56 protein-coding genes, 1 tRNA gene and 1 riboswitch (1 of these 58 only partly in view) are annotated in these 55920 nt (G+C 58.1%); of the genes, 26 read left to right on the top strand and 31 right to left on the bottom strand.

Translation table 11 applies throughout. The annotated features are described in order from the left end of the window. From plsC to UTM25_RS19360, 3 genes are all read right to left on the bottom strand, one after another. Positions 1–178 carry the 5' end (the start) of a 1-acylglycerol-3-phosphate O-acyltransferase gene (gene plsC, locus UTM25_RS19370; RefSeq protein ID WP_023309187.1) on the bottom strand. It extends 560 nt beyond the left edge of the window, so 178 of the gene's 738 nt are visible here — the first part of the coding sequence; it begins with the start codon at positions 176–178; its stop codon lies off the left edge, out of view. Between the two features lie 163 nt (positions 179–341). After that, positions 342–2600 (bottom strand): DNA topoisomerase IV subunit A, encoded by a 2259-nt coding sequence (gene parC / locus UTM25_RS19365; RefSeq protein ID WP_194401745.1) that lies wholly within the window; start codon positions 2598–2600, stop codon positions 342–344. Positions 2601–2718: 118 nt separating this feature from the next. After that, a complete protein-coding gene (locus tag UTM25_RS19360; protein WP_023309189.1) occupies positions 2719–3120 on the bottom strand; it encodes a YgiW/YdeI family stress tolerance OB fold protein in 402 nt (133 codons plus the stop codon). A gap of 139 nt (positions 3121–3259) precedes the next feature. On the opposite strand from UTM25_RS19360, the gene qseB reads away from it, so the two are divergent. The 4 genes from qseB to UTM25_RS19340 all read left to right on the top strand — a co-directional run bounded on the left by qseB (position 3260) and on the right by UTM25_RS19340 (position 6297). After that, complete coding sequence (qseB, locus tag UTM25_RS19355; RefSeq protein ID WP_194401744.1) at positions 3260–3919, top strand: quorum sensing response regulator transcription factor QseB; 660 nt, start codon at positions 3260–3262, stop codon at positions 3917–3919. After that, complete coding sequence (gene qseC, locus UTM25_RS19350) at positions 3916–5265, top strand: quorum sensing histidine kinase QseC (RefSeq protein WP_194401743.1); 1350 nt, start codon at positions 3916–3918, stop codon at positions 5263–5265. The genes qseB and qseC overlap by 4 nt, the downstream gene beginning before the upstream one ends. Positions 5266–5369: 104 nt before the next feature. Next, a complete protein-coding gene (locus UTM25_RS19345; protein ID WP_194401742.1) occupies positions 5370–5951 on the top strand; it encodes an NAD(P)H-dependent oxidoreductase in 582 nt (193 codons plus the stop codon). Between the two features lie 31 nt (positions 5952–5982). Beyond that, complete coding sequence (locus tag UTM25_RS19340; RefSeq protein WP_023309193.1) at positions 5983–6297, top strand: putative quinol monooxygenase; 315 nt, start codon at positions 5983–5985, stop codon at positions 6295–6297. 92 nt (positions 6298–6389) lie between these two features. On the opposite strand, the gene UTM25_RS19335 is transcribed toward UTM25_RS19340, so the two are convergent. Genes UTM25_RS19335 through UTM25_RS19315 form a run of 5 tightly spaced genes read right to left on the bottom strand, consistent with a single transcriptional unit; the run spans position 6390 to position 11063 of the window. Further along, entirely contained in the window at positions 6390–7277 is an 888-nt protein-coding gene (locus tag UTM25_RS19335) for a MurR/RpiR family transcriptional regulator (protein WP_023309195.1), read from the bottom strand. Beyond that, the gene (locus tag UTM25_RS19330) at positions 7274–8224 is read right to left on the bottom strand and encodes an iron-siderophore ABC transporter substrate-binding protein (RefSeq protein WP_320715205.1); all 951 of its coding nucleotides are present in this window, start codon (positions 8222–8224) and stop codon (positions 7274–7276) included. The genes UTM25_RS19335 and UTM25_RS19330 overlap by 4 nt, the downstream gene beginning before the upstream one ends. A 9-nt stretch (positions 8225–8233) precedes the next feature. Then, on the bottom strand, positions 8234–9274 hold the full coding sequence (locus UTM25_RS19325; RefSeq protein ID WP_194401740.1) for a FecCD family ABC transporter permease: 1041 nt from the start codon (positions 9272–9274) through the stop codon (positions 8234–8236). Continuing rightward, positions 9271–10254 (bottom strand): FecCD family ABC transporter permease, encoded by a 984-nt coding sequence (locus tag UTM25_RS19320; protein ID WP_063439520.1) that lies wholly within the window; start codon positions 10252–10254, stop codon positions 9271–9273. Before UTM25_RS19320 ends, UTM25_RS19325 begins: the two co-directional genes overlap by 4 nt. After that, positions 10251–11063: an ATP-binding cassette domain-containing protein gene (locus UTM25_RS19315; RefSeq protein ID WP_194401739.1), complete on the bottom strand. Its 813-nt coding sequence runs from the start codon at positions 11061–11063 to the stop codon at positions 10251–10253. Before UTM25_RS19315 ends, UTM25_RS19320 begins: the two co-directional genes overlap by 4 nt. Before the next feature lie 386 nt (positions 11064–11449). On the opposite strand from UTM25_RS19315, the gene UTM25_RS19310 reads away from it, so the two are divergent. Next, a complete protein-coding gene (locus UTM25_RS19310) occupies positions 11450–13591 on the top strand; it encodes a TonB-dependent siderophore receptor (RefSeq protein ID WP_194401738.1) in 2142 nt (713 codons plus the stop codon). A gap of 83 nt (positions 13592–13674) precedes the next feature. Here the strand turns inward: UTM25_RS19310 and parE are convergent, their stop codons facing one another. Genes parE through nudF form a run of 5 tightly spaced genes read right to left on the bottom strand, consistent with a single transcriptional unit; the run spans position 13675 to position 18083 of the window. After that, positions 13675–15567, bottom strand: coding sequence for a DNA topoisomerase IV subunit B (gene parE, locus UTM25_RS19305; protein WP_194401737.1), 1893 nt, complete (start codon positions 15565–15567; stop codon positions 13675–13677). Between the two features lie 28 nt (positions 15568–15595). Beyond that, the gene (yqiA, locus tag UTM25_RS19300; protein WP_194401736.1) at positions 15596–16177 is read right to left on the bottom strand and encodes an esterase YqiA; all 582 of its coding nucleotides are present in this window, start codon (positions 16175–16177) and stop codon (positions 15596–15598) included. Then, positions 16177–17004: a 3',5'-cyclic-AMP phosphodiesterase gene (cpdA, locus tag UTM25_RS19295; protein ID WP_194401735.1), complete on the bottom strand. Its 828-nt coding sequence runs from the start codon at positions 17002–17004 to the stop codon at positions 16177–16179. Before cpdA ends, yqiA begins: the two co-directional genes overlap by 1 nt. A gap of 27 nt (positions 17005–17031) precedes the next feature. Continuing rightward, positions 17032–17454, bottom strand: coding sequence for a DUF1249 family protein (locus tag UTM25_RS19290; RefSeq protein ID WP_003862516.1), 423 nt, complete (start codon positions 17452–17454; stop codon positions 17032–17034). Further along, on the bottom strand, positions 17451–18083 hold the full coding sequence (gene nudF, locus UTM25_RS19285) for an ADP-ribose diphosphatase (RefSeq protein WP_008502974.1): 633 nt from the start codon (positions 18081–18083) through the stop codon (positions 17451–17453). The genes UTM25_RS19290 and nudF overlap by 4 nt, the downstream gene beginning before the upstream one ends. 204 nt (positions 18084–18287) lie before the next feature. Between nudF and tolC the strand changes: the two genes are divergently transcribed. The 3 genes from tolC (at position 18288) to UTM25_RS19270 (ending at position 21762) form a co-directional block, all read left to right on the top strand. Continuing rightward, positions 18288–19766 carry an outer membrane channel protein TolC gene (tolC, locus tag UTM25_RS19280; protein ID WP_032659905.1) on the top strand — a complete coding sequence of 493 codons (1479 nt, stop codon included), beginning with the start codon at positions 18288–18290 and terminating at the stop codon, positions 19764–19766. 164 nt (positions 19767–19930) lie between these two features. Then, positions 19931–20599 (top strand): DUF1190 family protein, encoded by a 669-nt coding sequence (locus UTM25_RS19275; RefSeq protein ID WP_023309204.1) that lies wholly within the window; start codon positions 19931–19933, stop codon positions 20597–20599. A 2-nt stretch (positions 20600–20601) separates the two neighbouring features. Beyond that, positions 20602–21762: a glutathionylspermidine synthase family protein gene (locus tag UTM25_RS19270; RefSeq protein ID WP_320715200.1), complete on the top strand. Its 1161-nt coding sequence runs from the start codon at positions 20602–20604 to the stop codon at positions 21760–21762. Positions 21763–21854: 92 nt separating this feature from the next. Here UTM25_RS19270 and ygiD read toward each other — a convergent pair whose 3' ends face one another. Beyond that, positions 21855–22643, bottom strand: coding sequence for a 4,5-DOPA dioxygenase extradiol (ygiD, locus tag UTM25_RS19265; RefSeq protein ID WP_194401733.1), 789 nt, complete (start codon positions 22641–22643; stop codon positions 21855–21857). Positions 22644–22839: 196 nt separating this feature from the next. On the opposite strand from ygiD, the gene zupT reads away from it, so the two are divergent. Then, positions 22840–23613 (top strand): zinc transporter ZupT, encoded by a 774-nt coding sequence (gene zupT / locus UTM25_RS19260; protein ID WP_033146665.1) that lies wholly within the window; start codon positions 22840–22842, stop codon positions 23611–23613. A 32-nt stretch (positions 23614–23645) separates the two neighbouring features. On the opposite strand, the gene ribB is transcribed toward zupT, so the two are convergent. Beyond that, positions 23646–24299, bottom strand: coding sequence for a 3,4-dihydroxy-2-butanone-4-phosphate synthase (ribB, locus tag UTM25_RS19255; protein ID WP_023309208.1), 654 nt, complete (start codon positions 24297–24299; stop codon positions 23646–23648). Positions 24300–24405: 106 nt separating this feature from the next. Further along, positions 24406–24556: riboswitch (FMN riboswitch) on the bottom strand. Between the two features lie 119 nt (positions 24557–24675). Here ribB and ubiK point away from each other — a divergent pair. After that, on the top strand, positions 24676–24972 hold the full coding sequence (gene ubiK / locus UTM25_RS19250) for a ubiquinone biosynthesis accessory factor UbiK (protein WP_028014454.1): 297 nt from the start codon (positions 24676–24678) through the stop codon (positions 24970–24972). A gap of 111 nt (positions 24973–25083) precedes the next feature. Here ubiK and hldE read toward each other — a convergent pair whose 3' ends face one another. Genes hldE through UTM25_RS19235 form a run of 3 tightly spaced genes read right to left on the bottom strand, consistent with a single transcriptional unit; the run spans position 25084 to position 30733 of the window. Then, the gene (hldE, locus tag UTM25_RS19245; RefSeq protein WP_032642099.1) at positions 25084–26514 is read right to left on the bottom strand and encodes a bifunctional D-glycero-beta-D-manno-heptose-7-phosphate kinase/D-glycero-beta-D-manno-heptose 1-phosphate adenylyltransferase HldE; all 1431 of its coding nucleotides are present in this window, start codon (positions 26512–26514) and stop codon (positions 25084–25086) included. Positions 26515–26554: 40 nt separating this feature from the next. Beyond that, positions 26555–29410 carry a bifunctional [glutamate--ammonia ligase]-adenylyl-L-tyrosine phosphorylase/[glutamate--ammonia-ligase] adenylyltransferase gene (gene glnE, locus UTM25_RS19240; protein ID WP_194401732.1) on the bottom strand — a complete coding sequence of 952 codons (2856 nt, stop codon included), beginning with the start codon at positions 29408–29410 and terminating at the stop codon, positions 26555–26557. A 21-nt stretch (positions 29411–29431) separates the two neighbouring features. Beyond that, a complete protein-coding gene (locus tag UTM25_RS19235) occupies positions 29432–30733 on the bottom strand; it encodes an inorganic triphosphatase (protein ID WP_194401731.1) in 1302 nt (433 codons plus the stop codon). Between the two features lie 229 nt (positions 30734–30962). Between UTM25_RS19235 and UTM25_RS19230 the strand changes: the two genes are divergently transcribed. Continuing rightward, positions 30963–31583, top strand: a complete 621-nt coding sequence (locus tag UTM25_RS19230) for a TIGR04211 family SH3 domain-containing protein (protein ID WP_194401785.1) — start codon at positions 30963–30965, stop codon at positions 31581–31583. A gap of 60 nt (positions 31584–31643) precedes the next feature. Beyond that, positions 31644–32885: a multifunctional CCA addition/repair protein gene (locus tag UTM25_RS19225; protein ID WP_023309213.1), complete on the top strand. Its 1242-nt coding sequence runs from the start codon at positions 31644–31646 to the stop codon at positions 32883–32885. Between the two features lie 10 nt (positions 32886–32895). Here the strand turns inward: UTM25_RS19225 and bacA are convergent, their stop codons facing one another. Next, the gene (gene bacA, locus UTM25_RS19220; protein WP_194401730.1) at positions 32896–33717 is read right to left on the bottom strand and encodes an undecaprenyl-diphosphate phosphatase; all 822 of its coding nucleotides are present in this window, start codon (positions 33715–33717) and stop codon (positions 32896–32898) included. 105 nt (positions 33718–33822) lie between these two features. After that, complete coding sequence (folB, locus tag UTM25_RS19215; protein ID WP_023333447.1) at positions 33823–34191, bottom strand: bifunctional dihydroneopterin aldolase/7,8-dihydroneopterin epimerase; 369 nt, start codon at positions 34189–34191, stop codon at positions 33823–33825. 107 nt (positions 34192–34298) lie between these two features. Here folB and plsY point away from each other — a divergent pair, with 107 nt between their 5' ends. The 10 genes from plsY to ureG all read left to right on the top strand — a co-directional run bounded on the left by plsY (position 34299) and on the right by ureG (position 42101). Continuing rightward, positions 34299–34919 (top strand): glycerol-3-phosphate 1-O-acyltransferase PlsY, encoded by a 621-nt coding sequence (plsY, locus tag UTM25_RS19210; RefSeq protein ID WP_194401729.1) that lies wholly within the window; start codon positions 34299–34301, stop codon positions 34917–34919. A gap of 84 nt (positions 34920–35003) precedes the next feature. Then, on the top strand, positions 35004–36470 hold the full coding sequence (locus tag UTM25_RS19205; RefSeq protein ID WP_194401728.1) for an MFS transporter: 1467 nt from the start codon (positions 35004–35006) through the stop codon (positions 36468–36470). Between the two features lie 145 nt (positions 36471–36615). Continuing rightward, on the top strand, positions 36616–37443 hold the full coding sequence (locus UTM25_RS19200) for an urease accessory protein UreD (protein WP_194401727.1): 828 nt from the start codon (positions 36616–36618) through the stop codon (positions 37441–37443). Positions 37444–37453: 10 nt separating this feature from the next. Continuing rightward, positions 37454–37756, top strand: coding sequence for an urease subunit gamma (locus UTM25_RS19195; RefSeq protein WP_006811999.1), 303 nt, complete (start codon positions 37454–37456; stop codon positions 37754–37756). A 10-nt stretch (positions 37757–37766) separates the two neighbouring features. Further along, positions 37767–38081 (top strand): urease subunit beta, encoded by a 315-nt coding sequence (locus tag UTM25_RS19190; RefSeq protein WP_045404057.1) that lies wholly within the window; start codon positions 37767–37769, stop codon positions 38079–38081. Continuing rightward, complete coding sequence (gene ureC, locus UTM25_RS19185; protein ID WP_194401726.1) at positions 38074–39777, top strand: urease subunit alpha; 1704 nt, start codon at positions 38074–38076, stop codon at positions 39775–39777. The genes UTM25_RS19190 and ureC overlap by 8 nt, the downstream gene beginning before the upstream one ends. Positions 39778–39786: 9 nt before the next feature. Further along, positions 39787–40251, top strand: coding sequence for an urease accessory protein UreE (gene ureE, locus UTM25_RS19180; RefSeq protein ID WP_194401784.1), 465 nt, complete (start codon positions 39787–39789; stop codon positions 40249–40251). A 9-nt stretch (positions 40252–40260) separates the two neighbouring features. After that, entirely contained in the window at positions 40261–40800 is a 540-nt protein-coding gene (locus tag UTM25_RS19175) for a HupE/UreJ family protein (protein WP_194401725.1), read from the top strand. Then, positions 40800–41474 carry an urease accessory protein UreF gene (locus tag UTM25_RS19170; protein ID WP_194401724.1) on the top strand — a complete coding sequence of 225 codons (675 nt, stop codon included), beginning with the start codon at positions 40800–40802 and terminating at the stop codon, positions 41472–41474. The genes UTM25_RS19175 and UTM25_RS19170 overlap by 1 nt, the downstream gene beginning before the upstream one ends. Before the next feature lie 9 nt (positions 41475–41483). Next, positions 41484–42101: an urease accessory protein UreG gene (ureG, locus tag UTM25_RS19165; RefSeq protein WP_014071813.1), complete on the top strand. Its 618-nt coding sequence runs from the start codon at positions 41484–41486 to the stop codon at positions 42099–42101. A 45-nt stretch (positions 42102–42146) separates the two neighbouring features. Here the strand turns inward: ureG and tsaD are convergent, their stop codons facing one another. Further along, on the bottom strand, positions 42147–43160 hold the full coding sequence (gene tsaD / locus UTM25_RS19160) for a tRNA (adenosine(37)-N6)-threonylcarbamoyltransferase complex transferase subunit TsaD (protein ID WP_032650276.1): 1014 nt from the start codon (positions 43158–43160) through the stop codon (positions 42147–42149). A 236-nt stretch (positions 43161–43396) separates the two neighbouring features. Between tsaD and rpsU the strand changes: the two genes are divergently transcribed. The 3 genes from rpsU to rpoD all read left to right on the top strand — a co-directional run bounded on the left by rpsU (position 43397) and on the right by rpoD (position 47474). Next, the gene (rpsU, locus tag UTM25_RS19155) at positions 43397–43612 is read left to right on the top strand and encodes a 30S ribosomal protein S21 (RefSeq protein ID WP_001144069.1); all 216 of its coding nucleotides are present in this window, start codon (positions 43397–43399) and stop codon (positions 43610–43612) included. 115 nt (positions 43613–43727) lie between these two features. Further along, positions 43728–45473: a DNA primase gene (gene dnaG, locus UTM25_RS19150; RefSeq protein ID WP_029741754.1), complete on the top strand. Its 1746-nt coding sequence runs from the start codon at positions 43728–43730 to the stop codon at positions 45471–45473. Between the two features lie 153 nt (positions 45474–45626). Beyond that, positions 45627–47474 (top strand): RNA polymerase sigma factor RpoD, encoded by a 1848-nt coding sequence (rpoD, locus tag UTM25_RS19145; RefSeq protein WP_023309228.1) that lies wholly within the window; start codon positions 45627–45629, stop codon positions 47472–47474. A 533-nt stretch (positions 47475–48007) separates the two neighbouring features. Here the strand turns inward: rpoD and mug are convergent. After that, positions 48008–48514, bottom strand: a complete 507-nt coding sequence (mug, locus tag UTM25_RS19140) for a G/U mismatch-specific DNA glycosylase (RefSeq protein WP_029741755.1) — start codon at positions 48512–48514, stop codon at positions 48008–48010. A gap of 125 nt (positions 48515–48639) precedes the next feature. Between mug and UTM25_RS19135 the strand changes: the two genes are divergently transcribed. After that, positions 48640–48715: transfer RNA gene (locus UTM25_RS19135), tRNA-Ile, on the top strand. 70 nt (positions 48716–48785) lie between these two features. Here the strand turns inward: UTM25_RS19135 and UTM25_RS19130 are convergent. The 9 genes from UTM25_RS19130 to UTM25_RS19090 all read right to left on the bottom strand — a co-directional run bounded on the left by UTM25_RS19130 (position 48786) and on the right by UTM25_RS19090 (position 55839). Continuing rightward, positions 48786–48986 carry an ogr/Delta-like zinc finger family protein gene (locus tag UTM25_RS19130; protein ID WP_194401723.1) on the bottom strand — a complete coding sequence of 67 codons (201 nt, stop codon included), beginning with the start codon at positions 48984–48986 and terminating at the stop codon, positions 48786–48788. Positions 48987–49053: 67 nt separating this feature from the next. Further along, entirely contained in the window at positions 49054–50208 is a 1155-nt protein-coding gene (locus UTM25_RS19125) for a phage late control D family protein (protein ID WP_320715191.1), read from the bottom strand. Then, positions 50205–50669 carry a phage tail protein gene (locus UTM25_RS19120; protein WP_194401722.1) on the bottom strand — a complete coding sequence of 155 codons (465 nt, stop codon included), beginning with the start codon at positions 50667–50669 and terminating at the stop codon, positions 50205–50207. The genes UTM25_RS19125 and UTM25_RS19120 overlap by 4 nt, the downstream gene beginning before the upstream one ends. 11 nt (positions 50670–50680) lie before the next feature. After that, positions 50681–52960: a phage tail tape measure protein gene (locus UTM25_RS19115; RefSeq protein ID WP_194401721.1), complete on the bottom strand. Its 2280-nt coding sequence runs from the start codon at positions 52958–52960 to the stop codon at positions 50681–50683. Continuing rightward, the gene (locus tag UTM25_RS19110) at positions 52953–53072 is read right to left on the bottom strand and encodes a GpE family phage tail protein (protein ID WP_047749164.1); all 120 of its coding nucleotides are present in this window, start codon (positions 53070–53072) and stop codon (positions 52953–52955) included. The genes UTM25_RS19115 and UTM25_RS19110 overlap by 8 nt, the downstream gene beginning before the upstream one ends. A gap of 32 nt (positions 53073–53104) precedes the next feature. Further along, the gene (locus UTM25_RS19105; protein WP_023309234.1) at positions 53105–53413 is read right to left on the bottom strand and encodes a phage tail assembly protein; all 309 of its coding nucleotides are present in this window, start codon (positions 53411–53413) and stop codon (positions 53105–53107) included. A gap of 56 nt (positions 53414–53469) precedes the next feature. Next, complete coding sequence (locus UTM25_RS19100; protein ID WP_023309235.1) at positions 53470–53988, bottom strand: phage major tail tube protein; 519 nt, start codon at positions 53986–53988, stop codon at positions 53470–53472. 11 nt (positions 53989–53999) lie between these two features. Next, positions 54000–55187 (bottom strand): phage tail sheath protein, encoded by a 1188-nt coding sequence (locus tag UTM25_RS19095; protein WP_033146683.1) that lies wholly within the window; start codon positions 55185–55187, stop codon positions 54000–54002. Between the two features lie 58 nt (positions 55188–55245). After that, entirely contained in the window at positions 55246–55839 is a 594-nt protein-coding gene (locus UTM25_RS19090; RefSeq protein WP_194401720.1) for a recombinase family protein, read from the bottom strand. Positions 55840–55920 lie beyond the last annotated feature (81 nt).

Genomic DNA, 55920 nt, shown 5'->3' with positions numbered 1-55920 from the left:
CTTCAGGCAGACGTTTTTCAACCTTCAGACCAAACAGCGGCGCAAGACGCCCGAACATATGGCCAAAGGTGGCAACATGCTTCGGATTACGCGGGCTGAAAAGGCAATAAATAGAGCCGAAAATACAGACCAGAATGCAGTAGATAACGGTAAGAATAAGACGAACAATATATAGCATAGCGACCTCTGAAGCCCCAACAGCTGACAATTATACTTCACCTGTGGCCAGGTAAGGACTTTATTACGAGCGCGTATTGTTAATCGCAACGCACGAATTAACAACGATTTTACGGGAAATTTTATTGAAACTCCCCCTCCGGGCAGAGGGGGATATCACGACATTACTCTTCGCTGTCACCCGCGGTGCTGCGTGCAGGAGAGTCAATCTCCACGCGGTCGATGCGCTGCAGTCCGCGCATCAGCGAGCCGCGGCGACCGCGCTCACCCACCACTTTCTGCAGCTCTTCCGGACGCAGCTTGATCTTACGCTTGCCGACGTGAATGGTCAGCGTACTCTGCGGCGGCAGGAGGAAGAGGTGCGCCAGGCCATCTTCGCCTTTCGCGGCTTCCGCCGACGGGATGTTGATGATCTTATTGCCCTTGCCTTTAGACAGCTCCGGCAGATCGCTGACCGGGAACATCAGCATACGTCCGGCGGCGGTGATCGCCAGCAGCATGTCGCTTTCATTCTCAATCACCAGCGGCGCCATCACGTGGGCGTTGTCCGGCAGGCTTATCAACGCCTTACCGGCACGGTTACGGGAGACCAGATCGTTGAAGGTACAGATAAAGCCGTAGCCCGCATCGGACGCCAGCAGCAGCTTCTGGTCATCGGCTTCCATTAGCATATGGTCAACCGTCGCCCCCGGCGGCAGCGTCAGCTTGCCGGTGAGCGGCTCGCCCTGTCCGCGCGCGGAAGGCAGCGTAATCGGGTCGATGGCGTAGCTGCGGCCGGTGGAGTCGATAAACGCCACCGGCTGGTTGCTCTTGCCTTTCACCGCCGCTTTGAAGCTGTCGCCCGCTTTGTAGCTCAGGCCCGGCGCGTCGATATCGTGGCCTTTGGCGCTACGCACCCAGCCGCTCTGCGACAGAACAATGGTGACCGGCTCGGAAGGCTGCATGTCGTGCTCGTTCATCGCCTTAGCTTCTTCACGCTCGTGCAGCGGAGAACGACGGTCGTCGCCGAAGGCGTCTGCATCGGCCTGCAGCTCTTTCTTCAGCAGGGTGTTCATTTTGCGCTCGGACGCGAGGATCGCCTGAAGCTGATCGCGCTCTTTTTCCAGCTCGTTCTGCTCGCCGCGGATCTTCATCTCTTCCAGTTTGGCGAGATGGCGCAGCTTCAGTTCGAGGATCGCTTCGGCCTGGGTTTCGCTGATGCCAAAGCGCGACATCAGCGCCGGCTTCGGCTCGTCCTCGGTACGGATGATCTCAATCACTTCATCGATGTTGAGGAACGCCACCAGCAAACCTTCGAGGATATGCAGGCGCTTAAGCACTTTCTCCAGACGATGGTTCAGACGACGGCGGACCGTATCGCGGCGGAACGTCAGCCATTCGGTGAGGATCTCCAGCAGGTTTTTCACCGCCGGGCGTCCGTCGAGGCCAATCATGTTCAGGTTGATGCGGTAGCTTTTTTCCAGATCGGTGGTGGCGAACAGGTGGTTCATCACCTGCTCCATGTCCACGCGGTTGGAGCGCGGCACGATCACCAGACGGGTCGGGTTCTCATGATCCGATTCGTCGCGCAGGTCGTCCACCATCGGCAGCTTTTTATTGCGCATCTGGGAGGCGATCTGCTCCAGCACTTTGGCACCGGAAACCTGATGCGGCAGCGCGGTAATCACCACGGCGCCGTCCTCTTTATTCCACACCGCGCGCATGCGCACGGAGCCGCGACCATTCTGGTAGATTTTGCGGATTTCCGCGCGCGAGGTGATGATCTCAGCTTCGGTCGGGAAATCTGGCCCCTGCACGATATCCAGCAGCTCGTCGAGCGTCGCTTTCGGCTGCTCGATCAGGGTAATGGCGGCTTTCGCCACTTCACGGAGGTTGTGCGGCGGAATGTCCGTCGCCATACCGACCGCGATACCGGTGGTGCCGTTCAGCAGGATATTCGGCAGACGCGCGGGCAGCATCTTCGGCTCCTGCATCGTCCCGTCGAAGTTTGGCACCCAGTCCACGGTTCCCTGACCCAGCTCGCCCAGCAGCACTTCGGCATATTTAGAGAGACGGGATTCGGTATAACGCATCGCCGCGAAGGATTTCGGATCGTCCGGCGCCCCCCAGTTCCCCTGCCCGTCCACCAGCGGGTAGCGGTAAGAGAACGGCTGCGCCATCAGCACCATCGCTTCATAACAGGCGCTGTCGCCGTGAGGATGGTATTTACCCAGTACGTCACCGACGGTACGGGCGGATTTCTTGAACTTGGCGGTGGCGTTCAGCCCCAGTTCGGACATCGCATAGACGATGCGGCGCTGAACGGGCTTCAGGCCATCCCCGATAAACGGCAACGCCCTGTCCATGATGACGTACATGGAGTAGTTCAGGTAGGCGTTTTCCGTGAATTCATGTAGCGCGAGGCGCTCTGCCATATCGCTCATTACGTGTGATTCCTCAACTCAGAAACCGAAGGGTTTCAGGCAATATTGCCGCAGATACTACCTCATCTGATGAATTGAGTCACAAAGAAAAAGGGCCGCACAGGCGGCCCTTTTCGGGTTATTTGTTCAGCTTAATAACCTGCTTCACGTCGATTTCAAACTCGTTCCAGTCTTTATCGACTTTACCCTGCAGTTCAACTTTATCCTGCGGAGTGACGGTCACGCCGTTCCAGCGCTTGTGGTCAATCTCAACTACGACCGTGCCGGACTCATCGCGGAAGGTGTAGCGGTCATCGGACAGGCGCTCGGTGATGTTCCCGCGCAGTTTCACCCAGGCGTCGTCCTTCAGGTCTTTCACTTTTGCCGCGGTGGTGAGGTTAGCGTTGTTATCGACAAAACCGCCCTGCTGAGTTTGCGTCTGGGTCTGTGTGGCCGATGGGCCAGTAAAACCGCCCTGAGCAGCAAAGACCGGCGCGGTGGTCATCATCATGATGGCAGCAATTGCAGCGAATTTTTTCATTTTCATCTCTCCCTTTAATGTCGTTTCGCAATCCATTTAACAGGGTAATCCTTAACAACTTCTTAAGGGAAAAATTTATTTATTATTGCTGTACAGCAGGCGCTTACAGAGGGTTTACTGACGACATCAAGGAGGGAACATGCGCATTTTACTGGTAGAAGACGACAGGTTAATCGGCGACGGTATCAAGGCGGGGTTAAGCAAAATGGGCTTTAGCGTGGACTGGTTTACCGACGGAAAAACCGGCCAGGCCGCGCTCTCCTCTGCGCCCTATGATGCCGTGGTGCTGGATCTGACGCTGCCGGAAATTGACGGTCTGGACATCCTGCGCGCGTGGCGCGAGAGCGGGCGCAGCGAGCCGGTATTAATTCTGACGGCGCGGGATGCGCTGAACCAGCGCGTCGAGGGGCTGCGTCTTGGGGCGGATGATTATCTCTGTAAGCCGTTCGCGCTGATCGAAGTGGGTGCCCGCCTCGAAGTGCTGGTCCGCCGCAGCCACGGCCAGGCGCGTAGCGAGCTGCGTCACGGGAAGGTCACGCTCGATCCGACCCGTCTCGTCGCCACGCTGAACGGTGAGCCGCTGACGCTCAAGCCGAAAGAGTTCGCGCTGCTGGAGCTGTTAATGCGTAACGCCGGTCGGGTGCTGCCGCGAAAGCTGATCGAGGAAAAACTCTATACCTGGGACGACGACGTCTCCAGCAACGCCATCGAGGTTCACGTTCATCATTTGCGCCGCAAGCTCGGGAGCGAGTTTATCCGCACCGTGCACGGCATCGGCTACACCCTGGGTAACGCATGAAACTGACGCAACGCCTGAGCCTTAAGCTGCGCCTGACGCTGCTCTTCCTGCTGCTCTCTCTGACGGCCTGGTTTGCCGCCAGCCTGGTCGCCTGGCAGCAGACGACCCACAAGCTCGACAAGCTGTTCGATACCCAGCAGATGCTGTTTGCTAAACGGCTGCTGACGATGGATCTGGACGAGATCCGCGCCCCCGAACGCATGCGCGATATCCCGAAAAAAGTGAAGCACGGTCGTCTGGACGACGACGCGCTGGCTTTCGCCATATACGCCGTCGACGGCAAAATGCTCCTCAACGACGGTGAAAACGGACGCGATATTCCATACCACTATCGCCGCGACGGGTTCGATAACGGGCAGCTACAGGGCGACAACGACGAGTGGCGTTTTTTATGGCTGACCTCACCTGACGGAAAATACCGCGTGGTGGTCGGCCAGGAGTGGGAGTACCGCCAGGAGATGGCGCTGGACGTGGTCAGCTCGCAGCTGACCCCCTGGCTGGTGGCGCTGCCCGTGATGTTGCTGCTGCTGATCGTCCTCCTGAGCCGGGAGCTTAAGCCGCTGAAAAAGCTGGCGCAGACCCTGCGCTCCCGCTCGCCGGATGCCACCGATAAACTGCCGACGGCGGGCCTTCCTACGGAAGTGCGCCCCCTGCTCGACGCGCTGAATCATCTCTTCGCGCGCACCCAGGAGATGATGACCCGCGAGCGCCGCTTTACGTCCGATGCCGCCCACGAGCTACGCAGCCCGCTGGCGGCCCTGAAGGTGCAAACTGACGTGGCGCAGCTGTATCAGGACGATCCCGAGGCGCAGTCCAAAGCCCTTTCGCAGCTACATGCTGGCATCGACCGCGCTTCCCGGCTGGTGGATCAACTCCTCACGCTGTCGCGTCTGGACTCGCTGGATAACCTTGACGATGTCGAACCGATTCCCCTGGCCGACTTACTGCAGTCAGCCGTGCTGGATATCTGGCATCCGGCGCAGCAGGCGGGCATTGATATTCGCCTGAACATCCATGCCCCAGAGGTTACACGCACGGGCCAGCAGCTCCTCATGAGCCTGCTGGTGCGCAACCTGCTGGATAACGCGATTCGCTACAGTCCGCGCGGCAGCGTGGTGGACGTGACGCTGGACGCGCGTAGCTTTACCGTGCGCGACAACGGCCCAGGCATTTCACCTGACGCGCTGGCGCGCATCGGCGAGCGCTTTTATCGTCCGCCGGGTCAGGATGCCACGGGCAGCGGGCTGGGGTTATCCATTGTAAAACGCATCGCCGCCCTGCACGGGATGCGCGTTTCGCTGAGCAATGCGCCTGAAGGCGGTTTTGAAGTGAAGGTCAGCTGGTAGTGATTATTGCGTTTAACGCAAAAGACTTTGCACATTTTGCTCATTTTACCGCACCGTCCTCGCGCGTAGAATACTGGCCATACTCTCATCATCGAGGACAAATAATGAGCAACATCCTGATTATCAACGGTGCAAAAGAATTTGCGCACTCTAAAGGCCAGCTGAATGACACCCTGACCGAGGTCGCGGACGGTTTCCTGCGCGACGCCGGGCATGATGTTAAGGTCGTGCGCGCGGACAGCAATTATGACGTGAAGGCCGAAGTGCAGAACTTCCTGTGGGCTGACGTGGTGATCTGGCAGATGCCAGGCTGGTGGATGGGCGCGCCGTGGACCGTAAAAAAATACATGGACGACGTGTTCACCGAAGGTCATGGCTCACTGTATGCCAGCGATGGCCGCACCCGCTCTGACGCCTCCAAAAAATACGGCTCGGGCGGCCTGATTCAGGGCAAAAAATATATGCTCTCGCTGACCTGGAACGCCCCGCTGGAAGCCTTCACCGATAATGATCAGTTCTTCGAAGGCGTGGGCGTCGACGGCGCGTACCTGCCGTTCCACAAGGCTAACCAGTTCCTGGGCATGGATCCGCTGCCGACCTTTATCGTCAACGACGTGATTAAAATGCCTGACGTCCCGAGCTATATCGCAGAATATCGCAAGCATCTCGCGGAAATTTTTGCTTAACTGGTAGCCTGGAATTAAAGGAGTAGTAAACATGCTTACCGTAATCGCAGAAATCCGTACTCGTCCAGGTCAACATCACCGTCAGGCGGTGCTGGATCAGTTCGTGAAAATTATCCCGACCGTACTGAAAGAAGAAGGCTGCCACGGCTACGCGCCGATGGTGGATGCCGCCACTGACGCCAGCTTCCAGGCGACCGCGCCAGACTCAATCATCATGGTTGAGCAGTGGGAAACCGTCGCGCACCTTGAAGCGCACCTGCAGACCCCTCACATGAAAGCGTGGAGTGACGCGGTGAAGGGTGACGTGCTGGAAACCCACATCCGCATTCTGGAGCAAGGGGTTTAAGTTCGTGGAATTTGCCGGGTGGCACTGCGTTTACCCGGCCTACAAAACCTGAACCGTAGGCCCGGTAAGCGCTAGCGCCACCGGGCTTTGTTTTAGCTGCTTTTCTTCCCCGGTTTTAACCCACGATGTAACTCGTTGATGCGCTTCATCGACTTGATGGTGCGCTGCGGCTCGGTGGAGGCCACGGATAAGATGATCATCTCCAGACACAGCAGCACCGTGCCGTGGAGCGGGATTTTGCCTTTTTCGCCGCCGCGCGGAACGTGGATCACCACGCTGGCCTCCTTGCTGAAGCGCGAATCGAGGGCGTTGGTCAGCAGGATGGTTGGAATGCCCAGCCGTTTTGCTTCACGCAGCGTGGTTTGCCCCTCCCGGTGCGCGGATTTCTGCGCCATCATCACCAGCACGTCGCCGCGCTGAAGCGCAATAAGCTGCTCGGCAAGCCCTATGCCGGTACGGTTAAGCGGCGTGGCGGGTAACCCCATGCGGCTGAACAGCCTGGCGGTGTACTCGGCCAGAATGCCGGAGGCACCAATGCCAAATATGGCGACCTGCCTCGCCTGCGCCAGCAGCGAGACCGCCTGCGCCATCGCGTAGCGGTTGTGGGGTTCGGATAACACTTCGCAGGTGTGTTGATGCCCCTCCAGCACGAAATCAATGCTCGCGTTGACGTCGCTGGCGAGCGTATTCACCGTGGTGGACATCTTTTCGCTGGAGGTGACCACCGGACCAAACCACTGCTCCAGCGTTTGCTTGAGATCGCGCAGCCCGGCGAAACCCAGCGCCTGAATGGCGCGGACCACCGTGGCGTCTGAGGTTTTCAACAGCGTCGCGATCTCCATTGCGGTCTGTTCCATCACCGCTTCTCGGTTGTCATGAATATAGCGTGCAACCTGCAGCAGACGCGGCGTCAGCTGATGCGCACGCGCGCGAAAGCGGTCGCCATAGACATCCACGCGCCCTTTCTCTTTGCGGATCACCGTGTCGCCTCCGGCAGCGGACGCCCGGCAATCTGCGACTGCACCTGCGCGGCCATCAGCCCTAACGAGGCGTACGAATTCGAGATGGCCTCTTCACGCGAGATCAGCACGTAATGCCCGGTTCGGCAGGCATTCAGGAACTGACACCAGCCCGGCATGACCGCATCCATCGCCGCCAGCTCGTCCTGCGGTTTACCGCCCGTATCCCCGCGCCAGGTGGCGAAGACGAAATCGGCATCCAGCTCCGGCAGGCGCTCGGCGCTGACGTCGATGCGTCCTCCGTCCGGGATGGACTCAATCAGCGGCGGGAAGGTGAATCCGGCGTCGCGCAGCACGCGGCCCAGCGAGTGGTAGCTGTGCATGGCGTTAATCTTTCCCTGATTCGCCTGAATCACGGACACGGTCACCTTGCGGGTATCAATAGTCGCCTTCAGCGCCTTAATCTGCTCCTGATAGCGCCGCTCCAGAACCTTAAGCCGCGCCTGCGTTCCCGTCAGCTGAGCCAGCTTGCGGTAGATCTCCGGCGCGCCGCCGTCGAGATGATCGATGCTCACCGTCGGGGCAATTTTCGCCAGCTGTTCCACCGGGGTGTTGCGGGTCGGCTCGGTAACGATCAGATCAGGCTTTGCGGCGGCGATGGCTTCAATGTCGATATCGGCCGTGCCGATAAATTTAATATCGGAATTATCGAAGTCGACGCCGGTCAACATGCCGCTGGAGTGCAGAAAGTGGCTGCCGTCCGGCCGTGTGCGGCCATGGCTTGCCACCGGCGGTACGCCAAGCTCAATCAGCGGAATGGTGATATCCAGATCGTGTAAAGAGACAATCCGTTTCGGATGAACCGGCACCACCACTTTTCGGTTCAGATCGTCAGTAAACGTCTGCGTCGGCTCCGCCGCACCCACCGCGAACCCCACCAGCAACAGCATCGAAAACACTACGCGCATCCTAGTCCCCTAAAATCTGTCCCGACGCTGCCAGAGCAGCAGCAGGAAAAACGGTCCGCCAATCAATGAAATCACAATTCCCGCCGGCAGCTGCAGCGGGAGAAACGCCAGACGTCCGACGTTATCCGCCAGCAGCACCAGCAGAGCGCCCAGCACGGCGCTTCCCGCCAGGAGCGCGGTTTGCCCACCGCGCAGCAGCAGGCGCGCCATATGCGGGGCAATCAGCCCCACGAAACCTACACTGCCCACGCACGAGACGCAGGCCGCCGTCAGCACTACCGGGGCGAGAACCCGCAGCAGCGCCAGCCGGGTTATGCGAACGCCAAGGCCCGCTGCGGCCTGATTGCCGAGCAACGCCACGTCCGCAGCCCGTGCGGTAAACAGCAGCAGCGCAAACGCGGGGGCAGCCCAGAGCGCGGCTAACCCCACCAGCGTCCAGTTTGCCGCATGCAGGCTTCCCGCCAGCCACAGCATCGCCGTCTGCACGTCGCGCACATCGGCGGTGGTGATAAAGACGCCCATTGCGGCGGCAAACGCCCACGACACGCCGATGCCGATCAGGATGAACCGCGGGCGCGAGATATCGCGCGCCAGGGCGATAACCAGCAGCGCGGTAAGCAGTCCACCGGCCATGCCGACCAGAGGACGCCAGGCCAGGCCCAGCGCCGGGAACTGAAAAATCAGCAGCAGTACCGCCGCGCTACAGCCCTCCTTCACGCCGATAAGCCCGGGATCGGCCAGACCATTGCGGGTGATAGACTGCATTGCCGCCCCCGCCATGCCGAGCATCGCGCCGCACAGCACCGCCATCAGCAGGCGCGGCAGGCGGATATCCATCACGATGTAGCGCGTCTCCGCCGTCAGACTCTCAGGAGAAAACAGCGCGCGCCCGATGGCAGAGATGGGAACAGGAAGAGATCCGTGCGTCAGGCCAAAGCCCAGCAGGCTTAACGCCACCAGCGCCAAAAGCGTCAGGCACGCCAGCGCCCGCGGGCGAACCAGCGCCGATACACGGCCAATACGGATCGCGCGGAATCCGGCCCGGTTCATTTGAACATCCTCGACGCCATAAAGATGAATACGGGTGCGCCGACCAGGGCCGTCATGATGCCGGTTGCCAGCTCCCAGGGCGTAAACAGCGTGCGGGCGGCGATATCCGCCAGCAGCAGAACCAGCGCGCCACAAAGGGCTGACAGCGGCACCATCACGCGTAAATCGACCGACACCAGACGGCGAATGAGCTGCGGCACGACCAGGCCGATAAAGCCAATCGGCCCGGCAATTGAGACGGCCGCACCGCAGAGCAGCGCGATGGCCAGCAGGGCGAGCAGGCGGGTTTTCAGCAGCGACACGCCAAGCCCCTGCGCCATTCGGTCTCCCAGCGCAAGCATGTTGAGCGAGGGCGACAGACCGATGGCGAGAACAAAACCGGCTGCTGCGGCCCAAAGGGCGCTCCGGAGCGTCTGCACGTTGATCCCGGCCAGGTCCCCCGCCAGCCAGGTGCGCATGGCGAGCAGCGTCTGTTCATCGAGGATTAACACCGCGGCGGTAATCGACGAGGCAAACGCCGACATCGCCACGCCGCACAGCGTGACCTTCATCGGCGTAAGCCCGGTGCGACCGGACGAGGAGAACATCAGCACCAGCAAAAACAGCGCGGCGGCACCGGCGGCGGCAACGAGCGGGCGACCAAACGGCAGCGACAGCCCAAGCGCGCTGGTAATCACCACCGCCAGTGCGGCCCCGGCGTTGAGCCCCAGTATATGCGGCTCGCCGAGCGGGTTGCGGATCACGGATTGCAACAGCACGCCCGCCACGCCGAGCGCGGCGCCCGTCACCATCGCGGCGCAGAGGCGCAGCAGTCGTAATTTGATAATGACGTTATGGTCGAAATTGCGCGGATCGAAATGGAAGAATGCCTCCACCACCGTCTGCGGGGCGATGAAGCGTGCGCCGATGCCCAGGTGCATAATCGCGCCCAGCGCCAGCAGCAATGCGAAGATCGGGAAGGCCAGAGAGGAGCGCATCATAGCTGAACGGTGCTCTGGCGAAACGGCATAAAGAACGGCTTGCCGGTCAACGGGTTTATGGACATATGCACGTCCACATCAAACACCGCTTTGATCAGCTCCGGCGTGCAGGCATCGCCCTCATGCAATACGCCTTCAACTTTCCCCTGGCGTAAAAAGACCAGCGAATCGCCGTAGTTCACGGCGAAGTTGAGATCGTGCAGCACCACCACCACGGTACGTCCGTGCTGGCGGGTCAGGGTGTGCAGCAGTTCAAGGATCTCCACCTGATAGCGAAGATCGAGAAACGTCGTGGGCTCGTCAAGCAGGATATACGGCGTTTGCTGCGCCAGCGCCATGGCGATCCAGCAGCGCTGACGCTGGCCGCCGGATAAGCTTTCCACCGGCATATGGGCAAACTCCGACGTGCCGGTCAGGCGCAGGGCCTCTTCCACCGCCAGCTCGTCCTCGTCGCTCCACTGGCGCATAAAGTTCTGCCAGGGAAAACGCCCGCGCGAGACCAGCTCAAAGACGGTCAACCCTTCCGGGAGCAGCGGAGACTGTGGCAGGATACCCAGCTCGCGGGCGACGGCTTTGGTCGGCTGCTCGTGGATCGCCTTGCCGTCGAGAACTGCCGAGCCGCCAAGCGGCTGAAGCAAACGCGCAATGGTGCTCAGCAGCGTGGATTTTCCGCAGCCGTTCGCCCCTACCAGCACCGTCATTTTCTGCTGTGGGATCGCAAGGGAGATATCATCAACGATGATTTTTTTCTGATAGCCCGCAGAGAGGTTCTCCAGAACCAGTCCCGGTTTTTTTGTGTTGTGAGCCACGTGAATGCCAACGTAATAAAAAAGCGCAACAAATATAAATAAAAATCATTCTCTTTTGAGAGTTTGACGCTGCGCCATGTAGTAGTCAAGAGAAGAAATACCCTGATAAAACCAGGGATAAGTCTAAGGGGGAATGAACAAGAAAGGACTTTCAAAATCATTTAATTCAATAAGTTAATAATTATCCCGCTGCGCTTATACGCCCGGCTAAACGTTGTAGCCGATTTTTGCTTTTTTCCATTTACTACTACATCCCCGCATGATTGAATGATTCTCAATTACATGTCCGATGCCCGCCGTGGCTAACGGACAGACCGTAAAGGGCAATGACTCACACATTTTTCCGCGAAACGTCATTCGCGGGATATTTCGGGATAACAGATGTAATGGCTACGTTCACACCTTCACTCTCTGGGGTAAAAGGGCGCGCGCTCTTTTCACTGCTGTTCATAGCGCCGCTGGTGCAGGCAGCAGATAACACCGCGACTAAAGACGGCGAAACGCTTACCGTCACCGCCGATCCAAATACGACGGCGGAGGCCACGAATGGCTATCAGCCGTTGAATACCTCCACCGCGACGTTAACCAACATGCCGATGCTGGACATCCCGCAGGTGGTCAATACCGTCAGCGACAAAGTGCTGGAGGATCAGCATGCCACCACGCTGGATGAAGCGCTCTATAACGTCAGCAACGTGGTGCAGACCAACACCCTGGGCGGTACGCAGGATGCCTTCGTGCGCCGCGGATTTGGCGCGAACCGCGACGGCTCGATCATGACCAACGGCCTGCGCACCGTGCTGCCGCGCAGCTTTAATGCCGCAACCGAGCGCGTGGAGGTGCTGAAAGGCCCGGCTTCGACGCTTTACGGCATTCTCGATCCGGGTGGCCTGATTAACGTCGTCACCAAACGCCCGGAGAAGGCCTTCGGCGGTTCCCTTTCCGCTACCTCTTCCAGCTTTGGCGGCGGCACCGGACAGATCGATGTTACCGGCCCGATTGACGGCACGCGCCTGGCGTATCGCCTGACGGGCGAATATCAGGACGAGGATTACTGGCGTAATTTCGGCAACGAACGCAGCACCTTTATCGCTCCGTCGCTGACCTGGTTCGGCAACGATGCCACCGTGACCGTGCTCTATTCGCATCGCGACTATAAAACGCCGTTCGATCGCGGAACGATCTTCGATCTCAACACTAAAAAAGCCGTCGACGTCGATCGCAAAACCCGCTTCGACGAACCGTTTAACGTGACCGACGGCCAGTCCGATCTCGCTCAGCTCAACGCGGAGTATCGCCTCAACAGCCAGTGGACCGCGAAGTTCGACTACAGCTACAGCCAGGATAAATACAGCGATAACCAGGCCCGCGTGATGGCCTACGATTCAAAAACCGGCAACCTGACCCGCCGCGTGGATGCGACCCAGGGTTCGACCCAGCGTATGCACACGACGCGCGCGGATCTGCAGGGAAACGTGGACATCGCGGGCTTTTACAATGAGATCCTGACCGGCGTGTCGTATGAGAATTACGATCTACTGCGTACGGACATGATCCGATGTAAGAACGTTAAGGATTTCAATATTTACAACCCGAGCTATGGCAGCCTCGGCAAGTGCACCACCGTCTCGGCATCCGACAGCGATCAGACCATCAAGCAGGAGAGCTACTCCGCCTACGCGCAGGACGCGCTGTACCTGACCGATAAGTGGATCGCCGTCACCGGAATGCGCTATCAGTATTACACCCAGTACGCGGGGAAAGGCCGTCCGTTTAACGTGAACACCGACAGCCGCGACGACCAGTGGACGCCGAAGCTTGGTCTTGTTTATAAGCTCACCCCGGCGGTCTCGCTGTTTGCCAACTATTCCCAGACGTTTATGCCGCAGTCGTCCATTGCGAGCTACATCGGCGACCTGCCGCCGGAAACGTCAAACGCGTATGAAATAGGCGCTAAGTTTGACCTTTTCGACGGCATTAACGCCAATATCGCGCTGTTTGATATCCACAAGCGCAACGTGCTGTACACAGAGAGCGTGGGTGATGAAACCGTCGCCAAAACAGCGGGCCGCGTGCGCTCGCAGGGCGTGGAGGTGGATCTCGCCGGGTCATTGACAGAGAACACCAACATTATCGCCAGCTACGGCTATACCGACGCGAAGGTGCTTGAAGACCCGGACTATGCGGGCAAACCGCTGCCGAACGTGCCGCGCCATACCGGCTCCCTGTTCCTGACCTACGACATTCACAATGCGTTTGCCGGGAATACCCTGACGCTGGGCGGCGGCGGGCACGGCGTAAGCCGTCGCTCAGCAACCAACGGTGCGGATTATTATCTGCCGGGCTATTTCGTGGCGGACGCGTTTGCGGCGTACAAAATGAAGCTACAGTATCCGGTGACGCTGCAGGTGAACGTGAAAAACCTGTTTGATAAGACCTACTACACGTCGTCCATTGCGACCAACAACCTGGGCAACCAGATTGGCGATCCGCGCGAAGTGCAGTTTACGGTGAAGATGGAGTTTTGACGTAAAAAAGCCCGGTGGCGCTAACGCTTACCGGGCCTACGATCCATTCCCTCTCCCTGTGGGAGAGGGTTAGGGTGAGGGCATCAGGCCTCAATATCCGCCATATCACCTTTCTCCTGCAACCAGTTGCGTCGGTCTTCCGAACGTTTCTTGGCAAGGAGCATATCCATCATGGCGTTGGTTTGCTGCTCGTCTTCGTCGCTGATCGTCAGCTGCACCAGACGGCGCGTGTTCGGATCCAGCGTCGTTTCGCGAAGCTGCATCGGGTTCATCTCGCCCAGCCCTTTAAAGCGCTGCACGTTCGGTTTGCCCTTCTTGCGCTTCAGCTGTTCCAGCACGCCCGCTTTCTCTTCTTCCGTCAGCGCGTAGTAAACCTCTTTGCCGAGGTCGATACGGTACAGCGGCGGCAGCGCCACGTGGACGTGACCGTTTTTCACCAGCGTTTTGAAATGCTTCACGAACAGCGCGCACAGCAGCGTGGCGATGTGCAGACCATCGGAGTCCGCATCCGCGAGGATACAGATCTTGCCGTAGCGCAGCTGGCTCAGATCGTCGCTGTCCGGATCGATGCCGATCGCCACCGAGATATCGTGCACTTCCTGCGAGGCCAGCACTTCATCAGAAGAGACCTCCCAGGTGTTCAGGATCTTACCCTTGAGCGGCATGATCGCCTGATATTCACGATCGCGCGCCTGCTTGGCCGATCCACCCGCCGAGTCCCCTTCCACGAGGAACAGCTCGGTACGGTTGAGATCCTGCGCGGTACAGTCCGCCAGCTTGCCCGGCAGCGCAGGGCCGCTGGTCAGCTTTTTACGCACCACTTTCTTCGCGGCACGCAGACGACGCTGGGCGCTGGAAATCGCCATTTCGGCCAGCATCTCTGCCGCCTGAACGTTCTGGTTCAGCCACAGGGTAAACGCATCTTTCACCACGCCGGAGACGAATGCCGCGCACTGACGTGACGACAGACGCTCTTTGGTCTGACCGGCAAACTGCGGATCCTGCATCTTCACGGAGAGCACGTAGGCGCAGCGATCCCAGATATCTTCCGCCGACAGCTTCACGCCGCGCGGCAGAATATTGCGGTATTCGCAGAACTCACGCATCGCGTCCAGCAGCCCCTGACGCAGGCCGTTGACGTGGGTACCGCCGAGCATGGTTGGGATCAGGTTGACGTAGCTTTCCGTCAGCAGCTCCCCGCCTTCCGGCAGCCACAGCAGCGCCCAGTCCACCGCTTCGGTATCGCCGCTAAAGTTACCGACAAACGGTTTTTCCGGCAGCGTCGGCAGGCCGTTTACCGCTTCGCACAGGTAGTCGTTCAGACCATCGGCATAGCACCAGGTTTGTGCGGTATTGTTAACGTGATCGGTAAAGGTGATTTCCACGCCCGGACACAGCACCGCTTTGGCTTTCAGCAGGTGCGTCAGGCGAGAAACGGAAAAACGCGGGCTGTCGAAGAAGCTTTCGTCAGGCCAGAAGTGGACGCTGGTGCCGGTGTTGCGTTTGCCGCACGTGCCGACAACCTGCAGATCCTGCACCTTATCGCCGTTTTCAAACGCGATGTTATAGACCTGACCGTCGCGACGGACGTTCACTTCCACGCGTTTGGACAAGGCGTTCACGACGGAAATGCCCACGCCGTGCAGACCACCGGAGAACTGGTAGTTCTTGTTGGAGAACTTACCGCCCGCGTGCAGACGACAGAGGATCAGCTCAACGGCAGGCACGCCCTCGTCCGGGTGGATATCCACCGGCATGCCGCGCCCGTCGTCGATGACTTCCAGCGACTGATCGGCGTGCAGAATGACGTCAACGCGTTTGGCATGGCCCGCCAGCGCTTCGTCCACACTGTTATCAATAACTTCCTGGCCCAGATGGTTTGGGCGCGTCGTATCGGTGTACATCCCCGGGCGGCGGCGAACCGGCTCAAGCCCGGTAAGGACCTCAATGGCATCAGCGTTATAGGTTTGCGTCATGATTTAAACTAGCAATTCGCATTGATTGTCAGTGGCTGTGCAGTCCAAGAAAATCGACAATCTGGTTGAAATGATTCTCAAAGCCCGTGAAAGCATGGTTTCCGCCCTCTTCTATAGTCTGGCGGCAGGAGGCGTAATACGCCACTGCCTGGCGGTAATCCAGCACTTCATCACCCGTCTGTTGCAGCAGCCAGATGAGATCCGGTGCCTCAAGCGGGTCGACCTGCATAACTTTGAGATCGTAAATATGGCGTGACTCTAGCACATATTGCTGCCCGGTGTAGGGGTTCTCGTTTTCGCCAAGAAAGTCCCGCAGCAGCTCAAATGGCCGTACCGCCGGATTAACCACAACGGCGGGCAGCATGAAGCATTGTGAGAGCCAGGTGGCGTAGTACCCGCCCAGCGATGAACCGACCACACCGAAGGTTTCGCCGCCGTGCGCAAGCACAATAGATTCCAGCATCTCCGCGGCCTCTGCCGGGTAAGGCGGCAGCTGCGGGATAATCATCTCAACGTCGGGGTGATGCTCGCTCAGCCACTGGCGAAACTGTGTCGCTTTTGCGGAGCGCGGCGAGCTGTTGAATCCGTGCAGATAAAGAAGCGTAGACATCAATAGCCTTCTGAAGCGGTATCCGGGCGGAATTTTGCACCGGTCAAACGGCAGACTTCCGTAGTCAGCGTGCCGTCGGTATGCAGTTCCAGCCAGCGCCAGCCCGGCGCGATGGTGTCCAGCGTAAAGTTGGCGCAGTGCGGCTTAAACTGAACGCAGGTCGATGGCGTCGCCAGCATGCGGCGTCCGTTCCAGTCGAGATCCTGTTCCTGGTGAATATGTCCACACAGCAGATTTTTCACCCGCGGGAACTTCGCCAGCACGCGATCCAGCGCCGCGGAGTTGCGCAGGCTGTGCTGATCGAGCCAGCTGCAGCCCGCCGGCAGAGGGTGATGATGCAACAACAGCAGCGTGTGGCGTTCAGGTTCAGCAGCCAGTTTGGTCTCAAGCCAGTCGAGCTGAAACTCGCTTAACTCACCGTGCGGGACGCCAAACACCTGGCTGTCCAGCAGCAGGATCTGCCACTGTTCACCCGCAAAAACACATTTCGCCGGAGAAATCCCCGCATCCTGAAGAGAACTGTACATAGCAGGCTGGAAGTCATGGTTTCCTGGCAGCCAGACGCAAGGCACGCTAAAGCTCGCGATGCCTTCAGCAAAATGCTGGTAGGCCGCGGAGGACTGATCCTGCGCCAGATCGCCCGTTGCGACAATCAGATCGCATGCGCGGTTTTCAGCGTGAATGGCGCTAAGCACCGCCTGATAACTCTCCCAGGTGTTGACCCCCAGTAGCGTCTCATGCTTTTCGGCAAAAAGGTGGGTATCGGTGATTTGTAATATCCTGACTGGCGCCCCACCAGCAACAGTCAGGTTCAACAGGCTTTCCAAATGGTGTCCTTAGGTAGGTTTATGACGCTAACAAACCGGAATCGCCATTGCTCCATGTGCTAAACAATATCTTAGCCAGTCGGCTAAAAACTGGTTAATTTGATGCTTTTCGTCGCGTTGATGCAACTTTTTATTCGGGTAATCATACCGCGCCTTGAAGCGAAAGATCTGCTGGCTTGAACACACTTCAGCGACCATCGCGTCGTGATAGAGGCGAACCGTCATCGACGGCAGGCTCCAGTAGCTAATGCTGGGTGCCGTTTGCTCAATCTCCACCAGCGTAGTGTAGCGCGTTGATTCTGTTATCGTTAACCGATACTGCGCGTTGCTCACCTGATAGCTTACCGTTTCGCCGGGTGCGTCGTTTCGCGGCAGCAGGCGGCGCAACTGTGCGAAATTGGTTTCGCACAGGCGCATCATTTCTGGGAAGTCAGGCGTATAGCGCTTCATTTTTTCCACTCGTTTCGTAATGTCTGATAATGCAGCTGCAGCCATTGCAGGGCGATGACAGACGCTGCGTTGTCGATTTTCCCCTCTTCTACCCACTGATAAGCCTGTTCCCGGCTCACCACATGAACCCGAATATCTTCGTTTTCATCTGCCAGACCGTGGATCCCTTCCGCCGTCGTGGCGTCCACTTCGCCCACCATAATGGACAAGCGCTCGCTGGTACCGCCCGGGCTTGCCAGATAGCTCAGCACCGGCTTGGTGCGACCCACCACCAGTCCGGCCTCTTCCAGCGCCTCGCGCCGGGCGACGTCTTCAACCGTCTCACCTTCTTCGATCATCCCGGCCACCATCTCCAGCAGCCACGGGCTCTCACTGACGTCATAAGCGGCGATGCGGATCTGCTCCACCAGCACAACTTCGTCACGCACTGGGTCAAAGGGTAGCAAGACTGCCGCATGCCCGCGCTCAAAAATTTCGCGTCTGATTTCGCCGCTCATTTCCCCGTTAAACAGGCGATGCCTGAAACGGTAAAGATCCATTGAAAAAAAACCGCTATAAAGCGTTTCTCGTGCAATAATTTCTACATCGTTTTTGGCGAATGTCACGGGCAACTTTTCTGGTTTTTGCATGAGTCGAGTCCTGGTAGCAATGGTGATGAAATTGTGAATTTCAAGGCTGTTTGGCTGCCGTTTGTAAGGCTATATGGTAGATTGGTGCAAATTACCGCCAGATGGCACGTTACGCCAACCTTTTGGTATGGAAGATTCTGTTAGAATCGGCAATTATTTTTTAATTAGATCAGCGCTAATACTGCTTCACAACAAGGAATGCAAATGAAGAAATTGCTCCCCATCCTTATCGGCCTGAGCCTGACGGGCTTCAGTGCAATGAGCCAGGCGGAAAACCTGTTACAGGTCTACCAGCAGGCACGTCTGGGCAACCCTGATTTACGTAAATCAGCGGCCGATCGTGATGCTGCGTTTGAAAAGATTAACGAAGCGCGTAGCCCCTTGCTGCCACAGTTAGGTTTAGGTGCAGATTATACCTACAGCAACGGTTTCCGCGACGCTAACGGCGTAAACTCCAATGCTACCAGCGCCTCACTGCAATTGACACAGACGCTGTTTGATATGTCCAAATGGCGCGCCCTGACCCTGCAGGAAAAGAGTGCGGGTATTCAGGATGTGACCTATCAGACCGACCAGCAGACGCTGATCCTGAACACGGCCACGGCGTACTTCAACGTGCTGAGCGCGATTGACGCACTCTCCTACACCGAAGCGCAGAAACAGGCGATTTACCGCCAGTTAGATCAAACCACCCAGCGTTTCAACGTGGGCCTGGTCGCGATCACCGACGTGCAGAACGCCCGTTCACAGTACGACACCGTGCTGGCTAACGAAGTGACCGCGCGTAACAACCTCGATAACGCGCTGGAATCCCTGCGTCAGGTCACCGGGAATTACTATCCTGAGCTGGCGTCGCTGAACGTGGACAGCTTCAAAACGGATAAACCACAGGCCGTTAACGCCCTGCTGAAAGAGGCGGAAAACCGCAACCTGAGTTTGCTGCAGGCGCGTCTGAGCCAGGACCTGGCCCGCGAGCAAATTCGTCAGGCGCAGGACGGCCATCTGCCAACCCTGAGCCTGAGCGCGTCTACCGGTGTCTCTGATACGACCTACAGCGGCTCTAAAACCAATACGTCCCAGTATGACGACAGCAATATGGGTCAGAACAAAGTGGGTCTGAGCTTCTCCCTGCCGCTGTACCAGGGCGGCCAGGTCAACTCCCAGGTCAAACAGGCGCAGTACAACTTTGTTGGCGCGAGCGAGCAGCTGGAAAGCGCCCACCGCAACGTGGTGCAGACCGTACGTTCCTCCTTTAACAACGTGAACGCCTCGATCAGCAGCATCAACGCCTATAAACAGGCCGTTGTGTCTGCACAGAGCTCTCTGGACGCGATGGAAGCGGGCTACTCGGTCGGTACACGTACTATCGTTGACGTGCTCGACGCGACCACCACGCTGTACAACGCGAAACAGCAGCTCTCAAGCGCGCGTTACCAGTACCTGATTAACCAGCTGAACATCAAACAGGCTCTGGGTACGCTGAACGAGCAAGATCTGCAGATGCTGAACAGCGCGCTGGGCAAACCGGTCTCCACCTCTCCGGACAGCGTTGCACCGGAGAATCCGGAGCAGGTTGCCGCGGTTGATAACTTCAACGCTAACAGCAACACCCCTGCGGCACAGCCGGCCGCTGCGCGTACCACTACATCCGCCAGCAAAGGCAATAATCCGTTCCGTAACTAAGAGTGTCATCAGGCCGCCCTCTCCCACAGGGAGAGGGCGCATCTGAATCACATCCGAACGTAAGCCAACGTAAAGATCCCCCTGATTCCGCCCCTCTTCGCTTCATTTTCAACCACTCATCCTCTATCCTGAGCGTTATTACCACTGGGTCCTGGAAGACAAAGATGAAACGGACAAAATCCATAAATCACGCTTCGTTCCGTAAGAGCTGGAACGCGCGTCACCTCACCCCTGTTGCGCTGGCGGTCACGGCTGTCTTTATGCTGGCAGGCTGTGAGAAAAATGACGAAACGGTTTCGCTGTATCAAAACGCAGATGACTGCTCCGCCGCAACCGGCAAAGCCGCTGAATGTAAAACGGCTTACACCAGCGCGCTGAAAGAAGCGGAACGCACCGCGCCGAAATATGCCTCACGCGAAGACTGCGTGGCGGAGTTTGGTGAAGGTCAGTGCCAGCAGGCACCGGCTCAGGCAGGCACCGCACCTGAAAATCAGGCGCAGGCGCAGTCCAGCGGCAGCTTCTGGATGCCGCTGATGGCAGGCTACATGATGGGTCGCCTGATGGGCGGCGGTGCGGGCTACCAGCAGCAGCCGCTGTTTAGCTCGAAAAACCCGGCCAGCCCGGCTTACGGTCAATATACCGATGCCAGCGGCAAAGGCTACGGCGCAGCGACCCCAGGCCGCACAGTGACCGTACCGAAAACGGCGATGGCGCCGAAGCCTGCGACGACCAGCACCATCACCCGCGGCGGGTTTGGTGAATCTGTGGCGAAGCAGACCAGCATGCAGCGTAGTGCGACAGGCACCTCCTCTACTCGCTCAATGGGCGGCTGATCATGGAACGAGTCAGTATCACCGAGCGCCCGGACTGGCGCGAAAAAGCCACAGAGTACGGTTTTAACTTCCACACCATGTACGGCGAGCCGTACTGGTGTGAAGACGCCTATTACAGGCTCACGCTGGCCCAGGTGGAAAAATTAGAAGAGGTGACGGCCGAGCTGCACCAGATGTGCCTGAAGGTCGTGGAAAAGGTCATCGACAGCGACGAGCTGATGGCAAAGTTCCGCATTCCGAAGCACACCTGGGGCTTTGTGCGCCAGTCGTGGAAAACGAATCAACCTTCGCTTTACTCTCGCCTGGATCTGGCGTGGGACGGCAAAGGCGAGCCTAAGCTGCTGGAAAACAACGCCGATACGCCAACCTCTCTGTATGAAGCGGCGTTCTTCCAGTGGATCTGGCTGGAAGACCAGGCCAATGCCGGAAACCTGCCGGAAGGCAGCGACCAGTTTAACAGCCTGCAGGAAAAGCTGATTGAGCGTTTTGCCGAGCTGCGCGAACAGCATGGCTTTAACCTGCTCCATCTCGCCTGCTGCCGCGACACGGAAGAAGACCGTGGCACGGTTCAGTATCTGCAGGACTGCGCCGCCGAAGCGGAAGTGGCGACCGAGTTCCTCTATATCGAGGATATCGGCCTGGGTGAAAAAGGTCAGTTTACGGATATGCAGGACCAGGTGATCAGCAACCTGTTCAAGCTCTACCCGTGGGAATACATGCTGCGCGAGATGTTTTCCACCAAGCTGGAAGATTCTGCCGTGCGCTGGCTGGAGCCGGCCTGGAAGAGCATCATCTCTAACAAAGCCCTGCTGCCGATGCTCTGGGAGATGTTCCCGAACCACCCGAACCTGCTGCCAGCCTATTTTGCGGAAGATGATTACCCGCAAATGGAGAAATACGTCGTTAAGCCGATCTTCTCCCGCGAAGGAGCAAACGTCTCGATTATCGAAAACGGCAAGACGCTGGAAGCGGTTGAAGGGCCATACGGCGAAGAGGGGATGATCGTCCAGGAGTTCTGGCAACTGCCGAAATTTGGCGACAGCTATACCCTGATTGGCAGCTGGCTCATTAACGATCTGCCGGCCGGGATTGGCATTCGCGAAGATCGCGCACTGATCACGCAGGATCTTTCACGCTTTTATCCGCACATTTTTGTCGAATAGGCCGCAGCCTGATGCCCTCACCCCGCCCCTCTCCCACAGGGAGAGGGTGCAAACACTAAAAACGGCAACCTGAGGTTGCCGTTTTGCTTTTATTATCCCACCTGCACCGACAGCATACTCAGACTCCCCATCTCGATACCGTCGACCGGGATCGTCACCGGCTCCTGACCATCCCACGCGCCAAGAACGTACAGCAGCGGCAGGAAGTGTTCCGGCGTCGGGTTAGAGAGCGAACCGCCTTCGTGATCCAGATAGTTCACCAGCGGATGCTCCTCAGCCGGGCCTTGCCAGGTCAGGTTCGCTTTGACGTAGTCGTTAAAAGAGGTTGCCCACGGGTACGGCGTGTTCTCACCGTGCCAGCGTGCGGTACGCAGGTTATGCACCACGTTGCCGCTCGCCACCAGCATGATGCCTTCATCACGCAGGGTTGCCAGCTTACACCCCATCTCAAGATGCCAGGCCGCAGGTTTAGTGCTGTCGATGCTCAACTGCACCATCGGGATATCCGCGTCAGGATACATTTTAATCAGCACGCCCCAGGAGCCATGGTCAAAGCCCCAGGCTTCTTTATCCAGCGTCACAGGGACAGGTGCCAGCAACTCTACCAGCTTTTGCGCCAGCTCAGGCGAGCCGGGGGCCGGATAATGCGTGTCGTACAGCGCCTGCGGGAAGCCGCCAAAATCATGAATGGTTTTTGGCGCTTCCATGGCGGTCACGCCTGTCCCACGGGTAAACCAGTGCGCAGACACCACCACGATCGCTTTCGGCCGCGGCAGCGTCCCGCCCAGGTGACGCCAGGCGCGGGTATAGACGTTCTCCTCCAGAACGTTCATAGGGCTACCGTGGCCTAAAAACAGGGCTGGCATACGGGAAGAAGTCATGGTGATATCCTTACAGAAGGTGTCAATTTAATGGTGCTACATTACGCGCAATCCGGCAAAGATGAACGCAGATAAGCGTGAAGATCATCATCAGGAAATTTGAATGTAAGGAATGTGTAAAGCCGGGTTTTCACCCTCGCTTTGCCAGAAATGAATCATTTATATTAATGAGAATGATTATCATAAGGAGCAATGCATGTCAGTCCCCCTGATCCTGACCATACTGGCGGGCGCCGCGACCTTCATCGGTGCGCTCCTCGGCGTGCTCGGCCAAAAGCCCTCTAACCGCGTGCTGGCCTTTTCACTGGGTTTTGCTGCCGGGATCATGCTGCTCATCTCCCTGATGGAGATGCTGCCTGCCGCGTTGGGCACCGAAGGCATGTCTCCGCTGCTGGGCTACGGCATGTTTGTCTTTGGCCTGCTGGGATACTTTGCCCTCGATCGGATGCTACCACACGCGCATCCGCAGGATTTAATGCAGAAAAACGTGACGCCCATGCCGCGCAATATCAAGCGTACCGCCGTGCTGTTAACGCTTGGCATCAGCCTGCACAACTTCCCGGAAGGGGTCGCTACCTACGTGACGGCCAGCAGCAATCTTGAGATGGGCTTTGGCATCGCGCTGGCGGTCGCCTTACACAATATTCCTGAAGGACTGGCCGTCGCCGGACCCGTGTATGCCGCAACGGGATCGAAACGCACCGCGGTGTTCTGGGCGGGCATTTCCGGGATGGCCGAAATCCTTGGCGGCGTACTGGCCTGGCTGATCCTTGGTAGCCTGGTCTCTCCGGTAGTGATGGCGGCGATTATGGCCGCGGTAGCCGGGATCATGGTTGCGCTTTCGGTGGATGAACTGATGCCGCTGGCGAAGGAGATCGATCCTAACAACAACCCCAGCTATGGCGTGCTGTGCGGAATGTCGGTGATGGGATTAAGTCTGGTTCTGCTGCAGACTGCAGGAATCGGGTAAAAAAACGCCGGGACTTCCCGGCGTTTTTATTTTCAGCTGGCTTTGCGCTCGTGCGCCTGGCGATACTCAACCAGATCTTCAATCGTGACCACCGGCATGTTGTGCAGGCGGGCAAAGGTGATGCACTCCGGCGCGCGCGCCATGGTGCCATCATCGTTGGTCAGTTCGCACAGCACGCCAGCAGGTTTGAAGCCAGCCAGCGTCACCAGGTCGATCGTCGCTTCGGTGTGACCACCGCGGGTCAACACGCCGCCCGCCTGCGCACGCAGTGGGAAGACGTGGCCAGGACGGTGCAGATCGGATGGTTTCGCACCATCAGCAATCGCTGCACGTACGGTGGTCAGACGGTCAGCCGCAGACACACCGGTGGTCACGCCATGCGCCGCTTCAATGGTCACGGTAAAACCGGTACCAAAGGCGCTGGTGTTGTTTTCGACCATCATCGGCAGATCGAGCTGCTTACGACGATCTTCATTAATACACAGGCATACGATGCCGCTGCCGTGACGGATGGTCAGCGCCATCTGTTCAACCGTCATGTTTTCGGCGGCGAAAATCATGTCGCCTTCGTTTTCACGGTTTTCATCGTCAAGCACCATCACACCGCGGCCTTCGCGCAGTGCATCCAGTGCATGTTCAACACGTTGAGTTGAAGTGCCAAAAGAGGAAAGTAGCGTCTGATTCATGGTAAAAAAACCTCATTAACATTATGGTTACCAGAATCAGGGCAGTCTTAGGAGCGCCGTATAAGCGGCAAAAAGATAACGTGAGCGGGCCCATGCCCGACTTGATCGTTACTCTCTCCCATCCGGACTCTAACCGTCGGCCCCGGAATTACACCGGATCTGCTGACCTTTGAGTATTCACCCAAAGCGCTCGCGGGCTTTCAGCGTCACGCTGATTTACCGCCGGTGGGGAATTTCGCCCCGCCCTGAGAATAAGCGAGATAACTATAACGCTATTGATTATCCTGGGCAATGCATAAGCATCAAACAATTTTGTTTACCCCGGGCATGACGCGCTACAATGGACACTAACACTTTTCCATCAAGGGAAACGCCAATGATTGACCCGAAAAAAATTGAGCAGATCGCGCGTCAGGTTCATGAATCTATGCCAAAAGGCATTCGTGAATTTGGTGATGACGTAGAAAAGAAAATCCGCCAGACGCTGCAGGCGCAGTTGGTTCGCCTTGATTTAGTCAGCCGCGAAGAGTTCGACGTGCAGACCCAGGTTCTGCTGCGCACACGTGAGAAGCTGGCGCTGCTGGAACAGCGACTGAGCGAGCTGGAAAACCGCAATGCGCCGGAAGAAGTGAAGCCGGCACCGGCTATTCCACCGGTGGACGACCAGGAATAAGTGCGGGTTGTATCGCCCGGTGGCGCTTCGCTTACCGGGCCTACATGAACGCGTAGGTCGGGTAAGCGAAGCGCCACCCGACATGAAAAACGGGCCAACTGGCCCGTTTTTTTACTGACTGTCCTTCTGGATCTTCTTGATGATGTTGGTGGTTGAGCACCCGTCCTCAAAGTTGAGCACCATCACCTCGCCGCCGTTCGCCCAGACCTCTTCGCTACCCGCGATTTGCTCCGGCTTGTAATCCCCACCTTTTACCAGCAGGTCCGGCAGAATACCGGCAATCAGGCGCTGCGGGGTATCTTCTTCAAACGACACAACCCAGTCCACGGCTTCCAGCGCGCCGAGCACAATCATGCGCTGCTCGAGAGGGTTCACCGGACGCGTTTCCCCCTTCAGGCGTTTCGTCGATGCATCGCTGTTAACCGCCACAATCAGGCGATCGCCCAGCTTGCGCGCGTTCGCCAGATACGAAACGTGGCCCGCGTGCAGAATGTCGAACACGCCGTTGGTCATCACCACTTTTTCACCACGCTTGCGCGCGGCGGCGACGGCTACCTTCAGCTCGTCTTCGGTCATGACGCCAAAACCGGTATCCGCACGACCGCGCACCGCGTTTTCCAGCTCGATTGGCGAAACGGTTGAGGTCCCGAGCTTACCGACAACCACGCCAGCCGCGGCGTTAGCGAAGTAGCAGGCCTCTTCCAGCGAGTTTCCTGCTGCCAGCGTCGCCGCCAGCACGCCGATCACCGTATCACCGGCACCGGTCACGTCGTACACTTCCTGCGCCTGGGTTGGCATATGCAGCGGTGCTTTGCCCGGCTGCAGCAGCGTCATCCCCTGCTCGGAGCGGGTGACCAGCAGCGCGGACAGCTCGAAATCGGCAATGATCTTCATGCCGCGCTCAACCAGTTCTTCCTCGGTTTTGCATTTGCCCGCCACCGCTTCAAACTCGGAGAGGTTTGGCGTTAGCAGGGTTGCGCCGCGATAGCGCTCAAAATCGGTCCCTTTCGGGTCGATCAGCACCGGCACGTTGGCTTTACGCGCCAGTTGAATCATCGTCTGCACGCTCGCCAGCGCGCCTTTGGCATAGTCGGACAGCACCAGCGCGCCGATATTGCCCAGCGCCTGGTTGATACGCTCGTGCAGCGGCTCGGGATCAACGCCTTCGAACCCTTCTTCAAAGTCGAGGCGGATCAGCTGCTGGTTGCGCGACAGCACGCGCAGCTTGGTGATGGTCGGGTGGGTCGGAACAGAGACGAAGTCGCACTTCACGTTCACGTCCGCCAGCGACTTGCTCAGCGCGCGCGCCGCATCGTCGATGCCGGTCAGGCCCACCAGACGCGACTGCGCGCCCAGAGAGGCAATGTTCATCGCCACGTTTGCCGCGCCGCCGGGACGCTCTTCAATGGTGTCGACCTTAACCACCGGTACCGGTGCTTCCGGAGAGATGCGGCTGGTAGGCCCATACCAGTAGCGATCCAGCATCACATCCCCAACAACCATTACCCCAGCACGTTCAAACTCTGGCAGTGTTACTTTCATTCCTGACTCCAGAAAGATTCACAATTTGCGCGCGATAATATCACACTTGATTTGTTACGCACGGTTCCACCAGCCACTTCTGCCAGCTGGCCGTTACCTGAGCACGTTCATGAGCAAAACAGTCCAGCGCCACGTGCCCCGGCTGCTCCTGCAGCGCCAGGTGATGAAGCTCATCGCGAAGCGTCGTGTAGGCGCGGGTTAAGGCCTGCGCCTCCTGCTCGTCCATGATGTCGTTTTGCGCCAGCAGCTCCAGAATGCGCACGTTATCGGACCAGCGCGTCAGCTTCGGCTTGTCGTGGGCGTGCAGCAGCACCAGATACTGGGTAATGAACTCAATATCGGTAATCCCGCCCTCGTCGGCTTTAATATCAAAGCGATCGCGGTGTTTATTGCCGAGATGCGCGCGCATTTTCTCGCGCATTTCGCGCACTTCCGTTTGCAGCGTGCTGCCATCACGCACGGTGGTCATAACCTCCTTACGGATGACGTCAAACTGCGTTTTGAGCTGCGGATCGCCATACACCACGCGAGCGCGCACCAGCGCCTGATGCTCCCACGTCCAGGCTTCATTCTTCTGGTAATCGGCGAAGGACTCCGTCGAGGTCACCAGCATGCCCGCCGCGCCGGACGGACGCAGACGGGCATCCACTTCATACAAAATGCCCGACGAGGTGCGGGTGCTGAACAGGTGCATGATGCGCTGCGCCAGGCGCAGATAGAACTGGCGCCCGTCAATCTCACGCTCGCCGTCGGTCATTACGTCAACCGGGCAGTCGTGCAGGAAGATTAAATCCAGATCGGAGCTATAGCCCAGCTCCCAGCCGCCAAGCTTGCCGTACCCCACGACCGCGAATCCGCGTCCTTCACGTTCGGCCAGGTGTTTCGGCTGGCCGTAGCGCGCCACCATCTGCACCCACGCCTGATGGACCACCGCGTCGATGATCGCCTCCGCGAGCCAGGTTAAGTGATCGCTCACTTTCATCACCGGCAACGTTCCAGCGATGTCCGCCGCCGCCACGCGCAGCATCTGAGCCTGCTTAAACTGGCGCAGCGCCTCCAGCTGCTGCTCTTCGTCCTCTTCCGGCACGCGCAGCAGATACTGACGCAGCTCGTCCCGGTAAGCATCCGTCGCCGTGGGCTGATACAGCGTGTTCGGATCGAGCAGCTCATCCAGCAGCAGCGGGTAACGCGCCAGCTTGTTGGCCACCATCGGCGACGCGGCGCAGAGCGTAATCAGGTGCTTCAGCGCCCCCGGAAACTCGCTCAGGAGCTCCAGATAGGTGGTACGCGTGATAATCCCGCTCAGCAGCGGCATCATGCGCGACAGCGGCACCGGCGCGTCCGCCCGCGAGCAGACCTCGCTCAGCAGGTGCGGCATCAGGTGATCCAGCACCTGACGGCCGCGCGGGCCGATGGCGCGTTTGTTCAGCTCAAGACGGAAATCAGCGATCAGCGCCACCACGCGATGGCGCGCGTCGTCGGTTAAGTGCGTCAGCACCGGCGTGGTGTCATCTTCCTGGAGCGCGTCCTGCCACAGCTCGCGCCAGTGCTCGGAAAGGGCATCGTCCTGCGATTCACTTTCGTCGTCACCGATCAGCTCGTTAAAGATGCGGCGCACGCCTGCCATATGGGCATCCAGCCGTTCGGTCAACGCTGACCAGTCGTCCACGCGCATGCCCCAGGCCAGGCGCGCCCGGTTAAGGTCATCGCCCGGCAGGGTCTGGGTCTGTTCGTCATTGATACTTTGCAGCAGGTTTTCCAGACGACGCAGGAAAAGATAGGCCTCGCGCAGGGTTTGCGCGTCGCCGTCCGGCAGCAGGTGCAGCTGCTCGATGGCGCTCAGCGTCGGCAGCAGCGAGCGGGACTGCAGCGAAGGCTCACGGCCACCGCGAATAAGCTGGAAGACCTGAACGATAAATTCGATTTCGCGAATACCGCCCGCGCCGAGCTTGATGTTGTCCTTCAGACCACGACGGCGCACCTCACGGGCGATCATCCCTTTCATATTTCGCAGGGACTGGATCACGCTGAAGTCGATGTAGCGGCGGAACACGAACGGGCGCAGCATGGCGCGCAGCTCGTTGGCGTAAGCGTCGTCGCTGTCGCCCATGATCCGCGCTTTAACCATCGCATAGCGCTCCCAGTCGCGCCCCTGCTCCTGGTAGTAATCTTCCAGCGCGGCAAAGCTCAGCACCAGCGGTCCGCTGTCGCCAAACGGGCGCAGGCGCATGTCCACGCGGTAAACAAAACCGTCCTGCGTCGGCTGATCCAGCGCCTTAATCAGACGCTGGCCGAGACGGGTAAAGAACTGGGCGTTGTCCAGCTCGCGACGGCCGCCGCGCGTGGAGCCGTTCTCGGGCCACGCAAAAATCAGGTCGATATCGGAGGAGAAGTTCAGCTCGCAGCCGCCCAGCTTGCCCATCCCCAGAATCAGCAGCGGCTGAGGACCCCCTTCCTCGCTGCACGGCGTGCCCCACTCTTTACAGCAGGCGGCGTAGAGCCAGTCGCGCGCGGCGACAATCAGCGTTTGCGCCAGCTCGCTTAGCTGCTGCAGCGTGCTCTCTTCGCTCACCAGCTCCAGCGCCTGAGCCCAGGCAATGCGCACCATCACCCGACGGCGGAACTGGCGAAGGACGCGCATCAGCGTCGCTTCATCCGCAACGTCTTCGAGCGCAGCTTGCAGCCAGCCGGCATAATGCCGCCACTCGTCCGCCTGCGGCTGCGCGTTCTCAAGCTCCGCCAGCCAGTCCGGGTTGGCGGTGATGCTTTCCTGCACAAAATCACTGAAGGCGAGCACGCTCTTCGCCTGCTCGCTTAACGATGACGCCGGTAATGACTCAGGCAGACGTTCGCAAACGGTCTGCCACTGCTGCTGTAACGGTGAAGAAAGCGGCATTATAGGGGTTCCTTGCCAGAGTTAACGTTTTCCGCTGTGCAGCCAGAACGGCTCCTGCGAAATGGCCTCGTTACGGAAATGCTCAATCTCAATATGCTGGCGGGTTTCAATGGCATGCTTCAGCCCCTGCCAGTTCTCCAGCCAGGCCTGGGCCTTAACGCCGTCATAAGCGCCGGAAAGCAGCAGCATGCTGTCGATGTTGCGCGACAGACGGGGAAGCTGATCGCCATACTGGTCGCCGAGCGGATATGCAAAGGTGCTCTTCAGTTCGGCCGCATGACGGGAAAGATGAATATCCGCGAAACGCTTAAAGTTTTCCGCGATTTTGGCCTCTGCTTTCGCATCCAGGAAGGCGCGCCAGCCGCGCGTCACCAGAAACTCGGTCAGCGCCAGTTTTGCCGAAGCGGCTTGCGGGCTGTAGATCGCCGTTTGCGCCGATACGTCGGAGAGCATCAGCGTTTCGGTTTGCGTCAGCAGGTCACGTAAGTGAGCGCTCGCTTTGCGAGGAACAATACCGCCGAACAGCGCCAGGGTATGGCGCACCAGCGCAATCGCCGCCAGCACGTGGGATTTCGCGTTTTTCACATTTCGCACCCACAGCTCTTCATGGTACTGCCACTGAGAAAGCGCCAGCTCCAGCGCGGCTTCCAGACCCTGTTCAACGCTGGCTTTCGGCGCAACGCGCAAAATGGTCGTCTCTTTCAGCACGCGCGGCGCATTTCCGGCGGCCAGATGGTAACCCCGCGCGGCTTTACTCAGGCTACCCTGACGCAGTCCGGACTGGTTCACCAGCCTGCGCGCCAGCTTCAGCACGTCATTTGCGTCCCCTTCCAGTAGCTCAAGCTCGAGTTCGCAAATCGGTTCCTGGAACTCACCCGCCTTCACGTCCCCCAGATCGAGGGCGATTTCGATGCGGCTTTTGCCTTCCGTCACCAGCCATTTTTCGCGCCAGAAATCGGTGCTGAACAGCGGCTGTACCTGTTCCGCCAGCGTGGAAGGCAGCTCGCCTTCCGGCCAGACTTCCGCCGGGAAACGTTCCAGCTCAAGTTCCGGCTTGCTGATGTCGATATTGTATTCCGGGCGCTGATGTAAACCGCCGACCACGCGGCCGGCAATTTTCATCGTCATCTCGTAGCGCCCGCTCGCGCCGCGGACGCGCAGCCCCATATCGTGGCGGCGCAGCCAGCTGTCTGGCGTTTCGTAATAGATATTAAGCAGTTGTACCGGTGCATGGTGTTCGCCGGAAAGCGTATGCAGATGCTGGCGGAGTGCGTCAACGCTGTCTTTTTCGACGATAAACTTTAATTCGATTTCTTGTGCCATAGCCTTGTACTTTTGCGAGCGTCACAGACGCGTCAATGAGGGCGAACTTCCTCGCCATTTGTTTGTCAGTACATAGTATTTTGCGCCAAATTGCCATGCAATGAGCAATTTGTCGGGCGTAAATGTGTAGAGTCGTGACACAGATGATTCTGATTGCTGACGAATGCTTTGCGTAGAGACACTGTTGCCACTACTATCGTTCCACTATTTATGAAAATAACGACTAATGATGCTTAAATTACGCCTGATTGGACTTACTTTACTCGCTTTTAGCGCCGCAACCGCAGTGCACGCTGAAGAGAAGCGTTACGTTTCTGACGAACTGAACACCTGGGTACGCAGTGGCCCTGGAGATAATTATCGCCTCGTGGGCACGGTGAATGCCGGCGAGGAAGTTATCCTTTTACAGACCAACGCGGACACCAATTACGGTCAGGTTCGCGACAGTACCGGTCGTACTTCCTGGATCCCGCTGAAAGAGCTAAGCACCGTGCCAAGCCTGCGCACGCGCGTGCCGGACCTGGAAAACCAGGTGAAGACCCTGACCGACAAACTGAATAACATCGACGGAACCTGGAACCAGCGCACCGCTGAAATGCAGCAGAAAGTGGCACAAAGCGACGGGGTGATTAACGGTCTGAAAGAAGAGAATCAGAAACTGAAAAATGAGCTGATTGTCGCGCAGAAGAAAGTGAATGCCGCCAATCTGCAGCTCGACGACAAACAGCGCACCATCATCATGCAGTGGTTCATGTATGGCGGCGGCGTGCTGGGCGTGGGTCTGGTGCTGGGTCTGGTCCTGCCGCATCTGATCCCAAGCCGTAAGCGTAAAGACCGCTGGATGAACTAATTCGTCTTCTCTGCCAGACTTACGTATCATTCTGGAAAAGAGAAAACGGGAGAGTTGGGCGTGAAAAGTTATTTGGTCGGTGGTGCGGTACGTGATGCGTTGTTAGGTCTGCCGGTCAAAGATAAAGACTGGGTGGTGGTTGGCGCCACCCCTGAAGAGATGCTCGACGCGGGCTACCAGCAGGTAGGCCGCGATTTTCCCGTGTTCCTGCACCCGAAAAGCCGTGAAGAGTATGCCCTGGCGCGTACCGAGCGGAAATCGGGCTCGGGCTATACGGGCTTTACCTGCTATGCCGCGCCTGACGTCACGCTGGAGCAAGATCTCCTGCGTCGCGATCTCACCATCAACGCGCTGGCGCAGGACGAGGACGGGCAGATCGTTGACGCCTATGGCGGTCAGGACGATCTGCGCAACCGCCTTTTACGTCACGTTTCCCCGGCGTTTTCTGAAGATCCGCTCCGCGTGCTTCGCGTAGCGCGCTTTGCCGCGCGTTACGCCCATCTCAGCTTCCGTATTGCCGATGAGACAATGGCGCTGATGACCGCCATGACCGAGGCGGGTGAGCTTGAACATCTGACGCCAGAGCGCGTCTGGAAAGAGACGGAAAATGCCCTCACCACGCGCAACCCGCAGGTGTTTTTCCAGGTTCTGCGCGACTGCGGCGCGCTGAAGGTGCTTTTCCCGGAAATAGACGCGCTGTTTGGCGTGCCTGCCCCGGCAAAATGGCACCCGGAAATTGATACCGGCGTACACACGCTGATGACCCTGAGCATGGCGGCCATGCTCAGCCCTGACGTGGACGTGCGCTTTTCCACCCTGTGCCACGATCTCGGCAAAGGCCTAACGCCAAAAGAATTCTGGCCTCGCCACCACGGGCACGGCCCGGCAGGGGTGAAGCTGGTCGAGGGGCTGTGCCAGCGTCTGCGCGTGCCGAACGAGATCCGCGATCTGGCGAAACTGGTGGCCGAGTTCCACGATCTGATCCACACCTTCCCCATCCTGAAACCGGCTACCATCGTTAAGCTTTTCGATAATATCGACGCCTGGCGCAAACCCCAGCGCGTGGAGCAAATCGCGCTCACCAGCGAAGCTGACGTGCGCGGTCGTACCGGTTTTGAAGCGTGCGATTACCCGCAGGGACGTTTACTGCGTAAAGCCTGGGACGTAGCGAAAGCGGTGCCCACGAAGGACGTTGTCGAAGCGGGATTCAAAGGGCCGGAAATTCGGGAAGAGCTCACGAAACGGCGAATTCAGGCGGTGTCGGACTGGAAGGAAAAGCATTGCCCTCAGCCGAAAGACTGAGGGCCATCGGTCAGAAGAAGACCACGTATACCGCAGCGGCAACGATAAAGCGATAGATCGCGAACGGAATGAACGAGATGCGCTTAATCAGCTGCAGGAAGGTTTTGATGGCAATCAGCGCCACGATAAATGCGGTAATAAAGCCGACGGCGAACATTGGAATGTCGCCCGAGGTGAGAAAACCGATGCTTTTATAGAGGTCGAGTGCGGTGGCGCCCATCATCATCGGCACCGCCAGCAGGAACGAGAACTCGGACGCGGCGTAACGGCTTACGCCCATCAGCATCCCGCCGGAGATGGTAGCGCCTGAACGCGAGAAGCCCGGCCACAGCGCCAGACACTGGAAGCAGCCAATGATAAACGCCTGACGATAGGTCATATCGTCCAGCCCTTCCGCGCGCGGCGTTTTTGGCTTCAGCACTTCCGCGGCGATCAGCAGTAAGCCCCCCACCACCAGCGCGTACATTACGTTAATCGGGTTAAACAGAGATTTGATGGCGTCGTGGAACACCAGGCCCAGCACCACCGCAGGGATCATCCCGAGCAGAATATGGATCAGTGACAGACGACCTTTACCGGCCCCCTCGTGCTGAGGCGGACGACCAAAATGGATGCCGATCAGGCCAAACAGGCGACGCCAGAACATCACGACCACCGCCAGAATAGACCCCAGCTGGATCACCACTTCAAACGTTTTTGCGGTATCGCCTTCAAAGCCCAGCAGATGGCCAACGATAATCATATGGCCCGTACTGGAGACCGGCAAAAACTCCGTCAATCCTTCGACCACACCCAGTATTGCCGCCACCAGCAGCGAGTGCATATCGCTCATCTATAAACCCCTAAAAAGATATAAAAAAACGGTGTCCCATACGGACAACCGATAAGATACAGTCTTGAGACCGGTATAACCTAAAATGGTTTAGCAATTATGACGTTAATTCTTGCCTTTCAGATTTGTGCCACGCTCAATAATGACGCCGACATTGGCGGCGCGCGCCACCGCTCCCGGCTTGCTCAGCTTGATGCGCACCCAAGGTGAGTTGAATTTTTTCAACAGCAATTCTGCGACTTCTTCCGCCACCCGTTCGACCAGCGCAAAACGTTGCCCTTCAACGTGGGCGATGACCGTTTCACTGATATCGGCATAGCTCAGACAGTCGTTCACGTCATCGCTTTTTGCCGATTTGCGGTTATCCCATCCCATTTCGATATCGAACACCAGTTTCTGCTCGATGGTCTGTTCCCAGTCGTAAACACCAATTGTGGTGATTACCGAAAGTTGCTCTATAAATACAATATCCATCACGACCTGCCTGCTTTTTGGCTAAACCGGATACCACTTCCGGCGAATTATGCGTATTATCCACAGATGTTGAGAATACAGATACATTTTCAAAACGGAACAGCGTTATGAGTGCAATCGCGCCTGGAATGATCCTCCTCGCCTATCTTTGCGGCTCAATCTCCAGCGCCATTCTGGTCTGCCGCATTGTCGGGTTACCTGACCCGCGTGAAAATGGTTCCGGGAATCCGGGGGCGACCAACGTACTACGAATTGGCGGCAAGGGAGCAGCCGTAGCGGTTTTGATTTTTGATGTTCTGAAAGGGATGCTGCCCGTCTGGGGCGCGTATGCGCTGGGCGTCACGCCGTTCTGGCTGGGGCTCATTGCTATTGCTGCCTGCGTCGGCCACATTTGGCCCGTATTCTTCGGCTTTAAAGGCGGCAAAGGTGTGGCGACCGCCTTTGGCGCCATTGCGCCTATCGGCTGGGATCTCACCGGCGTCATGGCCGGAACCTGGCTTTTGACCATTCTTCTGAGCGGCTATTCGTCGCTGGGCGCTATCGTCAGCGCGCTGATCGCCCCGTTCTACGTCTGGTGGTTCAAACCCCAGTTCACCTTCCCGGTGTCGATGCTCTCCTGTCTTATCCTGCTGCGTCATCACGACAATATTCAGCGCCTGTGGCGTCGTCAGGAGACCAAAATCTGGACGAAGCTCAAGAGGAAGAAAAAAGACGCTTCGAAGGGTTAGTTATGCCTTATAGCCAAATGTGATTTTGGTCACCTTCTGCCTGTGGTAACTGTTAGAGACACAACACAACCACATAAGAAGAAAATGGCTGAAATCACAGAAACAACTCCCCTTTCAACGGCAGGTATTCCTCCTGATGGCGACATCCAGTGGGTGCGCAGCGCGTCGGACGTATCACGCCTCGTTAATGACGGTTCTCAGGGCCGGGCAAACGCCCGTATCGTGGTCGGTATCGCGCTGGGCGGCATTTTCCTTGATGCCTACGATCTGGGCGCGCTGGCGTTTGGCATTAAAGACATCACCCGCGAATTTAGCCTGACGCCCGCCGGTACCGGTATGGTGGCCTCGGCGATTACCTTTGGCGCTATCGTCGGGGCGCTGCTCGGCGGCTATCTCACGGATAAAATCGGGCGCTACCGCGTGTTTATGGCTGATATGGTGTTCTTCGTGGTGGCGGCGATCGCCTGTGCGCTGGCCCCGAACGAATATGTTCTAGCAGGCGCCCGCTTTGTGATGGGGCTGGGGGTCGGGATCGACCTTCCCGTGGCGATGGCGTTTTTAAGCGAGTTCGCCAGGCTGAAAGGTCCCGGAAATAAGGCCTCCAGCGTCGCGATGTGGTGCCCCACCTGGTATGCCGCCATCAGTATCTCCTACCTGCTGGTGCTTTTCTTCTACGCCGTGCTGCCGGAGAGCCACAGCGACTGGCTGTGGCGCCTGATCCTCGGCTTTGGCGCGGTGCCCGCGCTGGTGATTATCGCCATCCGCAGCCGCTATATGAGCGAATCTCCGGTCTGGGCGGCGAATCAGGGCAACCTGAAAGAGGCGGCGTCAATTTTACGCCAGTCTTATAACATCAATGCCCACGTGCCGCAGGACGCGCTCGGCCAGCCCGCACCTGTCGTGAATAAAGCGAAATGGTCAAACTATCTGAACCTGTTCCGCGGCATCTACTTGCGCCGCACGACGCTCGCCACGCTGCTGTCCGTCGTCTCGTCGTTTGCCTACAACGCCGTGGCGTTTGGCCTGCCGGTGATCATCTCCAGCTTCTTTGTCCAGTCGATGCTCACCACCATTCTCATTTCTCTGGTGCTTAACCTGCTGTTTGCCTTCGTCGGCGGACTGCTGGCGGTACGCTACGTGCCGCGCTTCGGCGCCTGGCGGATGTCGCTTGCGGGTTATGCCTGCCAGCTTGTGGCGCTACTGGGTCTGGCGCTGATTGGCCGACCGGAAGGCGCCTCTGAAGGGGTGCTCGCCGTGGCGATGCTGGCGCTATTCCTGTTCGGTCAGGGCTTCGGCCCGGGCGCGCATACCATGACGTTCGCCTCTCTGAGCTACCCGACCTCGCTGCGCGGCGTGGGAGTGGGCCTCAACCAGACGCTGATGCGCAGCAGCTCGACGCTGTCGCTGTTTCTGTTCCCGCTGCTGGTCGCCTCGCTGGATACCGCCGTGTTCTGGGTGATTGCGCTGGCGCCGTTTATCGGCCTGGCATCGCTGCTGGCGATCCGCTGGGAACCGTCCGGATATGATGTGGATGCAGAGGATTACCGCTAGCCTTTCTTGCCGGGTGGCGCTGAGCTTACCCGGCCTACATTACTGAAACCGTCCCGTTTTTTATCCATAAGCGACTCATATGACAGGCTTCATTTCCGCCAGGGCATACTGAAACGTATCCCGATGGTGTGGAAATGGATGCAGCATGTTAGCAGCTCAGGTCACTGATAATACGTATAAAGGCTGGCAGGCGTCGCTTGCCCTGCAGTTTTGTCACACCCCTGAGAAAACCCTCCTGTACTCCGCCCACCACGTCGGGCCGCTCACCGTTCAACGTCCGTTTTACCCCGAAGGCGAAACCTGCCACCTTTACCTGCTGCACCCGCCCGGCGGGATAGTGGGCGGCGATACGCTGGACATTTCCGTTCGGCTGGACGCCAAAAGCCACGCGCTCATCACCATGCCCGGGGCCAGCAAGTTCTATCGCAGCAGCGGCCCGCAGGCCCGTCTGAACCAGCATTTTTACCTCTATGAAGATTCCACGCTGGAGTGGCTGCCGCAGGACACCATTATCTTTCCCGGCGCGAATGCCGCGCTGCGCTCCGTTTTTCACCTGAAGGCCTCCAGCACGCTGCTGGCGTGGGAGCTGTACTGCCTGGGGCGCCCGGTGATCGGTGAGACATTCAGCCACGGCACGCTGGAGAGCCGCCTGGAGGTATGGGTAGATGACGAGCCGCGCCTGATTGAGCGTCAGCATCTTAGTGACGGCGATCTCACGCCCGTCGCCGGACGTCCGTGGCTCGGCACGCTGCTGTTCTATCCGGCCAAAGAAGAACATCTCGACGCGGTGCGCGAACGGCTCGCACCGCTGGAAAATTACGCAGGTGCAACGCTCGCTGACGATCTGCTGTCGGTGCGTTTTCTCTCCGACAACAACCTGATTTGCCAGCGGGTGATGCGCGACATCTGGCAGTCGCTTCGCCCGCTTCTCACCACCAAAACCGCCTGTTCGCCGCGTATCTGGCAGACATAAGAGAAACGTTATGGAACTGACCCCCAGAGAAAAAGACAAGCTGTTGCTGTTCACCGCCGCGCTGGTTGCCGAACGCCGCCTTGCGCGCGGGGTAAAGCTCAATTACCCGGAATCGGTCGCGCTGATCAGCGCCTTCATTATGGAAGGTGCGCGCGATGGCGAAACCGTCGCCTCGCTGATGGAGGCGGGCCGCCACGTTTTGAGGCGCGACCAGGTCATGGAGGGCGTCCCGGAAATGATCCCGGATATTCAGGTCGAAGCCACCTTCCCGGACGGATCGAAGCTCGTCACCGTCCACAACCCGATCGTCTAAGGAGCGCGTGATGATCCCAGGTGAATACCAGATCCAGCCCGGAACGATTGCCCTCAACGTCGGGCGTGAAACCCAACGCGTGGTTGTCGAAAATCACGGCGACAGGCCGATCCAGGTCGGATCGCACTATCACTTTTATGAGGTCAACCCGGCGCTGAAGTTCGATCGGGAAGCCACCAAAGGCTTCCGACTGAACATCCCGGCGGGCACCGCCGTGCGCTTCGAGCCCGGCCAGAAGCGGGAAGTGACGCTGGTTCAGGTCACGGGGGCGCAGCGCATTTTCGGCTTTCGCGGCGAGGTAATGGGCGAGGTGAAACATGGCTGACATTTCACGCCGGGCGTATGCCGATATGTTCGGTCCCACCACCGGAGATAAAGTGCGGCTGGCCGACAGCGAGCTGTGGATCGAAGTGGAGGACGATCTCACGGTCTACGGCGAAGAGGTCAAGTTCGGCGGCGGAAAGGTGATCCGCGACGGTATGGGCCAGGGGCAGATGACCGCAGACGGCTGCGTGGATCTGGTTCTTACCAACGCGCTGATCGTCGATCACTGGGGGATCGTAAAAGCCGATATCGGCGTCAAGAACGGACGGATCTTCGCCGTCGGCAAAGCCGGGAACCCGGACATTCAGCCCGGCGTGACGATCCCGATTGGCGCGGCAACGGAAGTGATTGCCGCCGAGGGGAAGATCGTCACCGCCGGCGGGATCGACACCCACATCCACTGGATCTGCCCGCAGCAGGCGGAAGAGGCGCTAGTCTCCGGCGTCACCACCATGATCGGCGGCGGCACCGGACCGGCGGCGGGCACCAACGCCACCACCTGCACGCCGGGGCCGTGGTATATCGCCCGCATGCTGCAGGCTGCCGATACGCTGCCGGTGAATATCGGCCTGCTCGGCAAAGGTAACGGCTCCAACCCGGACGCCCTGCGCGAACAAATCGCAGCGGGCGCCATCGGGCTGAAGATCCACGAAGACTGGGGCGCGACGCCCGCGGCAATTAACTGCTCGCTGGAGGTAGCTGACGAGATGGATATTCAGGTGGCGCTGCACAGCGACACGCTGAACGAGTCCGGGTTTGTCGAAGACACGCTGGCAGCCATCGCCGGGCGCACCATCCACACCTTCCACACCGAAGGCGCTGGCGGCGGCCACGCGCCGGATATCATCACCGCCTGCGCGCACCCGAATATTCTGCCCTCCTCCACCAACCCGACCTTGCCCTACACGGTCAATACCATCGACGAGCATCTCGACATGCTGATGGTTTGCCATCACCTCGACCCGGATATCGCCGAGGACGTGGCGTTTGCCGAATCCCGCATTCGTCGTGAAACCATCGCCGCGGAAGACGTGCTGCACGACATCGGCGCGTTCTCGCTCACCTCGTCAGATTCGCAGGCCATGGGCCGCGTCGGGGAAGTGATTATCCGCACCTGGCAGGTGGCGCACCGCATGAAGGTCCAGCGCGGCGCGCTGCCGGACGAGACGGGCGATAACGACAACTTCCGCGTGAAGCGCTATGTCGCCAAATACACCATTAACCCGGCGCTCACCCACGGCATCGCCCACGAAGTCGGTTCGATTGAGGCGGGCAAGCTGGCGGATCTGGTGGTCTGGTCTCCGGCGTTCTTCGGCGTCAAACCCGCCACCATCGTCAAGGGCGGGATGATCGCCTGCGCGCCAATGGGCGATATCAACGCCTCGATCCCTACGCCGCAGCCGGTGCATTACCGCCCGATGTTTGGCGCGCTGGGTGCCGCGCGCCACGCTACCCGACTGACGTTTATCTCGCAGGCCGCCAGTGCGAACGGCATCCCGCAGCAGCTCAACCTGCAGAGCGCCACCGCGGTGGTGAAAGGCTGCCGGACGGTGAAAAAGGCGGACATGATCCACAACGGCCTGCAGCCGAATATCACCGTCGACTCGCAAACCTACGAGGTGCGCGTCGACGGCGAACTGATAACCAGCGAACCGGCCGAAGTTCTGCCGATGGCGCAACGCTATTTCCTGTTTTGAGGAGTGATGATGATCTATTTAACCCAACGCCTGGACCATGCGCATCCGATTACCGCCAGCGTCACGCTGCCGATTGACGTGCGGGTGAAAAGCCGCGCCCGCGTATCGCTGAACGACGGGCGCGAAGCCGGGCTGATGCTGCCGCGCGGCCTGCTGCTGCGCGGGGGCGACCTGCTGACTACCGACGACGGCAGCGAGGTCATCGAAGTGATCGCCGCCCCGGAGTCAGTTTCCGTGGTGCGCTGCGCCGATCCGTTCCTGCTCGCCCGCGCCTGCTACCACCTGGGCAACCGCCACGTGCCGCTGCAGATCATGCCCGGCGAGCTGCGCTATCACCACGACCATGTTCTCGACGACATGCTGCGCCAGTTCGGGCTGGAAGTGGCCTACGCCAGCCTGCCGTTTGAACCGGAAGCGGGCGCTTACGCCAGCGATGCCCACAGCCACAGCCATTCTCACGCTCATTCACATTAAGGATCCATCATGCGCAAGTATTTACCGCTGTTACTGCTGGCTTTTTCCGTTCCCGCGCTCGCGCATCCCGGCCACGGCACCGACAGCTTTCAGGCCGGTTTTCTACACCCGCTGACCGGGCTCGATCACCTGCTGATGCTCACCGGTGCGGGCATGCTCTCGGCGCTGAGCGGCCGCAAACTCCTGCTGCCGTTTGCCACCCTCGGGATGATGCTTCTGGGTGCGATTGCGGGCAGCCTGCTCGGCGGCTTCAGCGGCATGGAGATGCTGATTATCGCCTCGCTGGCGGTATCCGGCGTGATGATGTTTAAAACCGAAAAACGTCTGCTGCTGGCGGTGCCTGCCCTGGCGATGTTCCACGGCTGGGCGCACGGCGTGGAGATGTCCGGCCACAGCTTCTGGCTCTTCACCAGCGGCTTTATGCTCGCCAGCGCCACGGTGCTGTGCGCCAGCTTTGCTGCGGGGCTGCTGCTGCGCCGTCACGACGGCCTGCGTAAAACCTTCGGCGGCGGGATGATCGTCTCTGCCCTGCTGGCGCTGATGAGCTGATGGAGCACGCCCGCCAGAGGCTGCGCCTGATGCAGCTCTCCAGCAGCAGCCTGCCGGTCGGGTCGTTTACCTGGTCGCAGGGGCTGGAGTGGGCCGTTGAGGCAGGCTGGGTCACCGACGCCGAGGCCTTTAAACGCTGGCAAATCCAGCAGATGGAGCAGAGCTTTTTCTGCGTCGATCTGCCGCTGTTTATCCGTCTTTATCAGGCCTGTAAGCAACGCTCTCTTACAAATGCCAAACGCTGGACGGCATACCTTCTCGCCTGCCGGGAAACGCGCGAGCTGCGCGAAGAGGAGCGCAACCGCGGGGCGGCGTTTACGCGGCTGATTAAGAGCTGGGAACCTGACTGTCCGCCCGAATGGCTGCCGCTGTTTATGCAAAGCCAGCTCTGCGGCATGGCCTGGCTCGGCGTGCGCTGGGGCATTAGCGCGCGCGAGCTGGCGCTGAGCCTCGGCTACAGCTGGATGGAGAGCGCGGTGATGGCGGGCGTCAAGCTGGTGCCGTTTGGGCAACAGGCCGCGCAGCAGCTGATTATCGAACTGGGCGACCATTACGCCGCTGGTTTTGAACAGGCATTTTTACGTAGCGACGACGCGCTGGGGGCAGCAACGCCGCTGTCCGCCATCGCCTCCGCGCGCCACGAAACCCAATATTCACGACTATTCCGTTCCTGAGGAGTCAACATGGCTGATTACAAACATCCCCTGCGCGTGGGCGTCGGTGGCCCGGTAGGGTCGGGCAAAACCGCGCTGCTGGAAGCGCTCTGCAAGGCGATGCGCGACACCTACCATCTTGCGGTGGTGACCAACGATATCTACACCAAAGAGGATCAGCGCATCCTGACCGAGGCAGGCGCGCTGGAGCCGGAGCGCATAGTGGGCGTAGAGACGGGAGGCTGCCCGCATACCGCCATTCGTGAAGATGCGTCGATGAACCTGGCGGCGGTGGAGGCGTTAAGCGAGAAGTTCGGCAATCTGGATCTGATCTTCGTTGAAAGCGGCGGAGACAACCTGAGCGCAACGTTCAGCCCGGAGCTGGCGGATCTGACCATTTACGTGATCGACGTGGCCGAAGGGGAAAAAATCCCGCGTAAAGGCGGGCCGGGGATCACCAAATCCGATTTTCTGGTGATCAATAAAACCGACCTCGCGCCGTACGTCGGCGCGTCGCTGGAGGTGATGGAGCGCGACACTAACCGCATGCGCGGCGAGCGTCCCTGGACCTTTACCAACCTGAAGGCGGGTGACGGGTTAGCGACGATTATTGCGTTTCTGGAAGAGAAAGGGATGCTGCGGGTGTAGTCAAACGATCCCCTCTCCCTGTGGGGAGAGGGTTAGGGTGAGGGATTACGCCTCCGGCAGTTCCGCCAGCGGCCAGCGCGGACGCACGGACACGCTGAGGTCGGACGTTGCACCCGCGTTCAGGCGCACCATTCCGGCGTAAGCGATCATCGCGCCGTTGTCGGTGCAGAATTCCGGACGGGCATAGAACACTTCCCCGCGACGCTTTTGCATCATCTCGGCGAGCTTCGCGCGCAGCGTGCGGTTGGCGCTGACGCCACCCGCCATCACCAGACGCTTAAAGCCGGTCTGATCCAGCGCGCGCTTGCACTTGATCATCAGCGTGTCCACCACAGCATCTTCGAACGCGCGGGCGATATCGGCGCGGGTCTGCTCGCTGTCATCGTTATTACGAATCGTATTCGCCGCGAAGGTTTTCAGCCCGGAGAAGCTGAAGTCCAGCCCCGGACGGTCGGTCATCGGGCGCGGGAAGACAAAGCGCCCTTCCGTTCCCTGCGACGCCATTTTTGACAGCATCGGGCCGCCAGGATAATCCAGACCCAGCAGCTTGGCGGTTTTGTCGAACGCTTCACCGGCGGCGTCATCGATCGATTCGCCCAGCAGCTCATACTTGCCAATGCCCGTTACGCTAATCAGCTGCGTATGGCCGCCGGAGACCAGCAGCGCCACAAACGGGAATTCAGGCGGATTCTCTTCCAGCATCGGCGCCAGAAGGTGCCCTTCCATATGGTGAACCGGGATCGCCGGCACATCCCACGCGAACGCCAGTGAACGGCCAACCGTTGCGCCAACCAGCAGCGCGCCGACCAGACCCGGGCCTGCGGTGTACGCCACTGCATCAATCTCTTTTGCCGTTAATCCCGCTTCTTTCAGCGCCGCCTGAATCAGGGGAACCGTTTTACGCACGTGGTCACGAGAGGCCAGTTCAGGTACGACACCGCCGTAGTCAGCGTGCAATTTCACCTGACTATACAGCTGGTTGGCCAGAAGCCCTTTTTCGTCGTCGTAAATGGCGATGCCGGTTTCATCGCAGGATGTTTCAATACCCAGTACACGCATGACTTGTTTTACCTCGTTTCAATACCGCGCAGTGTAGAGCCTGGGCGGGTTGATGTAAAACTTTGTTCGCCCCAGGAAGAAGGCTCGTGTATACTCCTCACCCTTATTAAAGTCCCTTTCAAAATCGCATCGGTGCTTTACAAAGCAGCAGCATTTGCAGTAAAATTCCGCACCATTTTGAAATAAGCTGGCGTTGATGCCAGCGGCAAACCGAATTTATTAAAGGTGAGAGTTACATGCCGGTAATTAAAGTACGTGAAAACGAGCCGTTCGACGTAGCACTGCGTCGCTTCAAACGTTCATGCGAGAAAGCAGGTGTTCTGGCTGAAGTTCGTCGTCGTGAGTTTTATGAAAAACCAACGACCGAACGTAAGCGCGCTAAAGCTTCCGCTGTGAAACGTCACGCGAAGAAACTGGCTCGCGAAAACGCACGCCGTACTCGTCTGTACTAATTGGTTGAGGGCCTCAGCCCTCAATTGACAGACAGAGTAATAGTCGTAAGGCCGTGCTTCCGGAAGGAATGCGCGGCTTGTTTTCGTTTATAAGTCGCTTAAAATTTTGGGGCATATGGCCGGAAGAATCCCACGCGTTTTCATCAATGACCTGCTTGCCAGAACCGACATCGTCGATCTCATCGACGCGCGGGTAAAGCTAAAAAAGCAGGGCAAGAACTACCATGCGTGCTGTCCGTTCCATAACGAAAAAACCCCCTCCTTCACCGTAAACGGTGAAAAGCAGTTCTACCATTGCTTCGGCTGTGGCGCACACGGTAATGCCGTCGATTTTTTGATGAATTACGACAAGCTCGAGTTTGTTGAAACCGTCGAAGAGCTGGCGGCGATGCATAACCTTGAAGTGCCGTATGAAGCAGGCAGTGGGCCAAGTCAGATCGAGCGCCATCAACGGCAAACGCTGTATCAACTGATGGATGGCCTGAATTCGTTTTACCAACAGTCTCTTAAGCAATCTGCGGCTGAGCCTGCGCGTCAGTATCTGAACAAGCGCGGACTGAGCGACGATGTCATTGCGCGTTTCGCTATTGGTTACGCCCCGCCCGGCTGGGACAACGTGTTAAAGCGTTTTGGCGGCAATAGCGAAGATCGTAAGTCTCTCATCGATGCAGGCATGCTGGTCACTAACGACCAGGGACGAAGCTACGACCGCTTCCGCGAACGGGTGATGTTCCCGATCCGCGACAAGCGTGGCCGGGTAATAGGTTTTGGTGGTCGCGTGCTGGGTGATGCCCTGCCGAAATACCTCAACTCCCCGGAAACCGATATTTTCCATAAGGGCCGCCAGCTGTACGGCCTTTATGAGGCGCAGCAGAATAATGCGGAACCTCCGCGTCTTCTGGTCGTCGAAGGCTATATGGACGTCGTGGCACTGGCGCAGTACGACATCAACTACGCGGTTGCGTCGTTAGGGACGTCCACCACCGCCGATCATATTCAACTGCTGTTCCGGGTGACCAACAACGTCATCTGCTGTTACGACGGTGACCGCGCAGGGCGCGACGCCGCCTGGCGCGCGCTGGAAACCGCGCTGCCGTATATGACCGACGGGCGTCAGCTACGCTTTATGTTTCTGCCCGACGGCGAAGACCCGGATACGCTGGTGCGTAAAGAGGGCAAAGCGGCGTTTGAAGCGCGGATGGAGCAGGCTCAGCCGCTCTCCACGTTTTTGTTTAACAGCCTGATGCCGCAGGTCGATTTGAGTACCCCTGACGGGCGCGCGCAGCTCAGTACGCTGGCGCTGCCGTTAATCAGCCAGGTGCCCGGCGAAACGCTGCGCATCTATCTGCGTCAGGAATTAGGCAACAAGCTCGGCATTCTGGATGACAGCCAGCTTGAACGTTTAATGCCTAAACAGGCTGAAAACGGCGCGGTTCGCCCTGCGCCTCAGCTAAAACGCACAACCATGCGTATACTGATAGGGTTGCTGGTACAAAACCCCGAGCTCGCACCACAGGTGCCGTCGCTGGCGGGTTTAAACCACGAGAAATTGCCCGGGCTTGGCTTATTTTCAGAACTGGTCAACACGTGTTTGTCTCAGCCAGGTCTGACCACCGGACAACTTTTAGAGCACTATCGCGGCACAAAAGAGGCCGCTACCCTTGAAAAATTGTCGATGTGGGACGATATAGCAGATAAGGACATTGCAGAAAAAACGTTCACCGACTCACTCAACCATATGTTTGATTCGATGCTTGAGCTGCGCCAGGAAGAGTTGATTGCTCGCGAGCGCACACACGGTTTAAGCAGCGAAGAACGCCGGGAGCTCTGGATGATTAACCAGGAACTGGCGAAGAAATAAAAAATTTAACGGCTTAAGTGCCGAATATCGATCGGGAAGCCCCCGGCAGCCGCACTGAGAGGCAGCGGCAAAAATATAAGTACGCCCTCGCTTTAAAGGTTGGCAGCCCCATCGCCGACACCAATCAAACGAATTAAGTGTGGATACCGTCTTATGGAGCAAAACCCGCAGTCACAGCTGAAACTTCTTGTCCAACGTGGTAAGGAGCAAGGCTATCTGACCTATGCCGAGGTCAATGACCATCTGCCGGAAGATATCGTCGATTCAGATCAAATCGAAGATATCATCCAAATGATCAATGACATGGGCATTCAGGTGATGGAAGAAGCACCGGATGCCGATGATCTGTTGCTGGCTGAAACCTCCAACAACACTGACGAAGATGCGGAAGAAGCTGCTGCACAGGTACTGTCCAGCGTGGAATCTGAAATCGGGCGTACCACTGACCCGGTCCGCATGTACATGCGCGAAATGGGTACCGTTGAACTGTTGACCCGCGAAGGCGAAATTGACATCGCAAAACGCATCGAAGACGGGATCAACCAGGTTCAGTGCTCCGTTGCCGAGTACCCGGAAGCGATCACCTATCTGCTGGAGCAGTACGATCGCGTTGAAGCGGAAGAAGCGCGCCTGTCTGACCTGATCACCGGTTTTGTCGACCCGAACGCTGAAGAAGATATGGCGCCTACCGCCACTCACGTCGGTTCTGAACTGTCTCAGGAAGAGATGGATGATGACGAAGACGAAGATGAGGAAGAGAGCGACGACGACACCGCGGACGATGACAACAGCATCGACCCGGAGCTGGCGCGCGAGAAGTTTGCCGAGCTGCGTACCCAGTACGAAGTGACGCGTGACACCATCAAAGCGAAAGGCCGCAGCCATGCCGCCGCTCAGGAAGAGATCCTGAAACTGTCTGAGGTATTCAAACAGTTCCGCCTGGTGCCAAAACAGTTCGACTACCTGGTAAACAGCATGCGCGTGATGATGGATCGCGTACGCACCCAGGAACGCATCATCATGAAGCTGTGCGTTGAGCAGTGCAAAATGCCGAAGAAGAACTTCATCACCCTCTTCACCGGCAACGAAACCAGCGAAACCTGGTTCAACGCGGCTATCGCGATGAACAAGCCGTGGTCTGAAAAACTGCACGACGTGAAGGACGACGTACATCGCGGCCTGCAGAAACTGCATCAGATTGAAGAAGAGACCGGCCTGACCATCGAGCAGGTTAAAGACATCAACCGTCGTATGTCCATCGGTGAAGCGAAAGCCCGCCGCGCGAAGAAAGAGATGGTTGAAGCGAACTTGCGTCTGGTTATCTCTATCGCCAAGAAATACACCAACCGTGGTCTGCAGTTCCTGGATCTGATTCAGGAAGGCAACATCGGTCTGATGAAAGCGGTAGATAAGTTTGAATACCGTCGTGGTTACAAGTTCTCCACCTACGCAACCTGGTGGATCCGTCAGGCTATCACCCGCTCTATCGCGGATCAGGCGCGCACCATCCGTATTCCGGTGCATATGATTGAGACCATCAACAAGCTCAACCGTATCTCCCGCCAGATGCTGCAGGAGATGGGCCGCGAGCCGACGCCGGAAGAGCTGGCCGAGCGCATGCTGATGCCGGAAGACAAGATCCGTAAAGTGCTGAAGATCGCCAAAGAGCCAATCTCCATGGAAACACCAATCGGTGATGATGAAGATTCGCATCTGGGTGATTTCATCGAGGATACCACCCTCGAGCTGCCGCTGGACTCTGCCACCACCGAGAGCCTGCGCGCTGCGACGCACGACGTTCTGGCCGGCCTGACCGCTCGTGAAGCGAAAGTCCTGCGTATGCGTTTCGGTATTGATATGAACACCGACCACACGCTGGAAGAAGTGGGTAAACAGTTCGACGTTACCCGCGAACGTATCCGTCAGATCGAAGCGAAGGCGCTGCGCAAGCTGCGTCATCCAAGCCGCTCTGAAGTGCTGCGTAGCTTCCTGGACGACTAATCGGTCCTGACAGTGAAAAAGCTCCCAATCGGGAGCTTTTTTTTTGTTTATTCCCTCTCCCTTTGGACTGTGGGCTCCCCAGTAATTTATAAGCAGAAGCAATAACCTTGTTTCAGAACGAGTGAAGACTTTCAGCGATGCTCTGGTCCGGCTGTAAATCGCTGAGGCGTTTCCTGCAGGCCGGGGCGAGGCGCATGGATGCGCCGAGAGGGCGGGCTTTACAGGGACGTTACCTCCGCCCGTACCCGATAAGCCGGAAGGAATAAGCCGAGGGCACCGCGAAGCGGCGATTTACCGCCGGGAGCCCGGGTGGCCAGGGTGGTGGCGACTGAGGCCACCCTGGCACGTTCACAGGTCATGCCATTACAGAGTAGCAAGGAACATAAAGTGAACGGAATGACCACCGCGGCCGTATATTCCCCTCACCCTAACCCTCTCCCCGGAGGGGCGAGGGGACTGTTCCGTGCTGCCATAACGTTGTGGGGATCCCTCAGTCATGTGGGGAGAGGGTGAGGGCATCAGGACTCAGAGGATTAAAGCCCCCGCACCATCAGCGCCTCATCCAGCTCCCGATACGCCTCCACCAGCTTATCCAGCGTCGCCCTGTTGAGCCCGCTCGGGTTCGGCAGCACCCATACCTGCGTCACGCCAATCATGATGCTCTGCTTGCCCCACTGCGTTCCACGCTGGCTAAACGCCTGCTCGTAGGCCTGCTTGCCGAGGATCGCCAGCGCGGCCGGCTGATAATCCTCTATCTTCTTGATCAGCTCCCGTCCGCCGCTGCGCAGCTCATGCAGGTTGACCTCGCTCGCCTGTACCGTAGGCCGCTCGACCAGCATGGTAATTCCACAGCGCGTGTCCAGCAGATGCTGTTCCTCTTCGGGCTTGAGTAGCCTGTCGGTAAACCCGGCCTGGTAGATCACCTTCCAGAAGCGATTGCCCGGATGGGCAAAGTGAAAACCGGTGTGCGCCGAGGACTTTCCCGGGTTGATTCCGCAGAACACCACCCGCAGGCCAGGGGCCAGAATATCGTTGATCATCTTTACTCCCGCTCGATACATCGTCAGGGAAGTATAAAGGATTGATTATGCGTTGTTTATAAAAACAGCAGGCAGGTGTGAATGGCTGGATTGCTGCGGGGAGTTACTTTATAATTCACCGCCACGGCCCCTTAGCTCAGTGGTTAGAGCAGGCGACTCATAATCGCTTGGTCGCTGGTTCAAGTCCAGCAGGGGCCACCAAATTTTAGTTTTAGAATCATTGAATTAAGCCACTCGATTGAGTGGATTTTTTATTGGTTTTTTTGAGCCGCTAGCCGTGGTTCAGCGAAGACGCTCGGACACGCTCAGAGGCACCAGGGGTCGCAATCAGGCGCTCCACGGACTCCATCGTCACGAACGTACAGCTGCAGTCCACATTGGTGCACTGGTGATAGCGCTCTTTGGTATTTTCACTTAGATAGCGACTGGTACGCGCATGCGCAGAGTGCTTGCACTTAGGACAATGAAACATGTACCCCTCCACTTGATTCACATTTTGTGAATCAATAATACCCAAAATAAAACCAATAGCAACTACATTACTCACTATCAACAGTAAATTTTTCGTCGCTGACGTTCAGCTCAAGCTTAAGCTGCGTGGTAAATCCGCTATCGTTGAGGGTATGCACCACCTCGCTGATGATCCACGCCTGCTCGTCGATGACGCGTTTAAAACCGTTTACCAGCACCGGCGTTTCGGGGAACAGATCGGCGCGTCCCAGGGCAAGCTGGATGGAAAACTCTACGGTTCCCCGCTGAAGCGCGCGCCACTTAGCCTCTGCGGCCCTGAGCGCCTGCTCTTCAGAGGCATAAACCGTGGTGAGCTCAAATACGTTTTCCGCCGATCCCACCAGCCTCTCTTGCGGTTTCTGCTCCTTGCCTGCTGCTCCCGCTACCGGTGCGGCGGCATCCGGGTGCTGCAGTGCTTCTGTCTGCTGCCCTCCGGACTGACGATTAATACTCAATTGAGGATTTTGTTGTTTGGGGTCACGCGTTTGCAGCCATTTGGCCGTTACGCCGGAATAATTTTCACGGTCAACGACGGAAAAAAGGTGCTTATCGCCATCCCCACGTTCAATCATCATTAAGGAAAGCGGAGTGCCGCTGGCCGTCACGGCCTGGCCCGCTTTCATAAAGATAATCTTCCCGGCTTTGATTGAAACAAATGCACCATTACGTTCGGCAAGGCGAGAGAGAAACGCCGCGTCAGTCTCCTGAGACTGGTCAATATGAGAGATGGCGATGGATGCAAGCCCCGACGCAACGCTGGCGGTCAACTGGTTACGCTGAGCGATGGTATCGACTATCGCGCCAATCGTCGTATCATGCCACGACTGTTCGCGCCGCACGTTTAGCTTTCCACGAAAATCTGCGCTGCATCCCCGGATGGTCAGCGTGTCCGGCGCGCCCCGGAATTCAATCTCATCAATCGTAAAGTCCCCTTTCTCCTCGAGCGGGGTTCCCTCCCATCCCAGCCATAAGGACAGCCTTGCCCCCCGGGCAGGCAAGTCCAGCAGCCCGTCCGAATCATCCAGTTGAATATTCAACTGATCGGCTTCCAGCCCCCGTTTGTCGGTCATGATCAGGCTGATAAGACGATGGCTGAAATTTTGCGTGATATCACGATCGTCAAGCTTAAGCATAAAATCAGGGGCGATTTTCCCACCCGCCCGGATATTCATTTCGGCGATCATCCCACCAGCCCTCCAATGCTATTCCGTGCGCTTTCCACCAGCTCTGAGGCTTGCGTTCGCAGGTCGCCAAACGTCGCCATCAGCGATTCGTCCACGCGTTTTAGCGACAGGGAAAACTCAATTTTTCGAGCGGTACCGTCACTGTAAAAATCCGAATGCGTATGTGTGACTTTCTCAATGACAAACATGCCGTGAATGATGCCGGTACCGTCTATCAACGGCCATGCCCGCCCCTCATTCGCCATCAGCTCAACCGCCTTGAGAGAAAGCCGCCCTCCCGTGAGTTCCGGGTAGAGTAAGCCGGAGAGGCTGAAGGATGTCTCCCCTTCGCCAAGGTACTGCCAGGCTTTGGGTTTCCCGATGCGAGCGCTGGATGCCCAGCGGTAGTCTTTTGTGAATATCATTGACTGATACGGTAAGGTTCGTCGTTCAAAGACAAACAGACCCAGCACCATTAACATTTTCTCTCTCCTCAAACATACATAAAGCTGGATTGCCGCTGTCTCGCTTTATCACGTTCACTGTTTTCTATTTCCTCCCGGATTTGACGCGTCAGATCCGTTCCGGAGGCCGTGCCCCCCTGCAGCGTGATGTGATATTCGCTTTTACTCTGATCGACGTAAGAGCGCCCTCCAGTAGCAATGGTCGGCTGATACCCCAGGCTACCGCCAGAGATCCCCACGCCCGGACTAGACGAGCTGCCCACAGGAGAGGAAGCAGCTTCTGCTTTTGCCGCTGCGGCATCGAGATCGCCCGACTCGTTTTTGATAAGACCGAGTTTCTCCAGCAGCCAGCTGGCCTTGCCGCTCAGGCTGTTAAAGAGATCAAGCGGGGCCATTAACGCATCGCCCAGCGCCTGACCAAAAATCACGCCAGCGTTTTTACAGCCATCCAGCGTTTCCTGCGTCGCCTTGATCGGCGTAATCAAGTCGGTGAACCATTGCCAGATACCGCCCAGCTTCTCCGAGATAGCGTCAAACACCGCCATCACCGGTGAGAACAGCGCACCCAGCGGTGCGAAAGCCGTTGAAAGCCCTTCCATCACCCCGCCAAAGAAGGCGCTGATGGGCTCCCAGTATTTAAAAATCAGTAAGGCTCCGGCAGCAATCGCCGCGCCAAGGGCAATCACCGGCCAGCTAAGGGCACCCAGCACCGTCATGATGGCGCCGCCCACCACGCTGAATACCGTTCCCAACATCCCGGCCGCGGTAATAACCATATTGACGCCCGTCAGAACCGGGCCGATAACCGTGCCTACGCCGCCCAGTACGCCAGCAAACGCCTGCGCGCCGACAACGATGCTGGCGAGGGTCTGCGTCAGCTCAGGGTTGGCATTCACCCAAAGGGAGGCCGTACCAAGCCAGCCGGTTGCGGTTGTTATCAGGTTGCGCAGAGCGCCATCCGCTTTATCAAATACATCAATCTTCAACCCGTTCCACGCGGCCTGGAATCGGTTGATATCGCCGTCAAGATTATCGGTCTGCGCGGAAGCCGCGAGCGCGGTACTGCCCTTTGCCCCCTGCAACTGCTGGCGTTTTTCATCAAGCGATCCATCACCCGCAGCGGAAGCCAGCGCCCCCGCGGCTTTTATGGCATCCGGAGTCTGAACATGGCGCAACATCGCGCTGAGCGCGTCCCCGGCGGCGGCGCCTTTCATTCCTTTTTCCGCCAGAACGCCCAGCAGCGCGGTGGTCTCTTCAAGCCCCATACCGGATGCACCCGCAGCGGGCGCAGCAGAGGTGACGGCCGCCACCATCTCAGCGAGGCTGGTATTCGAAGAGGTAGAACCGCGCGTAAGCACATCTGCGATGCGTCCCGCGTCCGCATCGGCCAGGCTATACGCCGCCTGCGTGCTGGCGATCATATCGGCCGCTTTAGCCGCGTCGACATTCCCCGCCAGGCTGAGGTTGACCGTTGGCGCGGTGGCCGCAAGCAGCCCATCGGCGCCATAGCCTGAACGAGCCAGTTCGGTTTGTGCCCGCAGGACCGTATCTGCAGGTACTCCGGTCCTGGCGCTGACATCCCGCGCGTGCTGGCGAATCGCCTCAAGCCGGGAATCCCCCTTCGCCAGGCCAAGGTTTGCCTGAATGGCCGACATCTGTTTTTCAAAGCTGATGCCAGGGGCGATAAACCGGGACGTCTGGTCAAAGCCCGCTTTTGCGATGCCCACGCCCGTATTCGCAAACTGACGCACCCGCGCTGTAACGCGTTTGCCTGACTCGTAGCGATTCTGAACGGTACTCAGCCGCTCCTGCTGCTGATTGACGCGGGCCAGCGCATCCCGCTGCCGGTTAAGCTGCTGCGTTTTTTCGCTGATGTGAGTTCGTAAACGACGCTCATCCGACGAGAGCGTGCGCGTATTGACTCCCGCCTGAGCGAGTTCAGTGCGCTGACGCTGCACCGAGTAGCGTAAGCTGTTGTACTCATGCTTAAGGTCGGCCGCCGATTTTCGGGCTGCAGTCAGCGCATCAGCCTGCGCCTGGGTGGGGTTTTGCGTGTTTTTAAACTGTACCGCCAGCGCCGCGGCCTGCTGTTTCGACTGAGCAAGCGACTGCTCCGTCGTGGCGAGCCTGGCATTTGCTTTTCTGAAGCCGTCAATACGCCCCGCCTGCTCATCAAGCGCCCCCAGCGCCGTCTGCGCATCGCGGATATCGCTCGCGAGAGTGAGGCTGGCGTTCTGGAGAGCGTTAAGCGGTCGGGTTGCCCGGTCGACTGCCTTAAGCAGCTCCTGAAGACTGACATTATTACTCATAGTGGTTTCCGCTTCGCTGCAGCGCTTTTTCGCGCCATAAGAGGAGTTCGGTCACGCTAAGGGAGTACAGTTCTGACGGCGGCCAGTGAAAAATCACCGCGATATCCGCCATCAGATCGTCGACCGACACATTTTCGGGAAATTTCAGCGAGCCGAAGCCGGTGACAAAAAACCGATCACCTTACCTGCAAAAGAGAGCAGATCGCAGGCGTCCAGGCGCGCAACCTCATGCTCGGTCAGCGCAGGGGAGGTCATTCGCGGCAGCACCTTAATCAGCGCATCAACGTCAGATTGCGCCAGCGACGCCAGCGATACGCCGCGCAGGGTCCCCGCATTGGGTTTTGCGACGGTCACCTTTTCGATTTTTTGCTCGCCGCGCTGAACGGGGCTATCAAGCGTGACGATATGTGGGTTTTCACTTTCGTTCATGGCGGTCTCGTTGATATTTTCCATTTCGTTACTCTTCTGAAAGTTAACTCACCGGCCGGTCATCCCGGCCGGTTAAAGGGTTACAGGCCGATGGCCTTACGGTGTTCTGCCAGGCGATCGACGCCATCGACTTTGAGCACCATGTTGATGATGTCGATTTCGATGATCTCTTTGCCATCAATGGTCAGCTGGTAGTAAGCGCACTCGGTGGACATCTTGGTGGTGCCGCTCTCGCCCTGCTTGTTTTCACCGCCATCAAACTCTTTATGACGGCCGCGCATGACGATTTCGACGGCGGAGATTTCGCCGGTATCATCGCGCTGATAAGAGCCGGTAAAGCGCAGCGGCACGCTGTCCGCGCCCGGAGAGGCATATTGCGCCCACAGCGCGGCGTCCGGCAGACCGCCAACGGTCCACTCCAGCGCCAGGGCATCATCGTCCAGGCCGAGGTCGACAGAGACCGAGCCCGGCATACCGCCGCCGCGATACTTCTCCAGCTTGCGGGTAAGCTTCGGTAGGGTCACAGACTCAACAACGCCCATATAGCTCAGGCCATCGTTGAACATATTCAGGTACTTAAGTTTGCGTGGTAACGCCATGCTTCAGCTCCTTAGCTGTTAACCGAATCTGACAGGTCTGCCAGATAGGTATCGGTGATGCGCTGGCGCAGGGTCAGATTTTCCAGCGGCGGGACAGGGGTGTAGTCGTAATCGATATACAGTTTCCCCGCTTTCAGGGTGGATGCATCGTTCGACTCAGGGTCATACCAGCAGGAGCCGTCGACGATATAGCCGTTGGTTTTCAGCTCGCGGAACTTGGCGTTAATACCGGAAACGATGTCGCGGATAAGCGTTGGCGTGATGGGTTTATCCATCGCCCACGCGTGCGCTTCCGCCATGGTATCGGCCAGCACCTGTGCGGTACGGGTGTAGTTTTCAAAGACGAATAACGGATCGTCTGAGCAGGTACGGTTACCCCAGAATTTGAAACCGTCGTTGCGAATCAGCGTGGTGACGCCTGCCTGGTTAAGCAGGTTCGCATCGGTAGCCTGTTCCTGCAGATCCCAGGAAACAGAAGCGCTTACGCCCGTAACGCCGTTGACACCAACGTTTGACAGGGTTTTATGCCAGCCCATGGTCTGGTCGATTTTGGCGCGCAGGCCAAGCGCGCGGGCGGTTGCCCAGGCCGTTGTCGTTGCGTTCGTGGTGGTATCCCATGCCAGAAAATCAGGATGGATAACCATCAGCTCGCGCTGGCTGAAGTTTTTGCGGTAGTTGATCGCTTCAGAGATGGTTTTACATCCCCATGCGCTGACATAGCCGAACGCGCGCAGGCTCTGGCACATGGCGGCCAGTGCGGTCGCCACTTCCTGAGAGTCCAGCCCCGGCACGCCGAGAATACGCGGCTTAACGCCGGTCACCGTTTTCGCCGTGAGAAGCGCCTTCAGGCCGGTATATTTACCGTTTTCATCGGTAGTACCGATGATGTTGGAAACGGTCTGCTTACGCGCCTCTTCCGGGGTTTCAGCGGTGCCTTCGGCCACGCGAACAACAACGACAACCGGTTTGCACTGATCGGCGATCGCCTGCAGAGAAGCGGACAGCGTCCCCGCCTTGCCGGCTTTCGCAATCGCGTTTTGCACGTTGGTAATGAGCACGGGCTCGTTTAAAGGAAATGTCTTGTCGTCAGCATCGCTGGCCGTACAGACCATGCCGATGATTGCCGTCGAGACGGTGGAAATGGTGCGGGTGCCATCGTTGATTTCGATAACTTCCACGCCGTGGTGAAAATCACTCATCCGTTTAACTCCTTGGTTAGTTGGTGAGTGATATTGTCGCGGCTGGGCTTGCTATGAGCTAACCATCCCTGTCCAGCGGACGCTGGCACAACGATTGTCCGACTATCGCGGCGGGGAATTTTTTATAAAGCGTGGAAATACCCACATCAAAAATTAACGCAACGCGCTGTCGGGATTCCCCGGCAGCAATGAGCCTGCCAGCCTGAGCCCATTCCTCCCGCGTCAATTTAGGGCGTCTGCCACCAATTCGTCCCTGTTCCCGCGCTGCGGCCAGCCCGGCGCACGTCCTCTCGACAATGAGTTCACGCTCCATTTCAGCAAGCGCCCCCATGATATGGAAGAAGAAACGCCCCATTGGCGTTGAGGTATCAATGCTATCAGTCAAACTGCGGAAATTAATGCTCCGCTGGCGGAGTTCCTCGGTCATTGAAACAAGGTGGCGCATACTGCGCCCGAGACGATCGAGTTTCCATACAACGAGAGTATCACCTGCATTAAGTTGCCTGAGGGCACGATTGAGTCCCGGTCGGTTTGTCGATTTACCGCTGATTTTATCTTCAAAAATTAGCTCACATCCTGAACGCAACAGCGCGTCACGCTGTAAGGCGGTGTTTTGTTCATTTGTTGACACGCGTATGTATCCAATAAGCATGGTATTTCCCTTCGTCAAAACCGGAAATCATGCCAGTTAATTGATAAACACGCATTTTCGAAAACCTTGGTTTAGGAGAAG

Origin of the sequence: Enterobacter sp. 61D5 (assembly GCF_034107965.1) — a bacterium.
GTDB lineage: Bacteria > Pseudomonadota > Gammaproteobacteria > Enterobacterales > Enterobacteriaceae > Enterobacter > Enterobacter cloacae_M.
The sequence above is the reverse complement of the archived record's forward strand: the minus strand, read 5'-3'. Positions and strand labels throughout refer to the sequence as shown.

Bases quoted from the DNA above. Each gene is read 5' to 3' on its own strand.
- parC (WP_194401745.1), bottom strand. From the start codon at position 2,600: ATGAGCGATATGGCAGAGCGCCTCGCGCTACATGAATTCACGGAAAAC.
- UTM25_RS19360 (WP_023309189.1), bottom strand. From the start codon at position 3,120: ATGAAAAAATTCGCTGCAATTGCTGCCATCATGATGATGACCACCGCG.
- qseB (WP_194401744.1), top strand. From the start codon at position 3,260: ATGCGCATTTTACTGGTAGAAGACGACAGGTTAATCGGCGACGGTATC.
- qseC (WP_194401743.1), top strand. From the start codon at position 3,916: ATGAAACTGACGCAACGCCTGAGCCTTAAGCTGCGCCTGACGCTGCTC.
- UTM25_RS19345 (WP_194401742.1), top strand. From the start codon at position 5,370: ATGAGCAACATCCTGATTATCAACGGTGCAAAAGAATTTGCGCACTCT.
- UTM25_RS19340 (WP_023309193.1), top strand. From the start codon at position 5,983: ATGCTTACCGTAATCGCAGAAATCCGTACTCGTCCAGGTCAACATCAC.
- UTM25_RS19330 (WP_320715205.1), bottom strand. From the start codon at position 8,224: ATGCGCGTAGTGTTTTCGATGCTGTTGCTGGTGGGGTTCGCGGTGGGT.
- UTM25_RS19325 (WP_194401740.1), bottom strand. From the start codon at position 9,274: ATGAACCGGGCCGGATTCCGCGCGATCCGTATTGGCCGTGTATCGGCG.
- UTM25_RS19320 (WP_063439520.1), bottom strand. From the start codon at position 10,254: ATGATGCGCTCCTCTCTGGCCTTCCCGATCTTCGCATTGCTGCTGGCG.
- UTM25_RS19310 (WP_194401738.1), top strand. From the start codon at position 11,450: ATGGCTACGTTCACACCTTCACTCTCTGGGGTAAAAGGGCGCGCGCTC.
- parE (WP_194401737.1), bottom strand. From the start codon at position 15,567: ATGACGCAAACCTATAACGCTGATGCCATTGAGGTCCTTACCGGGCTT.
- yqiA (WP_194401736.1), bottom strand. From the start codon at position 16,177: ATGTCTACGCTTCTTTATCTGCACGGATTCAACAGCTCGCCGCGCTCC.
- UTM25_RS19290 (WP_003862516.1), bottom strand. From the start codon at position 17,454: ATGAAGCGCTATACGCCTGACTTCCCAGAAATGATGCGCCTGTGCGAA.
- nudF (WP_008502974.1), bottom strand. From the start codon at position 18,083: ATGCAAAAACCAGAAAAGTTGCCCGTGACATTCGCCAAAAACGATGTA.
- tolC (WP_032659905.1), top strand. From the start codon at position 18,288: ATGAAGAAATTGCTCCCCATCCTTATCGGCCTGAGCCTGACGGGCTTC.
- UTM25_RS19275 (WP_023309204.1), top strand. From the start codon at position 19,931: ATGAAACGGACAAAATCCATAAATCACGCTTCGTTCCGTAAGAGCTGG.
- UTM25_RS19270 (WP_320715200.1), top strand. From the start codon at position 20,602: ATGGAACGAGTCAGTATCACCGAGCGCCCGGACTGGCGCGAAAAAGCC.
- ygiD (WP_194401733.1), bottom strand. From the start codon at position 22,643: ATGACTTCTTCCCGTATGCCAGCCCTGTTTTTAGGCCACGGTAGCCCT.
- zupT (WP_033146665.1), top strand. From the start codon at position 22,840: ATGTCAGTCCCCCTGATCCTGACCATACTGGCGGGCGCCGCGACCTTC.
- ribB (WP_023309208.1), bottom strand. From the start codon at position 24,299: ATGAATCAGACGCTACTTTCCTCTTTTGGCACTTCAACTCAACGTGTT.
- ubiK (WP_028014454.1), top strand. From the start codon at position 24,676: ATGATTGACCCGAAAAAAATTGAGCAGATCGCGCGTCAGGTTCATGAA.
- hldE (WP_032642099.1), bottom strand. From the start codon at position 26,514: ATGAAAGTAACACTGCCAGAGTTTGAACGTGCTGGGGTAATGGTTGTT.
- glnE (WP_194401732.1), bottom strand. From the start codon at position 29,410: ATGCCGCTTTCTTCACCGTTACAGCAGCAGTGGCAGACCGTTTGCGAA.
- UTM25_RS19235 (WP_194401731.1), bottom strand. From the start codon at position 30,733: ATGGCACAAGAAATCGAATTAAAGTTTATCGTCGAAAAAGACAGCGTT.
- UTM25_RS19230 (WP_194401785.1), top strand. From the start codon at position 30,963: ATGCTTAAATTACGCCTGATTGGACTTACTTTACTCGCTTTTAGCGCC.
- bacA (WP_194401730.1), bottom strand. From the start codon at position 33,717: ATGAGCGATATGCACTCGCTGCTGGTGGCGGCAATACTGGGTGTGGTC.
- folB (WP_023333447.1), bottom strand. From the start codon at position 34,191: ATGGATATTGTATTTATAGAGCAACTTTCGGTAATCACCACAATTGGT.
- plsY (WP_194401729.1), top strand. From the start codon at position 34,299: ATGAGTGCAATCGCGCCTGGAATGATCCTCCTCGCCTATCTTTGCGGC.
- UTM25_RS19205 (WP_194401728.1), top strand. From the start codon at position 35,004: ATGGCTGAAATCACAGAAACAACTCCCCTTTCAACGGCAGGTATTCCT.
- UTM25_RS19200 (WP_194401727.1), top strand. From the start codon at position 36,616: ATGTTAGCAGCTCAGGTCACTGATAATACGTATAAAGGCTGGCAGGCG.
- UTM25_RS19195 (WP_006811999.1), top strand. From the start codon at position 37,454: ATGGAACTGACCCCCAGAGAAAAAGACAAGCTGTTGCTGTTCACCGCC.
- UTM25_RS19190 (WP_045404057.1), top strand. From the start codon at position 37,767: ATGATCCCAGGTGAATACCAGATCCAGCCCGGAACGATTGCCCTCAAC.
- ureC (WP_194401726.1), top strand. From the start codon at position 38,074: ATGGCTGACATTTCACGCCGGGCGTATGCCGATATGTTCGGTCCCACC.
- ureE (WP_194401784.1), top strand. From the start codon at position 39,787: ATGATCTATTTAACCCAACGCCTGGACCATGCGCATCCGATTACCGCC.
- UTM25_RS19175 (WP_194401725.1), top strand. From the start codon at position 40,261: ATGCGCAAGTATTTACCGCTGTTACTGCTGGCTTTTTCCGTTCCCGCG.
- UTM25_RS19170 (WP_194401724.1), top strand. From the start codon at position 40,800: ATGGAGCACGCCCGCCAGAGGCTGCGCCTGATGCAGCTCTCCAGCAGC.
- ureG (WP_014071813.1), top strand. From the start codon at position 41,484: ATGGCTGATTACAAACATCCCCTGCGCGTGGGCGTCGGTGGCCCGGTA.
- tsaD (WP_032650276.1), bottom strand. From the start codon at position 43,160: ATGCGTGTACTGGGTATTGAAACATCCTGCGATGAAACCGGCATCGCC.
- rpsU (WP_001144069.1), top strand. From the start codon at position 43,397: ATGCCGGTAATTAAAGTACGTGAAAACGAGCCGTTCGACGTAGCACTG.
- dnaG (WP_029741754.1), top strand. From the start codon at position 43,728: ATGGCCGGAAGAATCCCACGCGTTTTCATCAATGACCTGCTTGCCAGA.
- rpoD (WP_023309228.1), top strand. From the start codon at position 45,627: ATGGAGCAAAACCCGCAGTCACAGCTGAAACTTCTTGTCCAACGTGGT.
- mug (WP_029741755.1), bottom strand. From the start codon at position 48,514: ATGATCAACGATATTCTGGCCCCTGGCCTGCGGGTGGTGTTCTGCGGA.
- UTM25_RS19130 (WP_194401723.1), bottom strand. From the start codon at position 48,986: ATGTTTCATTGTCCTAAGTGCAAGCACTCTGCGCATGCGCGTACCAGT.
- UTM25_RS19125 (WP_320715191.1), bottom strand. From the start codon at position 50,208: ATGATCGCCGAAATGAATATCCGGGCGGGTGGGAAAATCGCCCCTGAT.
- UTM25_RS19120 (WP_194401722.1), bottom strand. From the start codon at position 50,669: ATGTTAATGGTGCTGGGTCTGTTTGTCTTTGAACGACGAACCTTACCG.
- UTM25_RS19115 (WP_194401721.1), bottom strand. From the start codon at position 52,960: ATGAGTAATAATGTCAGTCTTCAGGAGCTGCTTAAGGCAGTCGACCGG.
- UTM25_RS19110 (WP_047749164.1), bottom strand. From the start codon at position 53,072: ATGGCGGATATCGCGGTGATTTTTCACTGGCCGCCGTCAGAACTGTAC.
- UTM25_RS19105 (WP_023309234.1), bottom strand. From the start codon at position 53,413: ATGGAAAATATCAACGAGACCGCCATGAACGAAAGTGAAAACCCACAT.
- UTM25_RS19100 (WP_023309235.1), bottom strand. From the start codon at position 53,988: ATGGCGTTACCACGCAAACTTAAGTACCTGAATATGTTCAACGATGGC.
- UTM25_RS19095 (WP_033146683.1), bottom strand. From the start codon at position 55,187: ATGAGTGATTTTCACCACGGCGTGGAAGTTATCGAAATCAACGATGGC.
- UTM25_RS19090 (WP_194401720.1), bottom strand. From the start codon at position 55,839: ATGCTTATTGGATACATACGCGTGTCAACAAATGAACAAAACACCGCC.